The organism is Teichococcus wenyumeiae, assembly GCF_003696345.1.
Taxonomy (GTDB): domain Bacteria; phylum Pseudomonadota; class Alphaproteobacteria; order Acetobacterales; family Acetobacteraceae; genus Pseudoroseomonas; species Pseudoroseomonas wenyumeiae.
The window spans coordinates 1-55,192 of the sequence record NZ_RFLX01000003.1 but is presented as its reverse complement, the minus strand read 5'-3'; the positions used below and the strand labels follow the sequence as shown (position 1 = coordinate 55,192).

At 68.9% G+C, this 55,192-nt stretch carries 54 protein-coding genes and 1 pseudogene (1 of these 55 cut by a window edge); 27 read left to right on the top strand and 28 right to left on the bottom strand.

Annotated elements, in window-relative coordinates:
• Together EBE87_RS05695 and EBE87_RS05690 are read right to left on the bottom strand one after the other, a co-directional pair.
• On the bottom strand, positions 1-1,235 hold the 5' portion of the coding sequence (locus EBE87_RS05695; RefSeq protein ID WP_233553011.1) for an MFS transporter. The gene continues 151 nt to the left of window position 1, outside the view; 1,235 of the gene's 1,386 nt are visible here — the first part of the coding sequence; it begins with the start codon at positions 1,233-1,235; the stop codon falls past the left edge of the window.
• Between the two features lie 356 nt (positions 1,236-1,591).
• Positions 1,592-2,488 (bottom strand): LysR family transcriptional regulator, encoded by an 897-nt coding sequence (locus tag EBE87_RS05690; RefSeq protein ID WP_147425935.1) that lies wholly within the window; start codon positions 2,486-2,488, stop codon positions 1,592-1,594.
• A 114-nt stretch (positions 2,489-2,602) separates the two neighbouring features.
• Between EBE87_RS05690 and EBE87_RS05685 the strand changes: the two genes are divergently transcribed.
• The 3 genes from EBE87_RS05685 (at position 2,603) to EBE87_RS05675 (ending at position 7,422) form a co-directional block, all read left to right on the top strand.
• Entirely contained in the window at positions 2,603-3,925 is a 1,323-nt protein-coding gene (locus EBE87_RS05685) for an MFS transporter (RefSeq protein ID WP_233553018.1), read from the top strand.
• Positions 3,922-5,067, top strand: a complete 1,146-nt coding sequence (locus EBE87_RS05680; RefSeq protein ID WP_120636644.1) for a mandelate racemase/muconate lactonizing enzyme family protein — start codon at positions 3,922-3,924, stop codon at positions 5,065-5,067. Before EBE87_RS05685 ends, EBE87_RS05680 begins: the two co-directional genes overlap by 4 nt.
• Before the next feature lie 690 nt (positions 5,068-5,757).
• Complete coding sequence (locus tag EBE87_RS05675; protein WP_147425937.1) at positions 5,758-7,422, top strand: hypothetical protein; 1,665 nt, start codon at positions 5,758-5,760, stop codon at positions 7,420-7,422.
• A gap of 324 nt (positions 7,423-7,746) precedes the next feature.
• Here the strand turns inward: EBE87_RS05675 and EBE87_RS05670 are convergent.
• Positions 7,747-8,524, bottom strand: a pseudogene (locus EBE87_RS05670) (IS5 family transposase).
• A 90-nt stretch (positions 8,525-8,614) separates the two neighbouring features.
• Positions 8,615-9,214 carry a DUF4347 domain-containing protein gene (locus EBE87_RS05665; protein WP_120636646.1) on the bottom strand — a complete coding sequence of 200 codons (600 nt, stop codon included), beginning with the start codon at positions 9,212-9,214 and terminating at the stop codon, positions 8,615-8,617.
• A 98-nt stretch (positions 9,215-9,312) separates the two neighbouring features.
• Here EBE87_RS05665 and EBE87_RS05660 point away from each other — a divergent pair, with 98 nt between their 5' ends.
• From EBE87_RS05660 to EBE87_RS05610, 11 genes are all read left to right on the top strand, one after another.
• A complete protein-coding gene (locus EBE87_RS05660; RefSeq protein WP_120636647.1) occupies positions 9,313-10,002 on the top strand; it encodes an ABC transporter permease in 690 nt (229 codons plus the stop codon).
• 132 nt (positions 10,003-10,134) lie between these two features.
• A complete protein-coding gene (locus tag EBE87_RS05655; RefSeq protein ID WP_120636648.1) occupies positions 10,135-11,100 on the top strand; it encodes an ABC transporter substrate-binding protein in 966 nt (321 codons plus the stop codon).
• Positions 11,101-11,104: 4 nt separating this feature from the next.
• Positions 11,105-11,878, top strand: a complete 774-nt coding sequence (locus EBE87_RS05650; protein WP_120636649.1) for an ABC transporter permease — start codon at positions 11,105-11,107, stop codon at positions 11,876-11,878.
• Positions 11,878-12,669: an ABC transporter ATP-binding protein gene (locus EBE87_RS05645; RefSeq protein ID WP_120636650.1), complete on the top strand. Its 792-nt coding sequence runs from the start codon at positions 11,878-11,880 to the stop codon at positions 12,667-12,669. Before EBE87_RS05650 ends, EBE87_RS05645 begins: the two co-directional genes overlap by 1 nt.
• A gap of 52 nt (positions 12,670-12,721) precedes the next feature.
• Positions 12,722-13,495 (top strand): SDR family oxidoreductase, encoded by a 774-nt coding sequence (locus EBE87_RS05640; protein ID WP_120636651.1) that lies wholly within the window; start codon positions 12,722-12,724, stop codon positions 13,493-13,495.
• Positions 13,492-13,887 (top strand): dihydroneopterin aldolase, encoded by a 396-nt coding sequence (locus tag EBE87_RS05635; protein WP_120636681.1) that lies wholly within the window; start codon positions 13,492-13,494, stop codon positions 13,885-13,887. Before EBE87_RS05640 ends, EBE87_RS05635 begins: the two co-directional genes overlap by 4 nt.
• Before the next feature lie 862 nt (positions 13,888-14,749).
• A complete protein-coding gene (uvrC, locus tag EBE87_RS05630; protein WP_120636652.1) occupies positions 14,750-16,831 on the top strand; it encodes an excinuclease ABC subunit UvrC in 2,082 nt (693 codons plus the stop codon).
• A 24-nt stretch (positions 16,832-16,855) separates the two neighbouring features.
• Positions 16,856-17,464: a CDP-diacylglycerol--glycerol-3-phosphate 3-phosphatidyltransferase gene (pgsA, locus tag EBE87_RS05625; RefSeq protein ID WP_120636682.1), complete on the top strand. Its 609-nt coding sequence runs from the start codon at positions 16,856-16,858 to the stop codon at positions 17,462-17,464.
• Positions 17,465-17,527: 63 nt separating this feature from the next.
• Positions 17,528-18,112 carry a hypothetical protein gene (locus EBE87_RS05620; RefSeq protein WP_122139925.1) on the top strand — a complete coding sequence of 195 codons (585 nt, stop codon included), beginning with the start codon at positions 17,528-17,530 and terminating at the stop codon, positions 18,110-18,112.
• Positions 18,113-18,114: 2 nt separating this feature from the next.
• Entirely contained in the window at positions 18,115-18,366 is a 252-nt protein-coding gene (gene moaD, locus EBE87_RS05615) for a molybdopterin converting factor subunit 1 (protein ID WP_120636654.1), read from the top strand.
• Between the two features lie 6 nt (positions 18,367-18,372).
• The gene (locus EBE87_RS05610) at positions 18,373-18,819 is read left to right on the top strand and encodes a molybdenum cofactor biosynthesis protein MoaE (RefSeq protein WP_120636655.1); all 447 of its coding nucleotides are present in this window, start codon (positions 18,373-18,375) and stop codon (positions 18,817-18,819) included.
• 22 nt (positions 18,820-18,841) lie between these two features.
• Here EBE87_RS05610 and EBE87_RS05605 read toward each other — a convergent pair whose 3' ends face one another.
• Genes EBE87_RS05605 through EBE87_RS05580 form a run of 6 tightly spaced genes read right to left on the bottom strand, consistent with a single transcriptional unit; the run spans position 18,842 to position 25,055 of the window.
• The gene (locus EBE87_RS05605) at positions 18,842-19,783 is read right to left on the bottom strand and encodes a cation diffusion facilitator family transporter (RefSeq protein WP_120636656.1); all 942 of its coding nucleotides are present in this window, start codon (positions 19,781-19,783) and stop codon (positions 18,842-18,844) included.
• A 59-nt stretch (positions 19,784-19,842) separates the two neighbouring features.
• Positions 19,843-20,811, bottom strand: a complete 969-nt coding sequence (locus EBE87_RS05600; RefSeq protein WP_120636657.1) for a magnesium and cobalt transport protein CorA — start codon at positions 20,809-20,811, stop codon at positions 19,843-19,845.
• 28 nt (positions 20,812-20,839) lie between these two features.
• Complete coding sequence (gene gltX / locus EBE87_RS05595; protein WP_120636658.1) at positions 20,840-22,171, bottom strand: glutamate--tRNA ligase; 1,332 nt, start codon at positions 22,169-22,171, stop codon at positions 20,840-20,842.
• A complete protein-coding gene (locus EBE87_RS05590; protein ID WP_120636659.1) occupies positions 22,168-22,560 on the bottom strand; it encodes a hypothetical protein in 393 nt (130 codons plus the stop codon). Before EBE87_RS05590 ends, gltX begins: the two co-directional genes overlap by 4 nt.
• Positions 22,557-24,113 (bottom strand): nitrilase-related carbon-nitrogen hydrolase, encoded by a 1,557-nt coding sequence (locus tag EBE87_RS05585; RefSeq protein WP_120636660.1) that lies wholly within the window; start codon positions 24,111-24,113, stop codon positions 22,557-22,559. The genes EBE87_RS05590 and EBE87_RS05585 overlap by 4 nt, the downstream gene beginning before the upstream one ends.
• A gap of 48 nt (positions 24,114-24,161) precedes the next feature.
• Positions 24,162-25,055: a DMT family transporter gene (locus EBE87_RS05580; protein ID WP_120636661.1), complete on the bottom strand. Its 894-nt coding sequence runs from the start codon at positions 25,053-25,055 to the stop codon at positions 24,162-24,164.
• A 194-nt stretch (positions 25,056-25,249) separates the two neighbouring features.
• Between EBE87_RS05580 and EBE87_RS05575 the strand changes: the two genes are divergently transcribed.
• The 4 genes from EBE87_RS05575 to EBE87_RS05560 all read left to right on the top strand — a co-directional run bounded on the left by EBE87_RS05575 (position 25,250) and on the right by EBE87_RS05560 (position 27,731).
• Complete coding sequence (locus tag EBE87_RS05575) at positions 25,250-25,753, top strand: type III secretion system chaperone family protein (RefSeq protein ID WP_120636662.1); 504 nt, start codon at positions 25,250-25,252, stop codon at positions 25,751-25,753.
• Positions 25,750-26,565 (top strand): pyrroline-5-carboxylate reductase, encoded by an 816-nt coding sequence (proC, locus tag EBE87_RS05570; RefSeq protein ID WP_120636663.1) that lies wholly within the window; start codon positions 25,750-25,752, stop codon positions 26,563-26,565. Before EBE87_RS05575 ends, proC begins: the two co-directional genes overlap by 4 nt.
• A gap of 37 nt (positions 26,566-26,602) precedes the next feature.
• The gene (locus EBE87_RS05565; RefSeq protein WP_120636664.1) at positions 26,603-27,211 is read left to right on the top strand and encodes a TetR family transcriptional regulator; all 609 of its coding nucleotides are present in this window, start codon (positions 26,603-26,605) and stop codon (positions 27,209-27,211) included.
• A gap of 70 nt (positions 27,212-27,281) precedes the next feature.
• A complete protein-coding gene (locus tag EBE87_RS05560) occupies positions 27,282-27,731 on the top strand; it encodes a phasin family protein (RefSeq protein WP_233553022.1) in 450 nt (149 codons plus the stop codon).
• Positions 27,732-27,734: 3 nt separating this feature from the next.
• Here EBE87_RS05560 and EBE87_RS05555 read toward each other — a convergent pair whose 3' ends face one another.
• From EBE87_RS05555 to EBE87_RS05545, 3 genes are read right to left on the bottom strand one after another with little or no spacing between them, the layout of a single operon-like run.
• Entirely contained in the window at positions 27,735-29,084 is a 1,350-nt protein-coding gene (locus EBE87_RS05555) for an ATP-binding protein (RefSeq protein WP_120636665.1), read from the bottom strand.
• A 3-nt stretch (positions 29,085-29,087) separates the two neighbouring features.
• Positions 29,088-29,783 (bottom strand): response regulator, encoded by a 696-nt coding sequence (locus EBE87_RS05550; protein ID WP_120636666.1) that lies wholly within the window; start codon positions 29,781-29,783, stop codon positions 29,088-29,090.
• The gene (locus EBE87_RS05545) at positions 29,783-30,322 is read right to left on the bottom strand and encodes a MarR family winged helix-turn-helix transcriptional regulator (RefSeq protein WP_120636667.1); all 540 of its coding nucleotides are present in this window, start codon (positions 30,320-30,322) and stop codon (positions 29,783-29,785) included. The genes EBE87_RS05550 and EBE87_RS05545 overlap by 1 nt, the downstream gene beginning before the upstream one ends.
• A 115-nt stretch (positions 30,323-30,437) precedes the next feature.
• Here EBE87_RS05545 and EBE87_RS05540 point away from each other — a divergent pair, with 115 nt between their 5' ends.
• The 5 genes from EBE87_RS05540 to EBE87_RS05520 all read left to right on the top strand — a co-directional run bounded on the left by EBE87_RS05540 (position 30,438) and on the right by EBE87_RS05520 (position 36,082).
• The gene (locus EBE87_RS05540; RefSeq protein ID WP_120636668.1) at positions 30,438-31,337 is read left to right on the top strand and encodes a branched-chain amino acid aminotransferase; all 900 of its coding nucleotides are present in this window, start codon (positions 30,438-30,440) and stop codon (positions 31,335-31,337) included.
• A gap of 389 nt (positions 31,338-31,726) precedes the next feature.
• The gene (locus tag EBE87_RS05535) at positions 31,727-32,731 is read left to right on the top strand and encodes a GNAT family N-acetyltransferase (protein ID WP_158600800.1); all 1,005 of its coding nucleotides are present in this window, start codon (positions 31,727-31,729) and stop codon (positions 32,729-32,731) included.
• Positions 32,732-32,939: 208 nt separating this feature from the next.
• Positions 32,940-34,226 (top strand): glycerate kinase type-2 family protein, encoded by a 1,287-nt coding sequence (locus EBE87_RS05530; RefSeq protein WP_120636684.1) that lies wholly within the window; start codon positions 32,940-32,942, stop codon positions 34,224-34,226.
• A gap of 21 nt (positions 34,227-34,247) precedes the next feature.
• On the top strand, positions 34,248-35,681 hold the full coding sequence (pyk, locus tag EBE87_RS05525; RefSeq protein WP_120636670.1) for a pyruvate kinase: 1,434 nt from the start codon (positions 34,248-34,250) through the stop codon (positions 35,679-35,681).
• A 59-nt stretch (positions 35,682-35,740) separates the two neighbouring features.
• A complete protein-coding gene (locus tag EBE87_RS05520; protein WP_147425938.1) occupies positions 35,741-36,082 on the top strand; it encodes a hypothetical protein in 342 nt (113 codons plus the stop codon).
• A 1-nt stretch (position 36,083) separates the two neighbouring features.
• Here the strand turns inward: EBE87_RS05520 and EBE87_RS05515 are convergent, their stop codons facing one another.
• Genes EBE87_RS05515 through EBE87_RS05500 form a run of 4 tightly spaced genes read right to left on the bottom strand, consistent with a single transcriptional unit; the run spans position 36,084 to position 40,018 of the window.
• The gene (locus EBE87_RS05515) at positions 36,084-36,656 is read right to left on the bottom strand and encodes a tetratricopeptide repeat protein (RefSeq protein ID WP_120636672.1); all 573 of its coding nucleotides are present in this window, start codon (positions 36,654-36,656) and stop codon (positions 36,084-36,086) included.
• Between the two features lie 47 nt (positions 36,657-36,703).
• On the bottom strand, positions 36,704-37,564 hold the full coding sequence (locus tag EBE87_RS05510; RefSeq protein WP_233553023.1) for an ABC transporter permease: 861 nt from the start codon (positions 37,562-37,564) through the stop codon (positions 36,704-36,706).
• Positions 37,561-38,508: an ABC transporter permease gene (locus tag EBE87_RS05505; protein WP_120636673.1), complete on the bottom strand. Its 948-nt coding sequence runs from the start codon at positions 38,506-38,508 to the stop codon at positions 37,561-37,563. The genes EBE87_RS05510 and EBE87_RS05505 overlap by 4 nt, the downstream gene beginning before the upstream one ends.
• Positions 38,509-38,512: 4 nt before the next feature.
• Positions 38,513-40,018: an ABC transporter substrate-binding protein gene (locus EBE87_RS05500; protein WP_120636674.1), complete on the bottom strand. Its 1,506-nt coding sequence runs from the start codon at positions 40,016-40,018 to the stop codon at positions 38,513-38,515.
• 256 nt (positions 40,019-40,274) lie between these two features.
• Between EBE87_RS05500 and EBE87_RS05495 the strand changes: the two genes are divergently transcribed.
• Positions 40,275-41,447: a M20 family metallopeptidase gene (locus EBE87_RS05495; protein WP_120636675.1), complete on the top strand. Its 1,173-nt coding sequence runs from the start codon at positions 40,275-40,277 to the stop codon at positions 41,445-41,447.
• On the opposite strand, the gene EBE87_RS05490 is transcribed toward EBE87_RS05495, so the two are convergent.
• Both EBE87_RS05490 and EBE87_RS05485 read right to left on the bottom strand, forming a co-directional pair.
• A complete protein-coding gene (locus EBE87_RS05490; protein WP_120636676.1) occupies positions 41,448-43,046 on the bottom strand; it encodes a hypothetical protein in 1,599 nt (532 codons plus the stop codon).
• 120 nt (positions 43,047-43,166) lie between these two features.
• Entirely contained in the window at positions 43,167-44,819 is a 1,653-nt protein-coding gene (locus tag EBE87_RS05485) for an NAD(P)/FAD-dependent oxidoreductase (protein WP_120636677.1), read from the bottom strand.
• Positions 44,820-45,026: 207 nt separating this feature from the next.
• On the opposite strand from EBE87_RS05485, the gene EBE87_RS05480 reads away from it, so the two are divergent.
• Complete coding sequence (locus EBE87_RS05480) at positions 45,027-45,992, top strand: alpha/beta fold hydrolase (RefSeq protein ID WP_122139924.1); 966 nt, start codon at positions 45,027-45,029, stop codon at positions 45,990-45,992.
• 39 nt (positions 45,993-46,031) lie between these two features.
• A complete protein-coding gene (locus EBE87_RS05475; RefSeq protein ID WP_120640294.1) occupies positions 46,032-46,589 on the top strand; it encodes a nucleotidyltransferase family protein in 558 nt (185 codons plus the stop codon).
• Between the two features lies 1 nt (position 46,590).
• On the opposite strand, the gene EBE87_RS05470 is transcribed toward EBE87_RS05475, so the two are convergent.
• The 3 genes from EBE87_RS05470 to EBE87_RS05460 form a co-directional block, all read right to left on the bottom strand.
• A complete protein-coding gene (locus EBE87_RS05470; RefSeq protein WP_233553391.1) occupies positions 46,591-47,742 on the bottom strand; it encodes a DegT/DnrJ/EryC1/StrS family aminotransferase in 1,152 nt (383 codons plus the stop codon).
• Between the two features lie 32 nt (positions 47,743-47,774).
• Positions 47,775-48,755 carry an NAD-dependent epimerase/dehydratase family protein gene (locus tag EBE87_RS05465; protein WP_120640295.1) on the bottom strand — a complete coding sequence of 327 codons (981 nt, stop codon included), beginning with the start codon at positions 48,753-48,755 and terminating at the stop codon, positions 47,775-47,777.
• A gap of 246 nt (positions 48,756-49,001) precedes the next feature.
• Complete coding sequence (locus EBE87_RS05460) at positions 49,002-49,355, bottom strand: RidA family protein (protein WP_120640296.1); 354 nt, start codon at positions 49,353-49,355, stop codon at positions 49,002-49,004.
• Between the two features lie 114 nt (positions 49,356-49,469).
• Here EBE87_RS05460 and EBE87_RS05455 point away from each other — a divergent pair, with 114 nt between their 5' ends.
• A complete protein-coding gene (locus EBE87_RS05455; RefSeq protein WP_120640297.1) occupies positions 49,470-50,036 on the top strand; it encodes a YqhA family protein in 567 nt (188 codons plus the stop codon).
• Positions 50,037-50,058: 22 nt separating this feature from the next.
• On the opposite strand, the gene EBE87_RS05450 is transcribed toward EBE87_RS05455, so the two are convergent.
• The 6 genes from EBE87_RS05450 to EBE87_RS05425 all read right to left on the bottom strand — a co-directional run.
• Positions 50,059-51,057, bottom strand: coding sequence for a branched-chain amino acid ABC transporter permease (locus EBE87_RS05450; protein WP_120640298.1), 999 nt, complete (start codon positions 51,055-51,057; stop codon positions 50,059-50,061).
• 3 nt (positions 51,058-51,060) lie between these two features.
• Complete coding sequence (locus EBE87_RS05445; protein ID WP_120640299.1) at positions 51,061-51,954, bottom strand: branched-chain amino acid ABC transporter permease; 894 nt, start codon at positions 51,952-51,954, stop codon at positions 51,061-51,063.
• A gap of 54 nt (positions 51,955-52,008) precedes the next feature.
• A complete protein-coding gene (locus EBE87_RS05440; protein ID WP_120640300.1) occupies positions 52,009-53,250 on the bottom strand; it encodes an ABC transporter substrate-binding protein in 1,242 nt (413 codons plus the stop codon).
• A 28-nt stretch (positions 53,251-53,278) separates the two neighbouring features.
• Positions 53,279-53,983 (bottom strand): ABC transporter ATP-binding protein, encoded by a 705-nt coding sequence (locus EBE87_RS05435; protein ID WP_120640301.1) that lies wholly within the window; start codon positions 53,981-53,983, stop codon positions 53,279-53,281.
• Positions 53,976-54,773 carry an ABC transporter ATP-binding protein gene (locus tag EBE87_RS05430; RefSeq protein ID WP_120640302.1) on the bottom strand — a complete coding sequence of 266 codons (798 nt, stop codon included), beginning with the start codon at positions 54,771-54,773 and terminating at the stop codon, positions 53,976-53,978. Before EBE87_RS05430 ends, EBE87_RS05435 begins: the two co-directional genes overlap by 8 nt.
• Positions 54,774-54,889: 116 nt before the next feature.
• Positions 54,890-55,192: RrF2 family transcriptional regulator (locus tag EBE87_RS05425; RefSeq protein ID WP_199726491.1), on the bottom strand; the 303-nt coding region annotated here is incomplete at its 5' end.

The following is a 55,192-nucleotide window of genomic DNA, read 5'->3' as shown; positions in this document are numbered from 1 at the left end:
TGGCCCAGGAGGCGCGACGTCGCGACGATGCCGCTGGCGCCGCCGCTTCGCTCGCGTGGCGCACTGGCCATGATAGCCTTCATATTGGGTGCCTGGAAGAAGCCGAACCCCACCCCGCACAGCGACATCCGCCAAGCGATGTCGAGCGGCGTCGGATGGGACGGCAACAGGGCAAGGCTCGCCATGCCGCCACACAGGATCAGCAGTCCGCCGCCTCCAAGCAGGCCAGGGGAATGCCGGTCGGCCAGGGGCGCCGCGATGAGGGCCATCACCGCGAGGGTGGCAGGCCAGGGGGTGATGAGGAGTCCTGTTTCGGACTGGCTGAACCCCAGCCCGGTGTGCAGCCAGAAGGGCAGCACGACGAAGGCCAGCCCCTGGACGGCAAAGGCGCAGACGGAGGTCGCTGACGACAGGGAGAACAAGGGGCGTCGGAACAGATCCACCGCGAGGATCGGTGCGGGCCGGCCGGCCTCGCGTTGCAGCAAGGCATAGCCGCAGAAGGCGGCACCGATCCATGCGGCCAGAATCCAGATCCACGCCACTTGGTGCGCGAGGCCGGACAGACCCGTCAAAATCAAGGCGAAGAGCGCGGCACAAAGAGTTGCCGACAGGCCGTCGAACGGGCGCGCGTTCCTCTCCGTGGCGGGAAGGCTGCGCAGTGTGAGGCCTGTGGCAACGAGACCGACCGGGAGGTTCACGAGGTACAACCACGGCCAGTTGGCGACGGCTAGGACGGCGGCGGCGATGGTCGGACCAGCCGTGAAGGCCACCCCGACAACGAGCGCATAGACACCGAGGCCGCGGCCGAGGTGCTGTGGCGGGTAGATGAAGCGGATCAGAGCCGGGGTCACCGCCGAAATGGCGGCGGCGCCGAGGCCCAGCACGGCGCGGGCAGCCACGAGTGTGGGTAGCGACCAAGCCAGCCCGGAGGCGAGCGACCCGACCATGAAGACCAAGATCCCCGCGATGAAGACGCGCCGGTGCCCGAAGATCTCTCCCAGTGCCGCAAGCGGCAGCAGGGAGGCGACCACCACGAGATAGTACACGTTGACCACCCAGATCGAGGTGGCGCTGGCCGCCCCGATATCGCGGGCAATAGCTGGCAGGGCGGTGTTGGTCAGCGAGATGTCGAGCGTCGAGATCGACACTGACACGAGCACCGCCAGCAGGGCTGGAAGGCTTACCTGGTGGGGTGTGGCGCGGTCGGCTGCCAGGGTCTCTTCGAATACGGTCACGGTGATGTCCTGGCACTTAGCTTCCGCATGGAGGAACCACAGCCTAGCTTCTCGTAAGGCATCGCGGAAATGGATTGTCTCACCGGAGATGTTCCCTTTGCCGGGCGGCTGGCCGCGGACGGATGCCCGCAGGCCGCGCAAACAGAAACGCACCTCCCGGCAGTTCCACGCGAAGCTGGCCGTGCTGGGCTACGACGGGGCTCGTACCGGCGGTCTCCAATCCGGCCTCACCCGCGGGCATCTAGTGCCCTCGATACGAGTGAGGGCGGTGGACACAAGCTGGCGTAGCGGGGAACTCACCAATTTGAACCTTGGCAGCCGAGGGACGGCGCCGGTGGTGCCGAACATGCAGTTCTTTAGGATTCCACGTAGTCGATGGCCTGCATCACTCGTGCGATGGTGCGTGTCACCGCCAGGACCTTCGGATCGTCGACGCCAGTGCGGTAGGCCATGACGAGCAAGCCGTTTTCCACCCGTGGCTCGGCGGTCAGGACCTGCATGGTTCCTTCCGCCACGTAGCGCGCCGCCATTGGCATTGGCAGCAGTCCGGCGCCGATGCCGCCCGCGACCAGCTCCGCGATCACGGCAACGCTGGTGCATATGCTCAACCGCGTCGGCGTCAGCCCGCTCCCGCCGAACCAGCGCATGATCTGCCGGTGCATGGCGGAAGGCGGCGGATTGCTGATGACGGGCAAGGACCAAAGGTCGCGTGGGGAAACGGGCGTTGCCAGATCCCAGGCGGCGGGCGCCACCCAACTGGTGGGCTGCCCGCCGAGGGGCGTCAGGCGCAGCCGCTCGTCGCCGATGGGATTCAGCAGCACCGCCAGGTCGAGCGTGTCCCGCAGCAGCGCCTGCTCCAGGGTCGTGCTGGTGGACACCACCCATTCCGGCTGCAAGGCCGGGTGGTCCTCCAGCAGTCCGGCCAGCAGCGGCGGAAGGCAGGTCACGGCGAACCCTTCCGCCAGGCCGACGCGGACCGGACCGGCCACGTCGCGCGCCGGATCGGCGCCGCCGATGCCCCGCAGTTCCGCCATGATGGCCGTCACCCGCGGCAGCAGCGCCCTGCCTTCGGCGGTCAGGCGCGAGCCGCGTCCGGTACGCTCCAGCACATCATGGCCCAGCGCGCCACGCAGGTCCTTCAAGCGGAGAGACAGGGTCGGCTGCGCCAGGTTCAGGTGCTGCGCGGCGCGCTGCGCAGAGCCAAGCTGGGCAGTCCAGAAGAAGGCTTCGAGCTGCGCCAGCGTCACCCGCATCTTCAGGATTTCCAATGTTGTGAGTTTGAAACATCCGATTTGATTGGCGGAGTCAATGACTGAATAAATTAGCCAACGGAACGCGGTACAGCCCGCGACAGGGAGGGAAACCCGTTGGACAACAGACCGGACATCGTCTCCAAGGCGGCCTGGCGGATCTTGCCGATCCTGATGATCTGCTATTTCGCTGCCTTCCTGGACCGCGTGAACATCGGCTTCGCAGCGCTGACCATGAACCAGGACCTGGGCTTCTCCGCCTCGGTCTTCGGCTTCGGGGCGGGAATCTTCTTCCTGGGCTATATCCTGTGCGAGCTGCCCAGCAACCTGCTGCTGGTGCGCTTCGGCGCGCGGATCTGGATCGCCCGCATCCTCATCACCTGGGGCATCCTGTCGGCCGCCACGGCCTTCGTGTGGAACCCGGCCAGCTTCTACATCGTGCGCGTGCTGCTGGGCGCGGCGGAAGCCGGGTTCTTCCCCGGCATGATCTTCTACATGACGCTGTGGTTCCCGCGCGAATACCGCGCCCGCATGTTCGCCACCTTCAACATCGCCGTGCCGCTGTCTTCCATGATCGGCGCGCCGGTCTCCAGCCTCATCATCGAGTACATGAACGGCCTGCACGGCCTGGCCGGATGGCAGTGGATGTTCGTCATCGAGGCGGCGCCCGCGGTGATCATGGGCATCGTGGTGCTGCTGGCCCTGCCGGAGAGCCCGCGCACCGCCACCTTCCTGCGAGAAGATGAGCGGATCTGGCTGTCCGGTCGCCTGGAGGCCGAGCGCGCGAGGCAGGAAAGCAAAGAGCGCTTCACGATCGGCCGCGCCCTGACGGACCCTCGCGTGCTGCTGATGTGCCTGATCGCCGTGGGCCTCGTCATGGGCACGACGGGCATCGCGATCTGGATGCCGCAGTTCGTCAAGGCCTTCGGTCTCAGCAACCTGCAGACCGGCTTCGTGACCGCCATCCCCTCCGCCTTCATGGCGCTGGCCATGATCGTGGTGGGCCGCCACGCCGACAAGACGGGGGAGCGCGTCTGGCATGCCGCCGGTCCCTTCCTGGTCAGCGCCGCGGGCTTCGTCCTCGCGGCGCTCAGTACCAACCCGGTGGTGGGGCTGATCGGACTCACCATCGGCGCGGCCGGGATCGGCGGCGCATCGCCCAACATCTGGATCTTCCCCACCACCCTGCTGACAGGCGCGGCGGCGGCGGCGGGCATCGCGCTCATCAACTCGGTGGGCAGCACGGGCGGCTTCTTCGGCCCTACCATCATTGGCTGGGTGCGGGACGCCACGGGCGGCTTCAGCGGTGCGCAGCTGGTGCTGGCAGGCGTCATGGCGGTGACCGCCTGCGCCATCCTGGTCCTCGGCCGCTCGATGCGGGAGATGATGCAGCGCCCCGCCGCCCCCCTTTCCGCCACGCCTCGTGAGGTGCGTTCGTGACCATCGCCTCGATCCGGCTCTACCACCTGGTGGCGCCGCTGCCGGAGACCATCGGCAACGCCCTGATCTTCTTCGACCGGCGGGAGACCCTGTTGGTCGAGGTGGTGGACTCCTCCGGCCTGTCCGGCTGGGGGGAAACCTGGGCGGCTCCGGCGGCGGCGGGCGCCATCATCGAGGCGCAGTTGGCGCGCGGCGTGCTGCGCCAGGATCCGGCGCATCTCGGCCGCCTGTGGCACTGGATGTGCGACGCCGCGGGCTCGGACACCCAGGGCACCGCGATGACGGCGGTGGCCGCGCTGGACATGGCGCTGCATGACCTGGCGGCACGGCTGCGGGAGGTGCCGCTCTCCACCCTGCTCGGGGGCGCGGTACGGGACCGCGTGCCCGCCTACGCCAGCGGCCCCTTCTTCAAGCCAGGTGGCCACCCCTATCGCGAGTTCGAACGCGAGGCCGAGGGCTACCTGCGGGCCGGCTTCCGCGCCATCAAGCTCCGTAGCGGCTTCCGCCCGGCGGATGACGCGGCCACGGCCATCGCCGTGCGGCGCCTGATGGGGCGGGAGGGCACGCTGATGCTCGACTTCAACCAGTCCTACACCCCGCGCGCAGCCCTCGCCGCCGCCGAGGCCATGGGACCGGCTGACCTGCTCTGGATCGAGGAGCCAGCCTCGCCGCAGGACCTGGCGGGCTACCGGATGCTGGCGGGCCAACTCCGGCCAGCACTGGCGGGAGGCGAGACCTACGGCACCGCTGCCGAGTTCAAGCCCTTCCTGGATGCTGGCTGCATGGACGTGCTGCAGCCTGACATCGCAATCTGCGGCGGGCTGAGCGGCGTCGGCCGTGTCGCGAGCCTGGCGGAGCTGTACGACCGCCCCGTGGTGCCGCACGTGTGGGGTGGCACGGTGAACTTCCATGCGGCGCTGCACCTCGCCGCTACTCTGCCCACCCACCGTGCCGGTGGTGCCGCACCCTTTCCATATCTTGAGTTCGACGCTGGGCCCAACCCGCTCCTGGACCTGGCAGGCCGGCCGACGGTGAATGCCGACGGCACCGTGTCGGTGCCGTCCGGTCCTGGCCTTGGCATAGACATCAGAACGGAGGCGCTCATCCCCCACACCATATGGCATCGCAGCCTCGACTCCTGACGCTGCCCCAGCAAGGTCGGATCAAGCGGCCGCACAGGAGGGCCTGGCATTCAGCCCTCACCGTTCGCATCCGCTTCTGCCGCGCCCCCTCAGGCCGGCGCGTCGTATCGATCTGCCTCTATCCCTGCCAAAGCTGTCCCGGCGGCTCAACCCGTGCATCCGGCTCGCAGTGAATCAGGTCTCCCAGCAGCGGAGCCAGTTCGGCGAGCAGCTTGTTGACGGCTGCCGCAACCTGCGTCTGCGGCAGCGCCGGGCTGATCGCCTTCAGGTATCCACGCGCCTCCCCCTGACCTCGCGGGCCGTGCAGCCACCGCGGAGCGCCTGCGCCAACACCTGCTGGATGAGATGCGCTCTCACTGGATCCAGAAGCGGTGGTGGTTGGTCGATCATGGCCGCCACAAGCAGTTTGCCGGGAAGGTGGACGTCGAGTCCGAAGCCGGCCCAGTCCCTGGGGAGCCTAACCCCGCCAGCCAGGGAGACGGCCGCGCCGTGAGCCGCCGGGAAAGGTGCGGGCGAAGAAGCGGGCAGCGAACGCTCCTGGCCAGCAGGTGCGCGGATGCCATCGACGGGTGCAGCGGGGTGCATCCGCTACCCTGGCAACGAAGAACAGGTCACCTCCGCAAGCGTGATGCTGGACTCCTGGTTCCGCATCCCCCCATTCCACAGGCTCCGCTTAGTAGGAAGCGCGCCATGCCTCTGCTTGCTGCCGCGTCCCTCCCCGGTGCCTGGCGATTGGGATTCGCGCTGCTGTTGCTCCTGATGCCGGCCCAGGTGCGGGCGCAGCCGTTGCAGAACGCAAGGCCCGGGCCAGTGGAACTGCAGGCGGACCGTTGCAGTGAACCGTCAGGCGAAGCCGGCGGCCGCTTGGGCCAGCTGACACTCTCGCTGTCGGACCTCGCGCCTCTTGCGCAGGACATCCTGGCACATCACGGCATCCGCGCGACGTGGAGCGGCTCAGGGCGGCAGCTCCGGCTTGAGCTCCATCTGGATGGCATCCAGAACCTCAGGCTTCCGGAAGGCAGTGCGGCGACCCTCTACCTGCCCCGCGGCAGCACGCCCGACGTCATGAGAGACCGGAGGTCCCGCCTGCCGCAGCTCTGGCGCCTGGACGATGCCACCGTCGTGGCTGCGGATATGGCCTACGACATCCGCCTGCCAGAAACAGATGCGGCGGGCGCGCTGCCGGTGCTGCAGACCGATCTCGGCCAATTGCCCGGTTACCGTCCTGTGAAGCTCTATGGGGACATGTTCAGCGGCTTCGCGGCCGTGGCCCTGGAGCGTTTGCCGAGAGGCGGCAGTGCCCCGCACCGGATTTACGCCATAGCGGGCACGCATGTCTTCGAGCATCGCGACTTCCGCAGCTGGGCGTCCGGGCTGACCTTCGGGCGCGCGCAGTTCACCTCCACAGCGGCGCTGGAGATGATCCGCGATGCCGCCGCCTACGCACGCGACATGCGGGGCGGCGGCGAGGTCGTGCTGACCGGGCAGAGCCAGGGTGGCCTGGTGGCGCAGGGCGTCGGCTACATGCTCCAGGCATATCTGGATGCCTCGCCCGCCATGCACCACCTGGTCCAGGTCGTCTCCTGGGGCGGCACCGGGGCCCAGGAGGTGATCCAGCGCATGATCGCCGCGGCGCGGGAAACCGGCGGGCGGGGCATCTCGCCGGACCTGGAACGCCACTGGGCGGCATCGCAGGTCGGGTACGGCGAGGCCGCGGCGGTATGGTCCGTCCTGCTCCGGCAATGGCGCGGCATCCATCCCGGCAATGAGGCCGCCAGCATCCGGTCTACGGCGAGCCGGATGCGCGTGCTCGGGTACTTCTTCGAGATCGACCTCTTCGCGCGGGCCGGGACATTCCTGGGCACGGCCATGGCGTTCCCGACCGAGTTCATTCTGCCGGGTGGCTGCGACCTGACGGTGCTGGAGACGCTGATCGGCATGGATGGCGGCAGCTTCGGTGTCAGGCTGGAATCGCACTTCCTGAAGGGCTACCGCCGCGCTGTCTCGAGAGGCGCGACCGCCGTCGCACGTCCGGCCTTGCCTGCCAAATGGCCGTGGGTGACCGACCTTCTCCCCGCCACCGAGTTGGTCGGCATGGCATGGCTCAAGACCCTGTACCTGGATGGTCCGGCAGCGACGCCAGAGAACTGGCAACGCTGCCTGTCGGCCGAACGCTGGCTCACCCGTGACAACCGCTTCTGCAGCGAGTCCTTCTGGCCTGGCTGCATGCCCGATCCGGCTGAAGCCCGATGGTGCCTGATCCGGGACGCCACTGCCGCTCCGCGCTCGCAACAACTCGATGCCCCTTGGACAGCAGCAACCAAACCAAGGGGAAGAATTGATACGGTGCCCTGAAAAATTTCGGCACCGGGCCTCCTGTGCATTTCCACAATCCTGGGTCCACTTTCCGGGTGCTGCGGGTGCTGAGCGACTGACTGGCCGTTTTGAGCGCTGAGCGGAAGTTACAAAGCTGGCCGGAAGCGGTCAGTCCGCTCACGAGGCTCCGCACGGAGAAGCAGACATCCGGCGGCAGATCCCGCTCCGCCGCTGCCGGTCCAAGGCGATGTTCGAGTTCAACCGCCTTGGGCTCCCTCCAATGACATCAGACGCAGAATAAGCACGGGAGGAACCCTCTAAGCGGCGCCGCGGCAAAGGCTGGCGCTGGTGAATGCTCTAGACTCAGGCCTCATTGATCCGGAAGAGGGCGGTGACTGCGAGGCAGATGGCGGACATGAAGGTGTGGGCGCAGCGGCCATAGCGCATGGTGATGCGGCGGTCCGAGGCAGTGCCTCGAACCCTTGAGCCTGCCGAACATGTTCTCGATGCGGTGCCGCTGGCGGTAGAGCTTCCTGTTGTGCGGGATGCGCCGCTTGCGGCCACGGCGTGACGGCATGCAGGCTTCGATGCCGCGAGCGGTCAGGGCCTGACGGAAGCGGTCGCTGTTATGCCCTTTGTCGCCGATCAGGATGCGGGCGGACGCAGGGCGTCGCGCATCAGGGCTGCGCCCTTGTGGTCGCTCATCTGACCTTCGGAGAGTGGCATGACAAGGGGGACGACCCTGCCCGTCCGGGACTACGTGCGGCTTGGAGCTCAGGCCGCCCTCGGTGACCCCGCTACGGCGGGGAACAGCCCTTCTCGAGCAGGCTGGCCGCCGTGCGGTGGGCCTTGCGCTTCGTGGCGTCGATCATCAGCCGCTCCGGCTGCCCTTTGCGCCGGGCCAGCCCCGCGAAGATGCGGTTGAAGATGCCTATGCGGCTCCAGCGGATGAAGCGGTTGCAGAGGGTCTTGTGCGGCCCGCATCCGGCAGGCGCGTCGCGCCAGCGAAGGCCATATGGATAACATGGATGATGCCGCTGAAGACGCGTCGGTCGTCCACCCGCGGCGCGCCATGCGAGAGCGGGAAGGAGCGCGGGATCTGCTCGATCTGCGCCTTCGCCAGCCAGAACAGGTCGGCCATGGCAGCACCTCCGGCCACCATGGCATCACAGCAGGATCAAAGCGCAAGAGGCTCGTTAATAGATCCTGAGCCTAGGCTGGCTAATTCTCTCTATGAGCGCGCGGTTACACTGAAGGGCAGCACCCGGGCGGCTGGCGGCGTCAGCAGCACTGGGTGCGCTTCCAGTGCGATGGGGGCCACGGCCTGAGCCGGGCTGGCCTGCACCAGCCCGCTGACCACCTCCAGCTCCCAATCGCCGCCGAGACGGCGGGGGCCGGTGCGGTCGTCGGAGGCCGCCACATCGCGCCCCAGCGCGCGGGAGAGCCCCGCCACGAAGCGGGCACCCAGCGCGCCGGCGCCGATCTCGCAGCCCCAGAGCAGCAGGGCCCCACCGGGCGCCATGCCGCTGCGCAGCCGGGCGATATCGGCGGTGCGCTCCGCCAGCGCATCGGCTTCCAGCACCAGGCTGCCAAGGCGCAGCCGGCCGGGGGCGCCGTGGTCGGCGATATGGATGGCCTGCAGCGGCCCGAGTTCCTCGGCCACCTCGGCCAGTTGTGTCAGCCCGTCCCGCTTCGGGTCCAGCACCAGCACGGCCACACCGGGCTCGGCGGCGGCCAGCAGGTTCGCCCAGCCTTCAAGGCGGGGGTCAAGCACGAGAAGCTGCGTATTTTGCGACATGATGGGCATCCCATTCTGGGTCTTCGTCATCATGCGCTCGTCCTCCTTACCAAACCGTCAATCGTCACCTCTGCAATTCACGAGGAAAGCCAGGGTTGCGGTAACGGCGTGCAACGGGCATTCGGCGGCCCATGCATGACCTTCTTCAGGCCACCGGCCTTGCCATGGGTCTGATCCTCGGTGGGGATGCGGAATTGTGGCAGGTGATCCTGCTCTCCCTGCGCGTCTCCGGCACCGCGGCGGCGGTGGCCTTCGTTGTCGGGCTGCCGCTGGCCGCGCTGCTGGTCATGTCGAACTTCCGGGGGCGGGACCTGCTGCTGCTGCTGTCCAATGCCGCGCTGGGCCTGCCGCCGGTCGTGGTGGGGCTGGTCTGCTATTTGCTGCTGTCGCGCAGCGGGCTGCTGGGCGGCCTGGGGTGGCTTTTCCGGCCGGCCGGCATGGTGCTGGCGCAGACCCTGCTCGCCCTGCCCATCGTGGTTGCCCTGTCCAGCCGCGCCCTGGCCCCCTTCTGGGCCGAGTACCGCGACGTGCTGCTGATCGACGGCGCCGGCTTCCGGCAGTCCCTGCTGGAACTGGCCCGCATGGCGCGCCCGCCGCTGCTGACGGTGTTTCTCGCCGCCTTCGGCCGCGCCATCGCGGAGGTCGGTGCCATTCTGATCGTCGGCGGTAATATCCGGGGCGAGACGCGCACCATGACCACCGCCATCGCGCTGGAAACCCAGAAGGGCGACCTGCCGCTGGCCCTCGCGCTGGGGGGCCTGCTGCTGCTGATGTGCCTTGGTGTCAGCACCGTGACACTGTTGCTCGACCGGCGGGCATAGGCTGCCCAAGCAGCGGCCAAACTGCCTCCGCGTAGCGTGATTACGCTTGGCCGCTCCCCTCGCGGATCGTTGCGCGGCAAGCTAGGCTCCCGGCAGAAGCGGGCCGACTGGCCCCAAACGGAGCGTCACACCATGCTGAACCGCCGCTTGTTGCTGGCCGCCACCGCCGGCGCCGTAACCCTGCCCCTCGCCGCCCCGCATGTGGCGCAGGCGCAGGCGCTGCCCAAGATCACCATCGGCATGTCCGGCTGGACCGGCTTCGCGCCGCTGACGCTGGCCGAGCAGGCCGGGCTGTTCAAGGCCGCCGGCGTGGAGGTCGAGACCAAGTTCGTGCCGCAGCGGGAGCGCAACCTGGCGCTGGCCTCGGGCGCGCTGAACTGCGTCGTCACCACCGTGGACACCATGATCCTCTGGGGCAGCACCATGCCGCTGGTGCAGGTGCTGGTGCTGGACAAGTCCAAGGGCGGCGACGGCATCGCGGTGCGCCCCAATATCGGCGGCTGGTCGGACATGAAGGGCAAGACCTTCGCCGTCGATGGCGCCGGCACCACGCCCTACTTCGTGCTGGCCTATATGCTGCGCGAGAACGGCATCCATATCCGCGACGTGAAGACCGCCACCCTGGCGCCGCAGCCCGCCGCCCAGGCCTTCGTGGCCGGGCAGTTCGACGGCTGCTCGACCTACGAGCCCTACCTCTCCTCCATCCGCACGCTGCCGGCCGACAAGGGGCGCATCCTGGCCACCACCACCGACTACCCTTGCGTGGTGGATACCCTGGCCTTCACGCCGGATTTCGTGGCCAAGAACGAGGCTGCCGTGCGCGCCGTGGTGAAGGGCTGGAACGCCGCGCTGGAGATGATCAAGACCGATCCCGACAAGTCCTTCGAGATCATGGGCAAGCGCGTCAATCAGACCGGCGAGGCCTTCAAGGCCAGCGCCGAGTTCATCGACTGGCAGGACGCGGCCGAGAACAAGGCCTATGTCGCCGGTGGGTTGCAGGAATTCATGGGCAAGGCGCTGGACGTGCTGAAGGAGGCCGGCGTGGTGCGCAACGCGCCCGACCTCTCGAAGCTGCTGGACACGCGTTTCGTGGGCTGATCCCTTGGAACCTCTTAAGCCTGTTTCCGCCGGCGCCCGGGTCTCCCTGGGCATCGGCTTCTTCGCTGTGTTCATCGGCTTCTGGGGGCTGGTGACCTATAGCGGCCTGGTGCCGCCGCTCTTCCTCGCCTCCCCCGGGCAGGCGCTGGCCTCGGGCTGGGCGCTCTTCACCGAATACGGCTTTGTTCATGACATCGGCATGACGGTGTGGCGCGTGCTGGGCGGCTTCCTGCTGGCCGCCGTGGTCGCCGTGCCGCTGGGGCTGATGATGGGCTCCTACAAATCCGTGGAAGCCTTCTTCGAGCCCTTCATCTCCTTTGCCCGCTACCTGCCGGCCTCGGCCTTCATTCCGCTGCTGATCCTCTGGGCCGGCGTGGGGGAAGCGCAGAAGCTGTCCGTCATCTTCCTCGGCAGCGTCTTCCAGATCGTCATCATGGTCGCCGTCATCGCTGGCGCCACGCGCGTCGACCTGGTGGAAGCCGCCTATACGCTGGGCGCGCGCAGCAGCGGCATCCTGCGGCGCGTCATCATCCCCTCCGCCGCGCCGCAGGTGATGGAGGCGCTGCGCCTGGTGCTGGGCTGGGCCTGGACCTACGTGATCGTGGCGGAGCTGATCGGCGCCGAAAGCGGCATCGGCCACATGATCATGGACAGCCAGCGGCTGCTGGATACCGGGCAGATGATCTTCGGCATCGTCATCATCGGGTTGATCGGCCTCATCACCGACTTTCTCTTCAAGGCGCTGAACCGGCGCCTGTTCCGCTGGGCTTCCCTGTAATGGCGCTGACCATCCGCGGCGTGACCCGCACCTTCCCCGGCCAGGGGCGCGCAGTGCCCACCCTGGCCCTGCAACCCACGGACCTGGATGTCGCGCCAGGCGAATTCGTCTCGATCCTCGGCCCCTCCGGCTGCGGCAAGTCCACCCTGCTGCGCATCGTGGCGGGGCTGGACCGGCCCACGGGCGGCAGCGTCTCCCTCGACGGGCGCGTGGTGACCGGGCCGGGGCCGGAACGGGGCATGGTCTTCCAGTCCTACACCCTGTTCCCCTGGCTGACGGTGCGGCAGAACATCGAGTTCGGGCTGCGGGAGCGGAAGCTGCCGGAGGCCGAGATCCGCGAGATCTCGGAGAAGTTCATCGGCCGCACCGGGCTGCGCGGCTTCGAGAACCACTGGCCCCGGCAGCTTTCCGGCGGCATGCAGCAGCGCACCGCCCTGGCCCGCGCCCTGGCCAACGACCCCGCCGTGCTGCTGCTGGACGAGCCCTTCGGCGCGCTGGACCACCAGACGCGGGAGCTGATGCAGGAGCTGCTGCTGGAAGTCTGGGCCGCCGACAGCGAAAGCGCGCGCAAGACGGTGCTGTTTGTCACGCATGACATCGACGAGGCCATCTTCCTGGCCAACCGAGTGCTGGTGATGTCGGCCCGCCCCGGCCGCGTCAAGGCGGAGTTGCCGGTGCCCCTGCCCTACCCGCGCGACTGGACGGTGAAGACCACCCCGGTCTTCGCGGAACTGAAAGCCCGGCTGATGGCCGAGATTCGCGAGGAAGTGCGCAAGGCCGCGCTGGCCTGAGCGCCAAGGCCACTGGACGGCGGGCGGGGCGGCGATCACTGTCCGCCCCGTCATGCCCATTCCCGATACCATCCCCCGCGTCGCGCTGGTCACCGGCGCCGCCCGCCGCCTGGGCCGCGCCAGCGCCCTGGCCCTGGCCGGCGCCGGCTTCGACATCGCCATCCACTACAACGGCAGCGCCGAAGCCGCCGAGGCCACGGCCGATGAGGTGCGCGCCCTCGGCCGCCGCGCCGCCACCCTGCGCGCCGACCTGGCGCGGGAGGAGGAAACTGCCCGCCTGCTGCCGGAGGCCACGGCGGCGCTGGGGCCGGTGGGGGTGCTGGTCAACAATGCCTCCACCTTCGAGCGTGACGAATGGCACGATGCCACGCGCGAAAGCTGGGACCACCATATCGAGCCCAATCTGCGCGCCCCTTTCGTGCTGATGCAGGCCTTTGCCCGCGCCCTGCCGGCGGAGGCTCAGGGCGCGGTGATCAATATGCTGGACCAGCGGGTCTGGTCCCTCACCCCGCATTTCGTGTCCTACAGCGTCGCCAAGGCCGGGCTCTGGGCGCTGACGCAGAGCATGGCGCTGGCACTGGCGCCACGTATCCGGGTCAATGGCATCGGCCCCGGCCCGGCGATGCCCAGCCCGAACCAGAGCGCCGAGCATTTCGCCCGGCAGAATGCCAGCGTGCCGCTGGGCCATGGCACCAGCCCCGAGGAAGTGGCCACCGCCGTGCTGGCCATCCTGCGCCTGCCAGCCATGACGGGGCAGATGATCGCACTGGATGGCGGGCAGCACCTGCAATGGTCGCCCGCCGCCCCGAAGGGCGCGCAGGCATGAGCGGCTTCGCCCCCGATGCCGCCGCCGGACTGCGCCGCGTCTTCATCCGCCGGCTGGAGGTGCAGGCGCGGCTGGGCATCTATCCGCATGAGGCGGAACCGCAGCGCGTGCTGATCGATGTGGACCTCCTGGCGCGGGATGATGCGGCGCCGCATGGCGTTGGCGCCGACGACTTCGCCCGCGTCGTGGATTACGAGGCCGTGGTGCTCGCCGCCCGCGCCGCCGCCACGGAAGGGCATGTGCTGCTGGCCGAAACTCTGGCCGAGCGCATTGCCGTGGCGGTCCTGGCGGACAGCCGCGTGCAGGCGGCGCGCGTCACGGTAGAAAAGCCTGATATCTTTCCTGATGTCGCTGGTGTGGGGGTCACGGTCGAGCGTTTGCGGGCGCCATAATCCATCCACCGGTCGTTTCGCAGGCCGTCCGAGATAGAAGAAGCTGTTGCAACGGGTTCTCTCTTGACAGTGCTGAGCCTTTGATTTTGCAGGCTTCACTGAAAAAACAATGACTTAGGAAACCTGCTCAAAGCCTGGGCAGCAGCGCGGAAAGCCTTGAAGATCGCCGTTTTCCGGCCAGGATAGGGGGTATGTCCACATGGTTTTCCACAGCTTCGGTGGGAAACTTTGAGCTGAGCCTGGGCAGCTTTCAAAGGCTTGTGGGGTGGGCACCGCACAATGCGCCACTGCCCGGCTCCAGCCAGCCTTTGGCTGCTCAGAAGCTAGGCAATTCACCTCGTCCGGCCTTGTGCACGGCTTTGGCGGGATTGCCGGCGCCGTATCCACACAGCTGTCCACGAAAATGGTGGACAAATCCCACCCGTGCCGCCGCGTGGCTCCCCGTCTCATGAGCGTGCTTGAAATGGCCACGCTTGCCCCGGCATGGCCCACATTCTTATCCACGGGAATCGTGGATAACGATTACAGTGACCTCTGCGTTTCTCACGGGTCTGTGATGAGCAAAAGGCCCCTTCCCTGGAAATCATCCACCGGAAGTGGTGCCCGCTGAAAACTGCCCAGATGTCAATGCCGTTCATCATCTTGACATGTTTTAGCGGGAGAAATGCCTGCCAAGTGCTTGTTTTTCCATTGTGCAGCTTGAATGCCCAAATGACGGGCACCATCCTATGAACCGCAGATGACCGCCATTTTCGCACCATTCCCCCGAGTGTCTCCACAGACTTGTCCACATCTTCGGTGGAAAATCGCCATCTGTGCAGTGCCCCTTGAGCCCGCCCGGGCCTCATGATTGTTCCCGCCCATGTCGAGCTCTGACGCCCCCCAAGACGAGACCCTCGCCGAAGTCGCGCCGCTGCAAGGCGTGGCGGTGATCGAGGCCGCGCTGCTGCAGATGCCCACCGTGCCCGGCGTCTACCGGATGCTCGATGCCAAGGGGGATGCGCTCTACGTCGGCAAGGCGCGCAACCTGAAGAAGCGCGTCTATTCCTATACGCAGATCAACCGGTTGCCGGAGCGGCTGCGGCGCATGGTCGCCGGCACCCGGCGCATGGAGATCGTGACCACCGGCAGCGAGGCCGAAGCGCTTCTGCTGGAAGCCAACCTCATCAAGAAGCTGCGGCCGCGCTTCAACATCCTTCTGCGCGACGACAAGTCCTACCCCTGGCTGCTGCTGACCGAGGACCATGCCTACCCGATGATCGGCAAGCACCGGGGGGAGAAGCAGAAGGGCGCCAGCTATTTCGGCCCCTTCGCGAGTGTCTGGGCGGTGAACCAGACTATCACCGCGCTGCAGCGCGTCTTCCTGCTGCGCTCCTGCCGCGACACCGTCTTCACGTCCCGCGACCGGCCCTGCCTGCTCTACCAGATCAAGCGCTGCTCGGCGCCCTGTGTGGAGCGGATCAGCAAGGAGGATTATGCCGGGCTGGTGAAGCAGGCCAAGCAGTTCCTCTCGGGCGAGACGCCCACGATCCAGAAGAAGCTGGCGGCCGAGATGGAAGCGGCCGCCGAGGCGCTGGAATTTGAGCGCGCGGCCTCCATCCGCGACCGCATCCGTGGCCTGACGCATGTGCAGGGGCAGAACAGCATCAACCTGGAAGGCGTCGGCGATGCCGATGTGGTGGCGCTGCACCAAGCCGCCGGGCAGAGCTGCGTGCAGGTCTTCTTCTTCCGCGGCGGGCGCAACAACGGCAACCGCTCCTTCTTCCCCTCCCATGCCAAGGATGATGCCGGGCCGGAGGATGTGCTGACCGCCTTCCTTTCCCAGCTCTACGACGACCTGCCGCCGCCGCCGCTGGTGCTGCTCTCCCACAGCCTGCCCGAGGCCGGGCTGATCGCCGAGGCGCTGACGCTGAAGGCAGGCCGCAAGGTGGAGCTGCACCACCCGCAGCGTGGCGAGAAGCGCGTGGCCATCGAGCACGCCGCCACCAATGCGCGCGAGGCCCTGGAGCGCCACCTAGCCGAGAGCACGGCCCAGGCCGCGCTGCTGGACGGCGTGCAGAAGCTGTTCGACCTGCCCGAGGTGCCGAAGCGGATCGAGATCTACGACAACAGCCATATCCAGGGCAGTAATGCCTATGGCGTCATGGTGGTCGCGGGGTCCGAGGGCTTCATGAAGGGTGCCTATCGCAAATACGCCATCCGGGGCGAGACCGGGCTGGTGCGCAACGGCCGCCGCGCCGCGCCGGATGCCGGGGGCGAGATCGTCTCCGCCGATGATGGCGAGACGGTGGTGCTGCCGGGCATCGGCGAGGGCCGCTCCCCCATCCCTGGCGGACTTGGCCGGGCGCCGATGGGCGGCGGTTCCCGCGCCGCCAGCGGCGGTGGCGACGACTTCGCCATGATGCGCGAGGTCTTCGAGCGCCGCTTCGGCAAGGCGCTGAAGGAGGACCCGGAGCGGGCCGGCGAGGGCTGGCCCGACCTGGTGCTGATCGACGGCGGCGCCGGCCAGCTTTCCGCCGCCCGCGCCATCATGGCGGAGCTGGGACTGGAGGACCTGCCGATGGTCGCTGTCGCCAAGGGCCCCGACCGTGATGCCGGGCGCGAATGGTTCCACCGCGAAGGCCATGCGCCGATTCAACTGCCATCGCGCGACCCGGTGCTCTACTATCTGCAAAGGCTGCGGGACGAGGCGCACCGCTTCGCCATCACCACCCACCGTGCCGGCCGCTCCAAGAGTCTGACGCGCTCCGAGCTGGATGAGATCCCCGGAGTCGGCTCCGCCATCAAGCGGCGGCTGCTGAACCATTTCGGCTCCGCCCGGGGGGTGCGGCAGGCCGGATTGAACGACCTGAACAATTGCCCCGGCATCGGCCCGGCCATGGCGACGCGCATCCATGAGCATTTCCACCCTGGCGCGACCGCCCCGAATTCGGCAAAGGGCTGAAGCCAGACCATGAAGGTTACCGGCTTGCCGACCGATCTGCCCAACCTGCTGACACTGTCCCGCATCGCAGCCATCCCGCTGCTGGTGATCCTGGCTGCCCTGCGCACGCCCTGGGGGGACGTTGCGGCCTGCGTGGTCTTCTCGGCCGCCGCCATCACCGACTACTACGACGGCAAGATCGCGCGGGACCGCAAGCTGGTCTCCGCCTTCGGCCGCATGCTGGACCCCATCGCGGACAAGCTGCTGGTGGGCGCCGCCCTGATGCTGCTGGCGGGGCTGGAGCGGCTGTCCCCCTGGGGGCTCTTCCCCGCCATCGTGATCCTGCTGCGGGAGATCCTGGTCTCGGGCCTGCGGGAATACCTGGCGGCGCTTTCCATCAGCCTGCCGGTGACACGGCTGGCCAAGTGGAAGACCGGCTTCCAGATGGGCGCGCTGGGCACGCTGCTGGCCGGCGACACGGCGGCGCGGGTACTTGGCATCGGTTTCCTGCCCATCGGCATTATAGGGGAGACGATGCTGTGGATCGCCGCGGCGCTCACGCTGGTCACGGGCTGGGATTACCTCCGCGCCGGCCTGCGCCACGCCGAGGCCCAGGATACCGCCCGCGCCACGAAGCCGCCCGGGCACTCTTGAGGACTGAGGCGTCCATGGACATCTTCAGGGTCACTTGAGGCACGAGCAGAGCAGGAGCGTATGATGGGCGAGCCACGGATGGCGATGCGTATGGTGGCGGCGATTGGCGCGCTGGCCGCGCTGGCGGCCTGCTCGACCCAGGTGGAGGCGCCGGTGGACAGCCTCACTGTCGCCCGCGTCATGGGCCAGGATGTGGCGGTGCCACCGCTCTTGCCGATCGCCGGCAGCGTCTGGCCTGCGCAGGAACCGCCGCGCGGCACCATCGGCAATCCCAATGCCGGCCTGATGCCGTGGGATGAGACGGCCAGCCAGATACAGCAGTCCCAGCCCCTTGTGGCGCCGCCGGTGGTGCCGGGCCGCCGCGGCAGCAGCACGCCGCCGGACCTGCTGGCCCAGCCCGAGCCCACCCCGGCCCTGCGCCAGCCTGACATGCCCCCCTACCCCACTGAGCCCGCGCGGCCGCGCCGCCGCACCGATGGCCGCGTGATCCCGACGCCGCAGGGCCCGGCGGTCACCACCGGCGGCACCGGCAGCTACAGCACCTACACCAATCCCGGCGGTGGCAGCGGCATCGCCATTCCGCAGGGCGGCACCACCACGCTGTTGGATGCGGATGGCACCGTGCGGCAAGTGCCGACGCCGCGCTGACCATGCGCATCCTGTATTTCGCCTGGGTGCGCCAGAAGGTCGGCGCCGGGTCCGAGGACGTGTCGCCGCCGCCTGAGGTCGCCGATATCGGCAGCCTGATGGCCTGGCTGGCGTCCCGCAGCCCCGGCCATGCCAGCGCCTTCGCCGACCCGAAGCAGGTCCGCGCCGCCGTGAACCAGGAGTTCTGCGGGCCGGATGGTCGCGTCGGCCCGGGGGATGAGGTTGCCTTCTTCCCCCCAGTGACGGGCGGCTGAGCCGCCATGGCCACCATCCGTGTGCAGGAAGGCCCCTTTGACTTGGCGGCCGAGACGGCGGCCCTGGCTGAGGGCCGCGTGGATGTAGGTGGTATCGCCAGCTTCCAGGGCCTCTGCCGCGCCGATGGCGGGCTGACGGCCCTGGTGCTCGAACACTATCCCGGCATGACGGAAAAGGCCCTGGCGGGCATCGCGGCCGAGGCCGAGAGCCGCTGGCCGCTGACCGGCTGCACCGTCATCCACCGCGTCGGCCGCATCCTGCCCGGCGAGCCCATCGTGCTGGTGCTGACCGCCAGCCGCCACCGCACCGCCGCACTGGAAGCCTGCGCCTTCCTGATCGACTGGCTGAAGACCGGCGCGCCCTTCTGGAAGCGGGAGGAATTCCCGGATGGCCAGGAGCGCTGGGTGGAAGCCAGAAGCACGGACGACGCCGCGGCGGCGCGCTGGGGCTGATCGCCCCCGCGCGCTTCCCCCTTCACGCCACCAACGGCGCGGTGCCCAGCGGCGCTTTCGGCAGGCGGCGCGGCCGCATGAAGAGACGGGTGATCTCCGGATGCGCCTGCTCCACTGCCAGGGTCAGCTCGGCGGCGGCGCGTTCCACCTCCTCGCCCGAAAGGTCGTCGCGGAAGTCGATGGTCAAGGCCAGCAGCACCTCGCGCGGGCCAAGCTGCATGGACAGCATCTCATCCACCGCGGCGACGCGGCGGTCGGCTGCCAGCAGCGCCTTCACCTGCGACAGGGAGCGGCGGGAGGCGCTCTCGCCGGTCAGCAGGCTCAGCGTCTCCCGCGCCAGGAAGACGGCCGTGGCGACCAGCAGCAGCCCGATGACGATGGAGGCCGCGCCATCCAGCGCCGGCATATCCAGCAGCCGCGACAGGCCGACGCCCAGGATGGCCACCACCAGCCCGGCCAGCGCCGCCGAATCCTCCAGCAGCACGGCAAAGACGCTGGGGTCCTTGCTGGCGCGGATGGCCTGCCAGAAGGGCTCGCCGGCATGGGTGTCGCGGAACTCGTGCAGCGCGACGCTGAAGGAATAGCCTTCGAAGAGGATGGAGAGCCCGAGCACCACGTAGTTCACCCAGGCGTCCCTCACTGCCTCCGGGTGCAGCATCTTGTGGATGCCTTCGTAGATCGAGAAGGCGCCGCCCAGGGCGAAGATCAGCAGCGCCACCACGAAGGCCCAGAAATACAGTTCCATGCCATGGCCGAAGGGGTGGGAGGCATCGGGCGGGCGCGCAGCGCGCTTCAACCCCAGCAGCAGCAGCCCCTGGTTGCCGGTATCGACGCTGGAATGGATGGCCTCGCTGAGCATGGCCGAGGAGCCGGTATAGGCGGCGGCGGCGAATTTCGTGACGGCGATGGCCAGATTGCCCGCCAGGGCCGCGAAAATGACCTTGCGGGAACCACTGCTCGACATTCGCCCTCTCCTTTGCCCGGACCGGGGGCAGAACGGGGAGGACCGGCGGCGGTTGCCGCCTAGAGCCAGCCGACCTTGCGGAACCGCACGTAAAGCAGCCCGCAGAGCGCCGCGATCACCAGCAGCACGGTGGGGTAGCCAAAGGCCCATTTCAGCTCGGGCATGTGCTCGAAATTCATGCCGTAGAGGCCGGCAATGGCGGTGGGCACCGCCAGGATGGCCGCCCAGGCCGCCAGCTTGCGGGTGACGATGCTCTGTTGCTGCTGCTCGATCAGCATGCCGACATCGAAGACGGAGCGCAGCACTTCCCGCAGCCCGCCCACGCGCGCCTCCACGCGCCGCACATGGTCGTTCACGTCGCGGAAATAGGGCCGCATCTCCGGGTCCACGCAGGGCAGGTCCAGGTGCTCCAGCCTCGCGCTCATCTCCTGCATCGGGCCCAGCATGCGGCTGAAGCGCGTCAGGTGGCGGCGGAGGCGGAAGATGCGGTGGATCTCTTCCTTGTCCAGCGGGCAGTCGAGGGAGCGGCTTTCCAGCGCCAGCACCTCCTCCTCGATCGCGTCGATGATGGGAGCGTAGCCGTCGACAATGAAGTCCAGCACGCCGTGCAGCACGAAATCCACGCCGTGCTTCAGCCGGTCGGGTGCTGTTTCCAGATGCCTGCGCAGTTCCGTATGCGCGCGGGCGGAGCCATGGCGGACGGTGATGATGAAGTTATGGCCGACAAAGATGGCGGTCTCGCCGTAGCAGATCTCGTCATTCTCCAGCCGCGCGGTGCGCGCGACGACGAAGAGCTGATCGCCATAGATTTCCAGCTTCGGCATCTGGTGCGCCACGCGCGCATCCTCCACCGCCAGCGGGTGCAGGCCGAAGCGCTCGGCCAGGGTGAGGAGTTCCTCCTCCTCCGGCTCGAACAGCCCGATCCAGACGAATTCGCCTTTCTCCAGCCGCCAGGGGGCCTCGGGCGGGCGGGACGGGTCCGGCACGGCACGGCCGTTCCGGTAGATCGATGCCGCGACCACGCTCATCCGCCACGCTCCTCCGCTGGCGGCGGGTTCAGCCCGCCGCCATCCGCAACCGCTGCGCCGCCCGCTCGGGGCCGATCAGGGGCAGGAACAGCTTCAGCTCCGGCCCATGTTCCTCACCCGTGAGAGCAAGGCGCAGAGGCAGGAACAACGCCTTGCCCTTGCGCCCGGATGCAGCGCCCAGGGCACGGGTCCAGGTGCTCCAGGTGGTCTCGTCCCAGGGCGCGGGCGGCAGGGTGTCCAGGGCGGCGCGCAGGAACTCGGCCTGCTCCGGCTGCACCGGGATCTCCGGGTTGCCGGTGGCGGCCTCGAACCAGTCCCGTGCCTCGGAGATGAGGTCGAGGTTGCCGCGCACGGCCAGCCAGAAGGCCTCGTCCGCGCCTTCCGGCAGGCGGTCGCGCACCTGCTCGAAGGACAGGCCGTGCAGGTAGCGGCGGTTCAGCGCCAGCAGCTGCGTCGGGTCGAAGCGGGCGGAGGAGCGGGAGAGCTTCTCCAGCGAATAGCCGGCCATCAGTTCCGCCGGCGTGCCCGCCACCGGGTCGGCGGAGGAGCCCAGCGCCGCCAGGTAGCCCGCCAGCGCCGCCGGCTCGATCCCGTCGCGCCGCAACTGCCGCAGGCCCATGGAGCCGATGCGCTTGGAAAGCTGGCTGCCATCGGCATCCGTCAGCAACGGCAGATGGGCGAAGTCGATCCGCCCCGGGCGCATGCCGAGGGCTTCCATGATGTCGATCTGCACGCCGGTATTGGTGACGTGGTCCTCGCCCCGGATGATGCCGGTGACGCCGGTCTCCAGGTCATCCACCACCGAGGTGAAGGTGTAGAGGAAGGAACCATCGGCGCGGATCAGCACCGGGTCCGAGATCGGCGGCAGCTTCACCTGCCGCCGGCCCAGCACGCCGTCCTGCCATTCCACCGTGCGGGTGGAGAGCTTGAAGCGCCAATAGGGCTTCTTGCCATTGGCCAGGGCGCGCTCAAGCTGCTCCGGCGTCATCTTCAGGGCGGCGCGGTCATAAACCGGCGGGCGGCCCTGCTTCTGCCGCTGCTCGCGCTTGAAGCGGAGTTCCTCCTCGCTCTCCAGGCAGGGATAGAGGCGGCCGGCGGCCTTCAGCTTCTCGGCGGCGGCCTCGTAGGAAGCCAGCCGGTCCATCTGGCGGAAGCTCTCGTCCCAATCCAGGCCGAGCCAGCGGAGGTCTTCCTCGATCGCCGTCTCGTATTCCGGCTTGGAGCGCTCCACATCGGTATCGTCGAAGCGCAGCACAAAGGTGCCGCCAGCCTTGCGGGCCACCAGCCAATTGGCCAGGGCGACACGGGCATTGCCGACATGCAGGTAGCCCGTCGGGCTGGGGGCGAAGCGGAGCTTCATTCCTCGTCTCCTCCCTCGGCGTCGTCTTCGTGCTTGCGGGGGTCCAGCACGCGCCAGTTGCGTTCTTCCGCATCCGTCACGCGCTGGGCGGCGAAGTCGCGGATCTCGGTGCCGCTGTTCCAGGCGGCGCTGTCCTTGCCCACCACCTCGGCGTCCTCGCCGAAGGCGAACCAGGCGGCCAGCACTTCGTCGGCACTCATGCCGGGGGCGCGGCAGCGCTCGATGGAATCGCGCACATAGCGGCGGGCGAAGGCATTGGCCTGCACCAGGGTGGGGAAGCCGCGGATGGTCTCCACGGGCTCCGCGCCATTGCCGCCGGAGAGGTCACGGATGCGGACGGCGAAGCCGCCCTCGGGCGAGAACAGGGTGTCGTCGAAGGAACCGCTCATGGGACGAGGTCAGTGAATCCGTGGAAAAGGGGGTAACGGCGCTCTCGCCCGAAGGCATGGCGGCCGAGCGTCACGCCAGGGGGTGCTTGCCGGCGCTTGTATCCGGCCCGGTCCAGCAAGCGCCAGACCTGCTTGATGATGCCGGGCTCGATGCCGCGCGCCAGCAGCGGCGCGGGATCGGGCGCCGCCGCCGTCAGGGCCTGCAGGATGGGGTCGAGGTCCCGGTAGGGTGGCAGGCCCGGTGGCGCGGGGCATGGGCGCTCCAGCAGCCGCGCCGGCAGCACGGGCTTGCCCGTGTTGCGCCAGCGGGCAAGGTCCAGAACCTCGGTCTGCCACAGGTCGCGCAACGGGGCATAGCCGGTGGCGGCCTCGCCATGGCACAGGGTGAAGCCGCTGCGGTTGCCGCCGGCCAGCGGCAGGGCGCCGGAAGCCTCCGCCCGCGCCAGCAGCGCCGCCGCGCGGATATGGCCGCGCATCGCCTCCCCGGCCTCGCCCAACATGGCCTGGAAGCCAGCCAGGGCCGGGGCGATGGGCAGGGCTTCCGCCTCAATTCCCAGCAGCGCGGCGCAGGCGGCGGCATCCTCCAGCCGTTCAGGGCCGGTTTCGGGCGCTGGCAGCAGCAGTGCCCGCACCTGCGCCGCGCCCAGCGCATCCACGGCGCAGGCGGCCAGCAGCGCCGAATCCACGTCGCCGGAGAGTTCCAGCAGCACGCCGGAGAAGCCGCCCCGCCGCACATGGTCCGCCAGCGCCAGCACCAGGGCGCGCCAGAGCTGTTCCGGCGCGGGCAGGGCAAGTGGCAACGGCTGCGCGGCACAGGCCCAGCCATCCTCCCCACGCGTCCAGTCGGTGCGTGTGACGGCCTCGGAGAACATCGGCTGGCGCAGGGCGAGGCTGCGGTCGGCATTCAGCACGAAGCCGCCGCCGTCGAAGACCCATTCCCCCTGCCCGCCCACCTGGCTGGTGAAGGCGAAGGGCAGCCCGGTTTCCACCACCCGCGCCACCGCGAGGTCGATGCGCCGCTCCGGCTCGCCCTGGGTGAAAGGGTCGGCATCCACCGCCAGCAGGATCTCGGCGCCGGATTCAGCCAGGGTTTCCGGCACGGCGGGGTCGCGCCAGTCATTCCCGACCATCAGGCCGAGCCGCAACTCGCGGAACACCACCGGCCCTGGCGCCGGGCCGGGGTCGAAGACGCCATCGGGCGGCGGCAGGTGCCGGGCGCGGCGGGCCAGGATGCGGCCGCCGTCCAGCAGGAAGGCGGCGTCGAAGAGCCTGCCGCCCTCCGCCCAGGGGCCACCCAGGATCAGGCCGGGGCCACCATCCGCCGTCCCTGCCGCCAGGGCATCCAGGGCGGCCTCGCAGGCGGCGATGAAGGCGGGGACGCGGGCGAGGTCCTCGGGCGGCGCGCCGCCAAGGGAGAATTGCGGCGTCACCAGCACCTCCGCGCCCATCGCCGCCGCCTCGGCCCGGGCGGCGCGGATGCGGGCGGCATTGGCGGCGACGGCGCCGGGATGCGGATTGAGCTGGGCGAGCGCGATGCGCAGCCGGTCGGTCATGGCCGCGGACCCTAGACCGGATCGGCGGGCGCAGGAACCGGGGGCGCCTCAGCGCCGCGCCACCCCCAGCACCATTCCGGCCGAGACCAGCGCCACGCCGGCGAGGCCGGCCCAGCCCAGCGGCTCCCCCAGCAGCGGCCAGGCCAGCAGGGCGGCCAGCGCCGGGGTGATGGCCGTGACGGTGGTGGTGCGCGCCGGGCCGATGGCGATGACCGCGCGGGCGAACAGGAAGCCCGCCACCGCCACCGCGATGATGCCGTGGTAGAGCGCCTGGAAGGCGATGGCGCCCGCCGGGGCCTCCGCCATCTGGCTGGGCAGGAAGAGCCACCAGACCGGCAGGTAGAGAAAGGCCGGGTAGATGGCCAGGGCCGTGGTGGCCGTCATGGCCGGCACCCGCCAGAAGCGCAGCAGGATGGTGAAGCTGGCCCAGGAGAGGCAGCCCAGCACGAAGAGCAGGTCCCCCCGCCAGGCGCCGGGGTAGCCGCCGAAGGTATCCACCGCCAGCAGCCCCATGCCGCCGGCCACCACCGCCAGCGAAAGCAGCTTCTGCCGGTCCCACCGCTCCCCCAGGAAGAGGGTGGCGAGGGCGGTGGTCACGAAGGGCAGGCTACCGGTCATGATCACCACGCCATGCGAGGTGGGCGCGAAGCGGAAGCCCAGGTAGGAGGCCAGCGGGAAGCCGAAGGCCGCCCCCGCCATCAGCGCCAGCGCGCGGCGGAAGGACAGGCGCGGCCAGCCGAAGGCGGAAGCCAGCAGCAGCCCCACCACCAGCCCGCCGGAATAGCGCAGCGCCGCCACGTCCCAGGGCGTGAAGGGCTGCTTGGCCGACAGACGGGAGGCGAGCGAGAAGCCCGCCCAGCAGAGGGTGACACCCAGGGCGCAGAGCAGGCCCACGAGCCTTTCTCGCGGGTTGGGCAGGGACATGGCGGCGGCGTCGGGCATGCCGCAGCCTATCCGCGCCGCCCAGGCTTGCCCACAGCACAGCCGCGCGGATTTTCGGTGCCGGAAGCTGAGACTCGGGGCTTGCCCCTTGCGGTGCCATTTCGCGCCGCGATATCGATATCTTGGTGGTGGATCTCTCCGCTGGCCCTAGCTGAGGTATCCTGCACCGCTCCAACCAGGAAGGAGGTGCCACGATGTCCGGGCTGCACACCGTAGACCGAGACCGTTCCGCCAACCCGCTGGACGTCCTGGAACAGATCGTCACAGCCAATGAATGGCATTTCGACCGCCGCTCCGACGGAGAGATGGCGGCGGAAGCCCCGGGGAAATGGTGCAACTACGGCATGTTCTTCTGCTGGTCGCAGGATATCAGCGCCATGCACTTCACCTGCGCCTTCGACCTGAAGGTGCCGGCGGCACACCGGCAGAAGCTGTACGAGCTGCTGGCGCTGGCCAATGACAAGCTCTGGATCGGCCATTTCGGCATCGACCACGACGACGGCGGGCCGGTGTTCCGCCATGCCGTGCTGCTGCGCGGCGCCCGCGGCGCCAGCGCCGAGAGCCTTGAAGACATGATGGATATCGCCTTGACCGAGTGCGAGCGTTTCTACCCCGCCTTCCAGTTCGTGCTCTGGGGCGGCAAGTCGCCCGAGGAAGCCCTGCAGGCCGCCATGCTGGACTGCGTGGGCGAGGCATGAGCGAGAAGCTGATCCCGCCCCTGCTGCTGATCGGCTGCGGCAAGATGGGCGGCGCGATGCTGGAAGGCTGGCTGGAGCGCGGCGTGGAGCAGGTGGTGGTGGTGGAGCCCTATGCGCCCGCCACCGAGGCCTTCGCCGGGCGCGTGACGGTCTGCGACAGCATCGAGGCGGTGCCGGCGGGCTTCGCGCCCGCCGTCGTCATCCTGGCCACCAAGCCGCAGCAGGCGGAAGCCGCCCTGCCCGGCTGCAAGCGCTTTGCCACCGCCGGCGCCCTGATGGTCTCCATCATGGCGGGCAAGACGGTGGATGGCATCACGGCGGCGCTGGGCGGCGATGCCCGCGTGGTGCGCGCCATGCCCAATACCCCCGCCGCCGTGCGCCAGGGTTTTACCTGCTGCTTCGCCGGTCCCGGCGTTTCCGAGGCCGAGAAGGGCCTGGCGGATAGCCTGCTTTCCTCCGTGGGCGAGGTCGCCTGGGTGGAGGAGGAAGGGTTGATCGACGCCGTCACCGCCGTCTCCGGCGGCGGCCCGGCCTATGTCTTCCTGCTGGCCGAGGTGCTGGAACAGGCGGCGGTCAGCCAGGGCCTGCCGCCGGACCTCGCGCGGCGGATGGCGCGGCGCACCGTCTCCGGCTCCGGCGCCCTGCTGGCGGCCAGCGAGCTGGACGCGGCGCAGCTTCGCATCAATGTCACCAGCCCCAAGGGCACCACCGAGCGCGCGCTGAACGTGCTGATGGCGCCTGATGCCTGGCCGAAGCTGATGCAGGAAGCCATCGCCGCCGCCACCGCCCGTTCACGCGAATTGGCGGGCTGATGTTGCCAAACCGCGCCACCGCCCCAAACTGCGCCCCATGAGCGACAGCACCGACGCCCCCGAATCCCCCCTGTTCGACGCCTTCTGGAAGCTGGTGGCCCAGGAGGGCTGGCACCGCCTGACCCTTTCGGCCCTGGCCGCCGAGGCCGGCATGACCCTGGCCGAGTTGCGGGAGCATGTGCCCCACAAGGGCGCCCTGCCGCTCCGCTTCATGAAGGCGGTGGATGCGGCGGTGCTGCGGAACGTGCCCTCCACCCCCATGGGCTCGGCACGGGACCGGCTCTTCGACGTGCTGATGAGCCGCATCGACGCCCTGCAGCCGCACCGCGCCGGCGTCATCCGCATGGGCAAGGAGATGCGGACCGACCCGGCCCTGGCGCTGATGCTGGCGCCGCAGCTCGCGGCCTCGATGTCCTGGATGCTGGAAGCGGCGGGGATCGATGCCGGCGGCATCAGGGGCATGCTGCGGGTGCAGGGGCTTTGCGGCGTCTGGATCGCGACGCTGCGGGCCTGGGAGCAGGACGAGGGCGCCGATCTCGGCTCCACCATGGCGGGGCTGGACCGGGCGCTGGACCGGGCCGAGCGCGTGGCCCACACCTTGCGGCTGGACAGCAAGGAAGCGGAGCCGGCGCACGGCGCCGGCTGATCACGCCTTTGTCTATCTTCGCCGGCCGCGGTGGCGTTAAGCTGGCGGGAAGCAAGACGAGGAAATAGCCATGTCGGACAACCCGAAATCCGCCCCCGTGACGGACCTGATGCGCATGCTGTCCGACTTCCGGCTGCCTGCGGTGCCGGATGTGGAAAGCCTGGCCGCCGCCCAGCGGCGCAATTTCGAGGCTCTCTCGGCCGCCAACCGCATCGCGCTGGAAGGTGCGCAGGCGGTGGCGCGGCGGCACATGGAGATCCTGCAGCAGTCCATGGCGGAGCTGACCGACGCGGTCCGCGCCGCCTCCGCCACCGGCAGCCCGCAGGAAAAGGCGAACAACCAGGCGGAGCTGGTGAAGGCCACCTATGGCCGCGCCGTGGCCAATATGCAGGAAATCGCCGACCTCATCCAGAAGTCCAATGGCGAGGCGCTGGCCCTGCTGAACAAGCGCTTCGCCGAAGCGATGGACGAGGTGAAAGGCCTGATCGCCAAGAACGGCGGCAACGTGCCGCCGACCTGAGCCTCAGGCCGGCAGCTTCACCCGCGCGCGCAGCCCGCCCAGCGGGCTGCCTTCCAGCACCACGTCGCCGCCATGCGCCCGCGCGATGTCGCGGGCGATGGCCAGCCCCAGCCCCGTGCCGCCGGCCGAGAAGCTGGCGAAGGGCCTGAAGGCTTCCTCCCGCGCCGCTTCCGGAATGCCGGGGCCATCGTCATCCACCGTGATCTCCACCCAGCGGGTGGGCGCGCGCCCGGCCTCCATCACCGGCTTCTCCCGCAGCGCCACGACGATCTTCGCGGCATGGCGGCAGGCATTGTCCAGCAGGTTGCCCAGGCAGCGGCGCAGCGCATCCACCCGCAGCGGCAGCACCAGCGATTCCGGCGCCTGCACGGAAAGCGCCGCGCCGCCCCTCACCGCCTTGGCGGCCACGTCGCGCACCAGTTGCGCCAGATCGGCGGGCTGGGACTGCTCGGTGCCCTCCCCCCGCGCGAAGGCGAGATAGGTGGCGATCAGCCGCTCCATCTCCGCCACATCCTCGCTCATGGCCGTGGCATCTTCCTCGGCGCCGGGCGGCAGCATGGCGAGGCCAAGGCGCAGGCGCGTGAGCGGCGTGCGCAGGTCGTGGCTGATGCCGGCCAGCATCTCGGTGCGTTGGTTGATGAAGCGGCGGATGCGGCCCTGCATCTGATTGAAGGCTGCCGCCGCCTGCCGCACCTCGGCCGCGCCTTCCGGCTTGATGGGGCCGTGCTGGCGGCCGACGCCGAAGGCCTCCGCCGCGCTGGCCAGCCGCCGGATCGCCCGCACCTGGTTCTTCATGAACAGCGCCGCCACCAGGAAGAGCAGCAGCGAGGTGCCGACCATCCAGATGACGAAGAGATAGAGGGTTCCGAAGAACAGCCGCTTCCTCGGCGCTTCCACATGCAGGACGCCATCCGGCAGTTGCACGCGGATGATGACGCTGCGCGGATCGCTCTGCCAATCGGTGTCGAAGGGCAGGCGCACGCGCTCGCCCATAGCCTGCACCAAGTCGTCCTCCAGCGGCAGGATGGGCAGCCAGCTCGGGCGGTTGGCGCCACCGGCGATGCTGGCCCCCGGCTCGAAGGCCAGCGAGAGGTCGAAGCGCCAAGCGGCCTCATGGAAGATCCAGGAGCGGTCGCTCTCGCCCGGAAAGCGGGACAGCAGTTCCGCCACCATGCCGACATCGCCCGCCACGCCGCCGGCCAGCCGGCGGGAGATGACATCGAGATGCCCGCCGTAGAAGAGCTGCAGCGCCACGCCCTGCAGGATCAGCAGCGGCAGCAGGATGATGAGCAGCGCCCGGCCCAGCAGGCCACGGGGCAGGATGCCGCGGAGCAGGCGGGCGATCCTCTTCACGGCCTAGGCGCCCGGCCGCAGCACGTAGCCGCGATGCCGGATGGTTTGCAGGAAGCGCGGCTCGCGCGGGTCCGGCTCGATCTTGCGGCGCAGGCGGGTGACCTGCACATCCACCGCGCGCTCCCCGGCCTCCGGCGTGCCGAGGGCGGCAGCGATTTCCTCCCGCGTCAGCACCTCGCCGGCCCGGCGGGCCAGGGCGGTCAGCAGCGCGGCCTCGCCACCCGTCAGGCGCTGGGTGCCATCCTGGCCGCGCAGCTCCCCGCGCTCCGGGTCGAACCAGCGGGGGCCGAGCTGCACCGGGGCCATCGGCAAGGAGGCCGGCAGGGCGGGCGAGGCACGCTTCAGGATGGTGCGGATGCGCAGCGCCAGCTCGCGCGGGTCGAAGGGCTTGGCGAGGTAATCGTCGGCACCGCGCTCAAAGCCGGCGATACGGTCATCCGGCGCCCCGGCGGCGGTCAGCATCAGGATCGGCACCTCATGGCCTTCCCGCCGCAGGCTCTCGGTCAGGTCCAGCCCGTTCTCCCCCGGCATCATCACGTCCAGCACCAGCAGGTCGAAGGCCATGTTGGCCAGGGCCTGCCGGGCGGCGGCGGCATCGGCGGCGGCGCTGACGCGGAAGCCCTGCTCCGAGAGGAAGCGTTGCAGCAGGTTGCGCAGCCGGGCGTCGTCATCGACCACCAGCAGATGGGCGTTGTCCATCAGGCGGCGCTCTTCGGGCTGGCGGGGGCGGCGCGGTCGAGCTGCGCCCGCGCTTCCGGCCCCATCAGCCCGCGCATGACACGGCGGAAGCCTTCCACCGCCACCGGCCCGGCCTCCCGATAGGCGCGCATGACCCATTCCCGCTGCCGTTCAAACAGGCGGCGCTCCAGGGCCTCCCCCTTCTCGGTCAGGGACAGCAGGCGCTGGCGGCGGTCGCTGCGGCCGGGCACCTGGGTGACGTAGCCTTCCTCCACCAGCGGCGTCAGCACGCGGCCGAGCGATTGCTTGGTGATGCCCAGGATCGACAGCAGCTCCCCCACCGTGATGCCGGGGCGGCGGCCGACGAAATGCAGCACCCGGTGATGCGCCCGGCCCATGCCCATGTCGCCCAGAATGGCATCCGGCCCGGCCGTGAAGTCGCGATAGCCGAAGAACAGCAGGTCCTGCGCCAGTCTCAGTTCTTCTTCCCGCAGGAAGAGCAGCTGACGGCCGGCCCCCATGGGCTTGTTGCCGGGGACATTCTCTGGCGCTTCGGGCATGACTGGCCTGCTCGTGTTTTGTGTCAGGGTTATTGACATATAAGAAAGGAGAGTTCTACCGTCACGCCATCATACGCAATGATATTGCGCGAACAAGCAGGTGAGGATAACGGGCATGGCTCTTGTTCCTTTCGACGACCGCGACGGCTGGATCTGGCTCGACGGCACCATGGTGCCCTGGCGCGATGCCAAGCTGCACGTCCTGACGCATGGGCTGCATTATGCCAGCGGCGTCTTCGAAGGCGAACGGGCCTATTCCGGCCATGTCTTCAAACTGCGGGAGCATTCGGAGCGGCTGATCAACTCCGGCCGCATCCTGGGCTTCGAGATCCCCTATTCGGCCGAGGAGATTGATGCCGCCTGCAACGAAGTGCTGGCGCGCAACGGGCTGACCGACGCCTATCTGCGCCCGGTGGCCTGGCGGGGGTCGGAGATGCTGGCCGTCTCGGCGCAGCAGACCAGGATTCACCTCGCCATCGCCGCCTGGGCCTGGCCCAACCTGTTTGGCGAGAACCGCATGAAGGGCGTGCGCCTCGGCATGGCGCAGTGGCGCCGCCCGGCGCCGGATACCGCGCCCACCGCCAGCAAGGCTTCCGGCCTCTACATGATCGGCACCATGTCCAAGCACGCCGCCGAGGCCGAGGGCTTCGACGACGCCATGATGCTGGACTTCAAGGGCGACGTGGCGGAGGCCACCGGCGCCAATGCCTTCTTTGTCTTCGACGGGGAGGTGCATACGCCCACGCCCGTCTGCTTCCTCGACGGCATCACCCGCCGCACCGTCATGTCCCTGGCGCGCCGCCGCCAGATGAAGGTGGTGGAGCGCACCATCCGCGCCGAGGAACTGGGCCGCGCCACCGAGGTCTTCCTGGCTGGCACCGCCGCCGAGGTGACACCGGTGCGCGCCATCGGCGGGCACAGCTACACGCCGGGTGCGATCACCGAGACGCTGCTGAAGGATTACGAGGCGCTGGTCCGGATGAGCCCGGACGAGGTCGCCCGCCTCGTCGCCTAACATGGGGCGATCCGCTCGCCGGCGGATCGCCAGGGCCTGGCGCCTTGGGCCAGGCTCCTTGCATCGGAAACGGAAGACAGCGGTGATGCCAGGCACGGTCCTGCCGCGCCGCCCGTACCTATGCTCATGAATGGACTATTCGTAACGAGAACGTTATAAGGAAGTGACGCGGCGGCCGATGTAATGCAAAGCCATTGAAGAAGAAAAAGAGCGTATCGCGGAGCGGAACACGCCAGCCAATCTACCTGTGAATTTGCATTTCTTTAGAAAAATGGAGTTCTGGCCAAAGAGGGTCGTGAATACCATGGGGAGGTATTATGGCGCTCCGGGCGGCAACCATCGGCGAGGATGATGTCCTCAGGCACGTGCTGCCGAGTGCAGCCGGCAGCATGACACTTTTCCACGAAGACTGGTGGCTCCAGGCAGCCTCGGATGGCGCGGTGGAAACCATCACCGTCAACTGGGGCGGGGCCGATGTGGCCTCCCTGAGCTTCACGCGGAAGGAGCGCCCTTTCGGCATCCGCTCCCTGGTCATGCCGCCCTATACCCGCACCCTGGGGCCCGTGCTCAACCTGCCGCCTTCCATGCCCGCCCCGCGCTGCGCCAATCTCAGGCGTGCCGTCAGGGAGATCATGCTCGCCCTGCCCCGGCACGACCATTTCACCATGCGGCTGGACTGCGAGGATGATGCCGCCTTCGCCTTCTCCCTCGCAGGCTGCTCCATTGGCCAGCAGTTCACCTTCCGCGTGGCGGCGGATGCTGATCCCGCCCGCCTCATGCAGCAGGTGGACCGCTCCACCGCCCGACTGATCCGCGCCGCCCGCCGGCGGCTGGCATTGCATGAGCATACGGATTTCGACCGCTTCGTCGATGTCGCCTACCGCCACTACCCGGCCGAGCGGAACAGCCACGACTTCCAGGCCCTGCGGCGGTTATTCGCCGCCTGCAGCCAGCGCCGCCAGGCCACCATCCTCTGCCTGAGCGATGCCCAGGGCCATGATGTCGCCAGCGTCCTGCTGGTCTGGGGCCATGGCGTTCTCTATTATCTGGTGCCGCACCGGGACCGCGAGCGCTCCGGCGGCGATGCCAATGCGCTGCTGCTCTGGAGCGCCATGGAATTCGCGCTCAGCCGCGGCCTCGCCTTCGACGTGGACGGCTACCATTCGGTGGGCACCGCCAGCTTCCTGAGCAGCTTCGGCTTTCCGCGCCGTATCCGGCATGTGGTCACCCATTGCAGCCTGCGTGGCCTGATCCTCAAGGCGCTGCACGGCTGGTGGGAGAACCGCAGGACGCGGGACCTGCGGCCGGACCCGCTCTGCGGCATCCAGATGGGCAATGCACGCCTGCCGCAGCGCATTGCCCAGGAGAAGCGGCCGGAGCCGCGCGAGAGATAGAGCAGGCTTCCGCGGTGTAGCCGCGGGAAGGCAGCCAAGGCGGCGTAGACCCGGCCTGATCTCTGGCGGCGTACCGCCCCGCGCCGTTGCTGCGGCGGGAGAAGAACCGCTTTGCGGCCAAACATTGGGCGCCCCCCGCCTTTCGCCCCCTTCCCGCCCGGTTCAGAATGCCGCCGTTAAGGCAGGACGCGGGAGGATGACGGCCGACATGACCTGGGACGACACGAGCGCGCGGGCCGCCTTGCGCCACCTCTTCGACACCGCCATCCGCGCCGCCGATCCCCGGGCCATCCTGGCGGCCCATCTGCCGCAACGCCCGCGCGGGCGCGTGGTGGTGGTGGGCGCCGGCAAGTCGGCCTCAGTGATGGCGGCGGCGGTGGAAGCGGCCTGGCCGGATGGCGATCTCTCCGGCCTCGTCATCACCCGCTACGGCCATGCCGTGCCCACCACGCGCATCGAGACGGTGGAAGCCAGCCATCCGGTGCCCGATGCCGCCGGGGAAGCGACGGCGCGGCGCATCCTGGGGCTGATGCAGGGGCTATCCGCCGATGACCTAGTGCTGGCGCTGATCTCCGGCGGCGGCTCGGCCCTGATGGCACTGCCGGATGGCGGGCTGACGCTGGCGGACAAGCAGGCGGTCAACCGCGCCCTGCTGGACTCGGGCGCCACCATCGGCGAGATGAACTGCGTGCGCCGGCACCTCTCGGCCATCAAGGGCGGGCGGCTGGCCGCGGCGGCGCATCCGGCGCGGGTGGTGACGCTGGCCATTTCCGACGTGCCGGGGGACGACCCGACCGTCATCGCCTCCGGCCCCACGGTGCCGGACCCCAGCAGCTTCGCCGAAGCCCAGGCCATCGTCGCCCGCTACGGCGTGGAGGTGCCGGCCGCCGTGGCCGCCCACCTCGCCGCCGCCGCCGACGAAACGCCCAAGCCCGGCGACCCGCGCCTGGCGCGCGCCGAGTTCCACCTGATCGCCACCCCCCAGATGGCGCTGGAGGCCGTGGCCGCCGAGGCCCGCGCCATGGGCCTGCCGCCGCTGCTGCTGGGCGATTCGCTGGAAGGCGAGGCTGGCGTGGTCGGCACGGTGCTGGCCGGCATCGCCGGCAGCGTGCGGCGGCACGGGCACCCGCTGCCGGCGCCCTGCCTGCTGCTCTCGGGCGGGGAGACCACGGTGACCATCCGCCCCGGCACGCCCAAGGGCGGGCGCGGCGGGCGCAATACCGAATGCCTGCTGGGCCTGGCCCTTGCACTGGGCGGCGCCGAGCGCATCTGGGCCTTGATGGCGGATACCGACGGCATCGACGGATCGGAGGAGAATGCCGGCGCCATCGCCACGCCCGATACCCTGGCCCGCGCCAGGGGCATGGGCCTCGACGCGCGGGACGCCTTGTCTTCACACGACAGTTATGGGTTCTTCGCTAGCCTGGGCGACACGATCGTAACCGGGCCGACTTTGACCAATGTGAACGACCTGCGCCTCGTCCTGATCGCCTGACTCGCCGAAAGGATATCTGCATTGCCGCCCCGTATTCCGCTTCGCCGCCGCCGCCGCACCAAGATCGTCGCCACGCTGGGCCCGGCCAGCTCCACGCCGGAGGTGATCGAGCGGCTGTACCGCACGGGCGCGGATGTTTTCCGGCTGAACTTCAGCCACGGCAGCCACGAGGACCATGCAAGCCGCATCGGCATCATCCGCGCGCTGGAGAAGAAGGTGGGGCGCCCCATCGGCATCCTGGCCGATGTGCAGGGGCCGAAGCTGCGGGTCGGCCGCTTCCAGGCCGGGCGGGTGCAGTTGCAGGCCGGGCAGAGCTTCCGCCTGGACATGAGCGCGACACCCGGCGACGTGCGCCGCGTGCAGCTTCCGCATCCCGAGATCATCGAGGCCGCGCGCATCGGCACCACCCTGCTGCTGGACGACGGCAAGCTGCGCCTGCGCGTGGTGCACAAGCGTGACGACCACCTGGAGACCGAGATCCTGGTTGGCGGCGCGCTGTCGGACCGCAAGGGCGTCAACGTGCCGGACGTGGCGCTGAACATCCCCGCGCTGACGGAAAAGGACCGCGCCGACCTCGACTTCGTGCTGCCGCTGGGCATCGAATACATCGGCCTCTCCTTTGTGCAGCGGCCGGAGGACGTGGCGGAGGCCCAGGCCATCGCCGATGGCCGCGCCTGGGTGATGGTGAAGATGGAGAAGCCCCAGGCCGTCGAGAATCTCGACGGCATCATGGCGCTGACCGATTGCGTCATGGTGGCGCGCGGCGACCTGGGCGTGGAAATGCCGCCGGAGGAAGTGCCGCTGATCCAGAAGCGCATCGTCCGCGCGGCGCGGGAACTGGGCAAGCCAGTGGTGGTGGCGACGCAGATGCTGGAGAGCATGATCTCCACGCCCTCCCCCACCCGCGCCGAGGCCTCGGACGTCGCCACGGCGGTCTTCGACGGGGCCGATGCGGTGATGCTCTCGGCCGAAAGCGCGGCAGGCCAATACCCGTTCGAGGCGGTCAACATGATGGACCGCATCCTGTCCCGCGTGGAGCAGGACAGCGGCTGGCGGCAGTTGACCGACGCGGCGCGGCCGGCGCCGCAGAAGACCTCGGCCGGCGCCATCTCGGCCGCCGCGCGGCAGGTGGCGGAGACGATCGACGCCAAGGTCATCGCCACCTTCACCGCCACCGGCTCCACCACCCTCCGCGTGGCGCGGGAGCGGCCGGCCAGCCCCATTCTGGGCCTGACCAGCAGCGAATCCACGGCGCGGCGCATGGCGGTGGTCTGGGGCGTGCACCCGATGCTGTCGCATGAGCCGAACAGCATGACGGACATGGTGAACAAGGCGGTGCGCGCCGCCGGGTCGGAAGGCTTCGCGGAAGCGGGGGATGAGATCGTCGTCACCGCCGGTGTGCCCTTCGGCACGCCGGGCACCACCAATGCGCTGCGCGTGGCGGCGGTGAAGTAGGGCGGAAGCACTTTCTTAAGCCTGGGATGCGATCTTCCGCGCGCCGAATGGAGATGGCGATGCGGAAGAGCGTCCTGACAGCCCTGCCGGTACTGGCCGCCGGCCTTGCCGGCGCCTGTGCCCCCCAGCCCTATCCGGGCGATGCGGCGACGCAGATGGCGCGCCGCTGCGCCACCGCCGTCCATGAGCAGGGCCTGCGCCATGGCGGCATCAACCGCTTTTCCAGCCGCGAGGTGATGGAAGGCGAGATCGCGGCCTGGGGAGGCTTTTCCTCTGGCATTGTGCCGGTGCTCAGCACAAGGACGCTGCCGGTGGCCGAGGCCTCGGCGCTGGATGGGCCGGTCATCGGCTCCGCCTGGCAAGGCTGCATGCGGCAGGGGCTCAGCGCCCTGCCCCGCTAGATCAGGTCGGCTGGCCCTCGACCTTGCCGCGCAGGCTGCGCAGCCGCGCCTCGCCATCCGCGATCTTGGGGTGGATCTTCAGCACCGCTTCCCAGGCACGCAGCGCGCCGTGCAGGTCGCCCGCCTGTTCCTGTAGGCGGGAGAGCAGCGCCAGGGCATCGAACTGTCGCGGCTCCAGCACCAGCACCTGCCGCACATCTTGCGCCGCGCCGCGCATGTCGCCCATGGCGGAGAGCGCGGCGGCGCGCATCAGCCAAGCATCGGGGAAATCCGGCTGCAGGGTCAGGGCGGCGTCGAAATCCTCCACCGCATCGGCGGCGGCCTCGACCTCCAGGTTGCGCTGGCCACGGCGGAGCAGCAGCGTCACGGCGGGCGAGGCCTGTTGCAGCCAGACCTGGCGGATGCGCATGGCCACGGCGGCGCCGGCGGTCTCGTCCGGGGCCACGGCCAGGGCGGCGAAAAGCCGGTCCAGCTCCGCCTTGCGGGCGGCGGGGGTCTGGAGGGCAGGCTGCGCCGCCGCCGGCAAGGGCGAGGCACAGGCCAGGGCAGCCAGGAGGCAGATTGCGGCGCGCATCCCTGGAAGTTTGGGGGGCGGCGCGCCGCGCGCAAGGGACATTGCCGTCAGCGGGCCTCGCTGCGAGGGTCCAGGGCATCGCGCAGCCCGTCGCCCACCAGGTTGAAGGCCAGCACCACCAGGAAGATGGCAAGGCCGGGATAGATCGACATCCAGGGCGCCTGGGTCAGGAAGCGTTGCGCCCCGTTGAGCATGGAACCCCAGGAGGGGTTCGGCGGCTGCTGCCCCAGGCCCAGGAAGGAGAGCGAGGCCTCGGCGATGATGGCCTCCGCAATGGCGAGCGTCGCCTGCACCAGCAGCGGCGGCAGGATGTTCGGCAGCACGTGCCGGGTGGCCGTGACGAACATCGGGTTGCCGATGGCGCGGGAGGCATCGACCCATTCCGCACCCTTGGCATCCAGCGCCATGCCACGCGCCAGCCGCACGAAGATCGGCGTGGCGGAGATGGCGATGGCCAGCATCGCATTCTCCAGCGCCGGGCCCAGGAAGGCGGCGAGCGCGATGGCCAGGATCAGGAAGGGCACGGAGAGCATGGCATCCGCGACGCGGGAAACGAGGCCATCCACCCAGCCTCCCGCCATGCCCGCCAGCAGTCCCAGCGGCACGCCGAAGCAGCCGGCGGCGAAGACCGAGATGACGCCCGCCATCAGCGAGGCCCGCGCGCCCCAGAGTACGCGGGAGAAGACATCGCGCCCATTCTCATCCGTGCCGAACCAGTAGAGTTCGGAAGGCGGCTTGCGGATGCGGGACCAGGAGGTGGCGATGGGGTCGTAGGGCGCGATCCAGGGCGCCAGCAGCGCGGCGATGACGAAGATGGCGATGACCACCAAGCCGGCCATGGCCAGGCGGTGGCGGGTGAAGCGGCGGGCGGCGCGCCAGCCGGGGGATTGGAAGCGGCCCTCGGTCACGATGCGCGCAGCCGCGGGTTGATGGCCATGTAGAGCAGGTCCGCCAGCAGGGAGAGCAGCACGAAGATCAGCGCCGTCGCCAGCACCACCCCCTGCACCACCGGATAATCGCGGTTGAAGACGGCATCGACGATCAGCTTGCCGAAGCCGGGGATGGTGAAGATCTGCTCGGTCAGCACCGCGCCGGCCAGCAGCCGGCCGAGTTCGATGGTGCCGAGCGTCACCACCGGGATCAGCGCGTTGCGCAGCGCGTGGCGCAGGATGACCCAGACCGGCGCCACGCCCTTGGCGCGGGCGGTGCGGACATAGTCCTGAGACAGCGTGGAGAGCATGGCGGCGCGGGTATGGCGCATCAGCACGCCCGCCACGCCCGTGCCCAGCACGATGGCCGGCATGATGGTGGTGGCCAGCGACTGCCGCCAGTCCTCGCTCAGCGGCACATAGCCGGAAGGCGGCAGCCAGCCGAGATTCACGCTGAACAGCAGGATCATCATGATCCCCAGCCAGAAATTCGGCGTGGAGATACCGGCGAGTGCGATGCCATTGGCAGCCCAGTCCGCCGGCCTGTCCCGCCACACGGCAGAGATCACGCCCATCGGCACGCCGATGACCACGGCGACGATGAAGGCCATGACGCCGAGTTGCAGCGTCACCGGCAGCTTATCGAGGATCAGCTGCGCCACCGGCAGGCGGATGCGCCAGGAGAAGCCGAAATCCCCCACCAGCACCCGGCCCAGCCAGGCGAGGTATTGTTCCCAGAGCGGCCGGTCGAGCATCAGCTCGGCCCGGATCTCGGCCAGGACCTGCGGGTCACCACGCTCCTCACCGGCCATGATCACGGCAGGGTCGCCCGGCATGAGTTGTTGCAGGGCGAAGATCAGCACGGAAAGGATCAGCAGGGTGGGGATGATCTGCCCCACCCGCCTCAGAAGCCAACGGAGCATGGCGTCAGTTCAGCTTCATGTCCTGCACGCGGATGATGCCGTCCGGCATCAGCGTGAAGCCCTGGATCTTGGCGTTGTAGGCCTGGATGATCTTGCGGTGCCACAGGTAGGCGCGCACGTGGTCCTGCTTCAGCGCCACCTGATAAATCCTGGCATAGATCGCGCGGCGCTTTTCCTCGTCATTCTCGGCGCGGGCGTCGTCCAGCAGCTTGTCCACCTCGGGGTTGCTGTAGCGGCCGTCGTTGTTGCCGCCCTTGGTGTGAATAAAAGTCCAGATATTGCCGTCTGGGTCGGGGCGGCCGGACCAGGCGGAGAGATAGGTCTCGAAATCGCCCCGCTGCGCCGCTTGCAGGGAGGAGGCGAACTCCTGGCTGGCGATCTTCAGCTCGATCCCGGCCTCCTTGACCATGGCCTGGATCACCTCGGCCGCCTGCCGCAGCTCGGGGTTGGTCGGCACGGTCATCTCCACCTGCAGGGGCAGCGTGACACCGGCTTCCTTCAGCAGCGCCTGGGCGCGGGCGACATTGCGCGGTTCCGGCTTGAACTCGGCATCGTGGAAGGGGCTGGCGGGGGGCACGGGCTGGGCCGTCGGCGTCATCAGCCCCTCGAAGACCACCTGGTTCAGCGCCTCGCGGTCGATGGCCAGTTCGAAGGCGGCGCGGATGCGCGGGTCGCTGCCGATGGGCGTCTTGGCGCGGGCGCCGTTGCCGATGTTGTAGACGATGCTCTGGTAGCCCAGGTCGTCACGCAGGATGGTCTTGATGTTGCGGTTGTTCTTGACGCTGTTGAGGTCGCTCGGCGCGATCTCCACCAAGTCGAGGGAGCCGGATTGCAGATTGGCCAGCCGCACCGAACTGTCCGGAATGGGCAGATAGGTGATGCGGTTGATGTGGATGCGCGCCGCGTCCCAGTATTGCGGGAACTTCTCCACCACGATGCGGTCCTGCGCCACGCGCTCCGCCAGCCGGAAGGGTCCGGCGCAGACGGGCTTCAGGCCGAAATCCTTGCCCGCCGCCTCCGCCGCCTTGGGGCTGACAACCATGCCGGCACGGTCGGTGAGCTGGGACAGGAAGGGCGCGGAAGGCGCCGAGAGATGCAGCCGCAGCGTCAGCGGGTCCACCACCTCCATGCGCTCCAGCGTGCTGATCTCGCCGCGGCGGAAGGAGCCGGACATGGTGAGGTGGCGGTTCAGCGAGTACTTCACCGCCTCCGCGTCCATCTTCTCCCCGTCATGGAAGAGCACGCCGTCACGCAGCGTGATGCGCAGCGTCTTCGGGTCCTCCCAGCTGTAGCCGGAGGCAAGCTGGGGCACGATGCGCAGCTTGTCGTCGATGTCGAAGAGCTTGTCGCAAAGGCTGGCGAAGACGATGCGGCCGACAAAGGTGCGCGCCAGCGTCGGGTCCAGGATATCCGGGTCCTCCCGCAGGCCAATGCGCAGGTTCTGGGCCTGGGCCGTCGCGGAGAGCAGTCCGGCACCAAAGGCGAGCGCCACAAGGGTCGTCTTCTTCATATGCAGCTTCCCGGTACTGAAGGAGGCAGAGTTCGCAGCCGCGCGGCCGTCGCCACGCGGATGGGCAGGCTGCCCGCGCCGATGCGTCCGGGCGATGCAATTCCGAGCATGGAACGTACGGTCTTGGCAACATGAGGCCGGCGGCAGGCAGGGCATGGCGTGTTGGAAGCAGGAACCGGGCCAGGAGCGCCCCCCCCTTCCCGCCACCGCCGCTTTCCGCCACCTTGCCTGCCCTATCGCGCAGGAGAGCCGCAGCATGAGCACCCCCGACAACCGCATCACCGAATGGCTGGCCGGCCAGCAGGACGCCATGCTGGCGGAGCTGGAGGCAATGGTGAACATCGACGGCTGCAGCTACGACAAGGCCGGCGTCGATGCGGTGGGCGAGCAGGTGTGCGCCTTCCTGACCCGTCACGGCGTGCCGGTGGACGTGCTGCCGCAGCAGAAGCACGGCGACTGCCTGCGCGCCACGGTGGAGAGCAGCGAGGGCGCCGGCACCGGCAATGCCCGCCGCAACATCGTGCTGATGGGCCACCGCGACACCGTCTTCCCCAAGGGCGAGCCGCAGCGCCGCCCCTTCCGGGTCGAGAACGGCATCGCCTATGGCCCGGGTGTCGCCGACATGAAGGCGGGCATCGTGATGAACATGTTCGTCCTGGCCGCTTTCCAGAAGTTCGGTGGCGCACCGGGGCCGGTGGTCGGGCTGTTCACGGGCGACGAGGAAATCGGCTCCCCTGAAGGCCGCCCGGTGATCGAGACCGAGGCCCGCGCCGCCCGCGTGGTCTTCAATTCCGAGCCCGGCCGGCCCACCGGCAATGTGGTGACGGGCCGCAAGGGCGGCGTCTTCTCCGTCCTCGACATCACCGGCAAGGCGGCGCATTCCGGCGCCAATTTCGAGGCCGGCATCAGCGCCATCGAGGAACTGGCGCGCAAGGTGCAGGCGCTGCATGCGCTGACGGACCTGAAGCGCGGCATCACGCTGAATGTCGGCCTCGTCTCCGGCGGGCAGAGCGTGAACACCGTGGCGCCTTCCGCCCAGGCGCAGATCGACCTGCGCTACGTGGACCCGGCGGACCGTGACGAACTGATGGCCGCCATCCACGACATCACCGCCCGCAGCTACGTCCCCGGCACCAGCGCCACCCTGACCATCCGGGGCGAATTCGTGCCGCTGAAGCAGAACCCGGGCACCGACGCGGTCTTCAAGCTCTACCAGCAGGTGGCGGGCTTCAAGACCGATGGTGAATTCGCCGGCGGCTGCGCCGATAGCGGCTTCACGGCGCTGATGGGCGCGCCAACGCTTTGCGCCGTGGGCCCGGTGGGCGGCAAGGCGCATAGCCCGGAGGAATACCTGGAAGTCTCCAGCCTCGTGCCGCGCGCCCAGGCCGTCGCCCGCGCCATCCTGAAGCTGGATGAAGCGGGCGTCTGATCACTCGTTGTTCTCGACGGGCGGCGAGGTCGCACAGCCCTCGCCGTCCCGCTTGAAGACCTGCAGCCCGTCCAGCGTCGCGATCTGCTGGTAGCGGGCCCAGACCTCGGCGAAGCCGGCATCGGCCTGGGCCAATACGCTGGGGTAGTTGATGTCCTCGGCACCCCGGCGGCGGTCCACCACCACGAGGTCCGGGCAGCCCCGGATGAAGTCCTGCGCCACCCAGAGGCGCATCGGCCATTCCGCCGGCGGCTTGCCGTCCATGCGGGCGCGCCACAGCTCGCCCCGCAGCGCCCACATGGAATCGAAGCGGCTGGCCCAGGTGACGCCGGTATCGTCCACCACCGGGAAGCCCAACCCGATCCATTCGGAGAAGGCGACATAGGTCCGCACCTTCTCCCGCTTGATCAGCCGCTCCAGCTTCACCTCGGTCGACTGCTCAGGCTCCACCGCCAGCACGAGGCGGTCGTGCAGCCGCGCGCCCAGCTTGTCCGCCTGCATGGCCAGGGGCACCAGGGCGGCCAGCATCAGCACCGCGCCACGGCGGCCGCTGAAGCCGCTGCGCCGCCAGGTCAGCGCGGCCTCGGCGCACCACAGCAGCAGGCCCAGCACCACGGCCGTGCTGGCCGGGATGCGGTGGTAGAACCAGTTCTTGCCGTCCAGGAACATGGCGATGGTGGCGGCGGCGGCGAAGCCGGCGAGAACCGCCAGCACGGTGCGGGCGGCGGATTCGCGCGGCAGGGTGAAGCAGAGCGCCGCCAGCACGCCGACGCCCAGAATCAGCCGCCAGGATTCCAGCATCAGTTCCGGCAGGCTGGTATCGGTGCCGCCATAGAGCGTGACCGCCAGCGGCACCGCGCGGTCGATGAAGCTGGGGTAGAAGACCAGGATGGCCAGGGCATAGAGCCCGGCCACCCCGAAGGCGATGACCGGCGAAAGGCGGATGCGGAAGCCGCGCCGCACCCAGCCCACCAGTTCCACGGTGGCGAGGCAGAGCAGGTAGCGCGGCTTCAGCGCCACCCCCAGCCCGGCCCCCACCGCCGCGCCACCGGCGAGGCGCAGGCTGGTGCGCTGCCCTTCCAGCCCACGGGCCAGGATGGCCAGATGCGGCAGCACCGCCACGGTCAGCAGGTGCTCCCGCTGGCCGAATTCGACACCGGGCATCAGCAGCAGCACGCAGGCAATGACGGCGAAGGTGACGGGCAGCCGCGCGAAGGCCGGCGCCAGCCCGTGCAGCAGTTTGGCCGAAAGCCAGGAGGACCAGAGCGTGCAGGCCGCGAAGAGCAGCACCGCCACCGTCTTGGCCGAAACGCCGATGGCATCGCCGATCAGCACCGGAATGGCGCTGATCCAGATGATCAGGGGTGGGTTGACCTCGACCACGTCGATGTAGAGGCGCTGGCCCTTCAGCCATTGCCGGGCCACCCAGAGCAGCCAGGCGATGTCGTCCTTCATCGGCGCGCGCAGCAGCACGAAGAGCACCAGGGCCAGCGCGGCCAGGACAATGCCGCCGCATATCAGGCTGGTGCGGGTGCCCGTCCGCAATGCGGCCGGGCGTGGGGCCATGCCATCAGGCAGGCCAGGAAGGCTATAGCTCAAGCCGCTCGATCCCCCCACGGGCCTTCCCGTTCAGAGGAAGGCTTCCGGCTGCTCCAGTGTAAGGAACAGTATCCTCTCATTTTGGTTAGATTAGGGCGGAAATTGCAACAAGGCTGAGGGTTACGCCGCGCGCTCCATTTCCGTCGGCAGGCCGAGCAGGCTGCGCGCCACCGCCTCGGCCGTCTTGATGCCGTCCACGCCGGCCGAGAGGATGCCGCCGGCATAGCCCGCGCCCTCGCCGGCCGGGAAGAGGCCCAGGGTGTTCAGGCTGTGCCCGGCCGCCCCGCGGCGCACCCGCACCGGGGAGGAGGTGCGCGTTTCCACCCCCGTCATCACCGCATCCGGCCGCGCATAGCCGCGGATCTGGCGGTCGAAGGCCGGCAGGGCTTCCCGGATCGCGGCGGCGGCGAAGTCGGGGATGCAGGGCGCGAGATCGGTGGGCGTGACGCCGGGCTTGTAGGAGGGAATCACCTCGCCCAACGTGGTGGAGGGCCGGCCGGCCAGGAAGTCGCCCACGGTCTGGGCGGGGGCGCGGTAATCGCCGCCGCCGGCGCGGAAAGCGCGCTCCTCCAGTTCCCGCTGGAAGTCGATGCCGGCCAGCACGCCGCCGGGATAGTCCTCCGGCGTCACGCTGACGACGATGGCGGCATTGGCGTTGCGCTCGGCGCGGGAATACTGGCTCATGCCGTTTGTCACCACGCGGCCGGGCTCGCTGGTCGCGGCCACCACGGTGCCACCGGGGCACATGCAGAAGCTGTAGACGGTGCGGCCTTCCAGCCCCTTGCCCTTGCAATGGTGCGCCAGCTTGTAGTCGGCGGCGCCCAGGGTCTTGTTGCCAGCGAAATCGCCGAAGCGGCAGGTGTCGATCATCCCCTGCGGATGCTCGATGCGGAAGCCGACGGAGAAGGGCTTGGCCTCCATATAGACGCCGCGTTCCAGCAGCATCTGGAAGGTGTCGCGCGCGCTGTGGCCCACCGCCAGCACCACATGGCTGGCTTCCAGGTAGCCGCCGCCTTCCAGGTGCAGGCCGCGCATGCGGCGGGTGCCGTCCGAAGCCACGTCGACATCAAGGTCCACCACCTTGGTGCTGAAGCGGTATTCGCCGCCCAGTTCCTCGATGGTGCGGCGCATGCTCTCCACCATCGTCACCAACCGGAAGGTGCCGATATGCGGCTTGGAGACGTAGAGGATTTCCTCCGGCGCGCCCGCCTTCACGAACTCTTCCAGCAGCTTGCGGGAATGGTGCTGCGGGTCCTTGATCTGGCTGTAGAGCTTGCCGTCCGAGAAGGTGCCGGCGCCCCCTTCCCCGAACTGCACGTTCGATTCCGGGTTCAGCTCGGACCGGCGCCAGAGGCCCCAGGTGTCCTTGGTGCGTTCCCGCACCACCTTGCCGCGCTCCAGGATGATGGGGCGAAAGCCCATCTGCGCCAGGATCAGCGCCGCCATCAGGCCGCAGGGGCCGGCGCCGATCACCACCGGACGGTCGTTGAAGCCTTCCGGCGCGCGGCCGACAAAGCGATAGGCCATGTCGGGCGAAGGGTTCACATGCGGGTCCTGCGCGAAGCGGCGCAGCACGGCGGCCTCGTTCCGCAGCGTCAGGTCCAGCGTATAGATCAGGTGGATGGCGGTGCGCTTCCGCGCGTCATAGCCGCGGCGGAAGACATGCAGGTCCAGCAGGTCTGGCTCCTGCAGGCCCAGGCGGGCCAGCGCGGCGGCGCGCAGAGCCTCCGGCGTGTGGTCGAGCGGCAGCTTCAGTTCGGTCAGGCGCAGCATGGCAAGGGCTTCCGGATGGGCGGTGGTGATCCGCCGGGGCGGGCACGCAGGGCGTGCTCGGGAATGGGCGCGATATAGCGACTGCTTTCCCGTTTCGCCAGAAATCCAGGCGGGCGGGAAAGCGCCTTCTATCATCCGATGGAATGACCTATTGGTTCTTCAGAACCGCCGGCACGTGAGACCGGCGGAGCCGGAGGAACAACGACCATGACGCATCCGCATGCCACCGGGCGCCGCACGGTGATGGGCAGCGCCCTGGCGGGGCTCGGCCTCGCCGCCACCAGCGCCGGCGCCGTGGCGCAGGTCGCCGCGCCGCCCATGCCGGCCCAGCCGGTGGCCGACCCCACCCGCGCCATGCTGCAGCCGCTGCCGCAACAGCGCCCGGCCACCAAGGGCAGCATCGACCTCGGCGGCGGGGCGAAGCTGGGCTACTGGGATACCGGCGCGCCGACGCCGGATGCGCAGACCATCATCCTGCTGCACCCGGGCACCGGCAGCCATGCCATCTGGGGCTACCAGCAGCCGGTGCTGGCGCAGGCGGGCTATCGCGTCATCGGCTATTCCCGGCGCGGCTACCTGGATTCCCCGGCGGGCGAAGGCCCCACCGGCACCGCCGCGGGAGACCTGCTGACGCTGGTGGACCAGTTGAAGATCGACCGCTTCCACATGGTCGGCTCGGCCGCCGGCGCCATTGTCGGCGTGGATTTCGCCCTGTCCCATCCGGGGCGGCTGCGCAGCGCGGTCTTCGCCTGTACCCACATGGGCATCACGGACCCTGAATACCTGGCCATGAGCAATGGGCTGCGCCCCAAGGGCTTTGCCGAGATGCCGGCGGAATTCCGCGAGGTCGGCCCATCCTACCGCGCCGTGAACCCGGAAGGCGTGAAGCAGTGGGTGGAGCTGGAGCACAAGGCGCTGGAGGGCGGCAAGCGGGTGTTCCAGGGCACGCTGAACACCATCACCTGGGCTGCACTGCGGCAGATGAAGGTGCCTTCCCTGCTGATCGGCGGCGATGCCGACCTCTGGGCGCCGCCATCCGTCTTCCGCCAGTTCGCCGCCGCCATTCCGGACAGCGCGCTGCTGATCCTGCCCGAGACCGGCCATTCCGGCTACTGGGAGCAGCCCAAGGCCTTCAACCAGGCAGTGCTAGGCTTCATCGGCCAGCACCGGTAGCGGTTGCCGGCGCGGGGTGGCGGCGGCAGTCTCGCCGCCATGCGCCTCACCGCCGCCACGCTTGCCGATCTTGCCCTCGCCAATCCGGTCAATGCCGAGATCCTGCAGCGGCTGCCGGCACTGGGCGCGCCGCAGGCGCATCTGGTGGCCGGCTGCCTCTTCCAGGCTGTCTGGAACCACCGCAGCGGCCATGAGCCCGGCTGGGGCGTGAAGGACTACGACGTCTTCTATTTCGACGGTGCCGATCTTTCCTGGGAGGCCGAGGACCGGGTGATCCGCCGCGCGGAAGCCCTCTTCGCCGATCTCGGCGTCACGGTGGAGGTGCGCAACCAGGCCCGCGTCCATCTCTGGTACCCGGAACACTTCGGCGAGCCCTATCCGCGCCTCACCTCGGCGCGGGATGGCATCGACCGCTACCTGATCGCCTGCACCTGCCTGGGCATCACGCCGGATGGCGAGGTCTATGCGCCGGACAGCCTGGAAGACCTGTGGGAAGGGCGGCTGCGGATGAACCCGCGCCACCCGCAACCCCGCCTCTTCCCCGCCAAGGCCGAGAGCTACCGCGCCCGCTGGCCCTGGCTGAGCATCCTCGGCTGAGCTAGCCCGCCACCTGCCGCAAAGCGGTGCAGACGCGCGCCACCTGCTCATCCGTCAGTTCCGGGAACATCGGCAGGCTCAGCACCTCGCGCGAAGCCACCTCGGTCTCGCTGCAACCAGCAGGGCCGAGGGCGACGCGGTTCAGATAGGCGGGCTGCAGATGCACCGGCACCGGGTAATGGATGCCGGTGCCGACGCCGAGTTCCTTCAGCATTGAGGCCATGGCATCGCGCTCGGCGCTGCGGACCACATACTGGTGGAAGACATGCGTAGTACCCGCCCGCCGCGCCGGCGGCGCCAGCGAAGTGCCGGCCAGCGCGGCGTCATAGGCCTCGGCGATGGCGTTGCGGCGGGCATTCATGCCCTCCAGCAGCGGCAGGCGCACGCGCAGCACGGCGGCCTGCAATTCATCCAGCCGGCTGTTCACGCCGACCATGTCGGAGATGTAGCGCGACTTCCAGCCATACTGCCGGATGGCGGCGATCCGCTCCGCCAGTGCCTCATCGGCCGTGGCCAGGATGCCGGCATCGCCCAGGGCGCCCAGGTTCTTGGTGGGGTAAAGGCTGAAGGCCGCCGCAGCGCCCAGCGTGCCCAGCTTGCGGCCATCCAGCGTGGCGCCATGCGCCTGGGCGCAATCCTCGATCAACGGGATGCCGGCGGCCTCGCAGGCGGCCAGCATGGGCCGGAGGTCGCAGGCCTGGCCATAGAGATGCACGGCGATAACGGCCCGCACAGGCGGCAGGCCCGGCGGCGGGTCCTCCAGCACGGCGGCCAGCTCATCGGCATCCATGGTGTAGGTATCGGGGTCGATGTCGAGCAGCAGCGGCGTCGCGCCCACCATCTCGATGGCGGCGACGGTGGCGACGGCGGTGTGGGAGACGGTGCAGACCGTCATGCCCGGCCCGATGCCCATGCCGCGCAGGATCAGCACCAGCGCATCCGTGCCATTGGCGCAGCCGACGGCGCGCGGCAGGCCGAGCCAGGCGGCGAATTCCCGCTCAAAGGCCGCCCCTTCCCCGCCCAGGATGTACCAGCCGGAATCCAGGGCGCGGCCCAGCGCGTCGTCCAGCGCATCGCGCTGCGCGCGATAGGCGGCGCCGGGATCGGCCAGCGGGATCATCGGCAGCTTCGTGGCAGTCTCGGGCAGGGTCATCTTGCCCTTCTCCTCAGGGTACGCGGCGCGCGTCAGAGATAGGTGGAAAGCCGTGGGCGGAACCAGTCGAGGCTGCGGCGCAGCCCTTCCGGCAGGGAAACCTTGGGCTCCCAGCCGGTGGTGGCGCGGAAGGCACCGTCATCGGCGTAATAGCTGCCGATATCGATGGCCACGCGGTCGGCGGGGAATTCCTTGGCGATCAGGCGGCCGCCGCCATGGGCGGCAATGGCGGCCTCGGCCAGCTTGAAGAGCGAGACCGGCGGGGCGCCGCCGAGGTTATAGGCGAAGCCGGCGCAGCGGGGCGTTTCGGCCGCCAGCAGGAAGGCATCCACCACGTCGTCGAGATAAGCGAGGTCGCGCAGCTGCGCGCCGCCCCAGACCTCGATCGGCTCGCCTTCCAGCAGCCGGCGGAACCAGATGCCCAGGAAGGTCTGGCGCGCATCCTTCACCCGCAGCCGGGGGCCGTAGCAATTGGTCAGGCGCAGCGAGACCACCCGGCGGCCGCGTACCTTGTGCTCCAGCAGCCAGTATTGCTCCCCGGCCAGCTTCGAAACGCCATTGGCATCGGGCGGCGAGAGCGGATGCGCCTCATCCACCGGCAGGTAGCGGGGCGTGCCGTAGAACTGCCGGGTGGAGGCATGCACCACCACCGCATCCGGCGAGCTTTCCCGCAGCGCCGTGATCAGCCGCAACTGCGCCGTGGCATTGATGGCGAGGTCGGAGAATGGGTCGGCCATGCTGCCGGCATGGCTGGTATAGGCTGCCATGTTGAAGACGGCATCGAGGTTCTGGACATGCGGCGCCAGCTCGGCATCCCGCAGGTCGGCGGTGACGAGCGTGGCGCCGGAGCCTTCCAGATTGGCCTCATGCGCGCCGGAGCCATCGAGCATGGCATCCAGCGCCGTCACTTCCGCCCCCAGGGCGCCCAGCGCGTGACACAGCCCGCTGCCGAGGAAGCCGGCGCCGCCGGTGACCAGCACGCGCTTTCCGCGCCAGAATTCCGCCCTGCTCATGCCACGGGCAGCCGGCCGCGGCGAGTGCCAGGCACCCGAAAACGGCGCCCTGTGGCGCCTGAGCCCTCGCTGACGAGGTCATGCATGATGGCGGAACCATTCCCGACGGCAGAAGGCACTTCTGTGCCCCGTGATTGCGGCGGAACGGCGACGGTTCCGGGGCAGGCGCGGGGCGGCAGAGCCTTCAGCATGCCGTGCGGCGCGGCCCCGGTGAAGGGGCAGCGTGGCGATTATCTCAGTGTTTTTCTACTTCGGCGCCAGGGCGATGCCGATGATCTCGACCTTGTACTGCGGCCCGACCAGCTTGCCCTCACTGGTCATGCGCGCGGGCTTGGCGGAGGGGTCCAGCCAGCGGTCCCAGGCGCGGTTCATGGCGGGGGCATCGGCGATATCGGCCAGGGTGATCTGCACCTGCAGCAGCGAGCGCTTGTCGGTGCCGGCCATGGCCAGCAGCGCGTCGATCTGCGCCAGGATATCGGCGGTCTGCCCCTCGGCATCCAGGCTCGGGTCGTCGGCGATCTGGCCGGCCAGAAAGATGAAGCCGTTGGCTACGGTGGCGCCCGAGAGGCGCTCCTCTTCCAGCAGTCGGGTGATGGTCATGGTGCTTCCAAGTCCTTGTGGCGAAGGCCAACCTTGTCGGATGCCCGGGCCGCCAAGGCAACGCCGCGCAAGGCCGCGCATTAGCTTCCGGCAACTTTTTTCCGCGAGAGCCAGATGACCGCCCTGATCGACAAGGCCATGCTGGCCAGCCGCTACATCCTGGCCGTCTTTTTCCTGGGGCTGATGCTGGGGCTGCTGCTCTACGCCATCCGTTTCCTGACCAAGCTCTGGGAATACGCCACGCAGCTCTTCATCCTGCCGGAGAACGAGGACCTGCTGGGGCTGCTCTATCTGACGGATTCCGCCCTGGTGGCCTCGATGGTGGTGATGGTCGCCATCTCCTCCTACGACAGCCTGGTCTCCCGGCTGCAGGATGAGGCGGCGACGAAGCGGATGCACTGGGTGGGCGGGCTGGATACCGGCGACCTGAAGCTGAAGCTGGCCACCAGCATCGTGGCCATCTCCTCCATCCACCTGCTGCAGATCTTCCTGAAGCCCGGCAGCTACGATGCGGGCGAGACGATGTGGGCGCTGATCATCCACGGCACCTTCGTGCTCGGCGCCCTGGCGCTGGGGCTGCTGGAATGGATGAGCCACAAGGGAGAGCCAAGCGAGGTCTCGCCGGACGTGAAGGAGGTGCATGACACCACCCCCAAGGAACAGCGGCAGGAGAAGGAGTGAGCCCCCCTCTCCCGCCGCCCCGTCAGAGCCGCACCTTCAGCCAGCGGGCGATCTCGCCCACGATGCCGGCACGGAAGGCGATGACGCAGATCACGAAGATGGCGCCCTGGATGATGGTGACCCAGGCGCCGAACTCGGCCAGGTAGTTCTGCATGGTGACGATGACGGCAGCCCCCACGGCCGGGCCGAAGACGGTGCCGAGGCCGCCCAGCAGCGTCATCAGCACCACCTCACCCGACATGGCCCAATAGACATCCGTCAGGGTGGCGATGCCGAAGACCAGCGCCTTGGTGCCGCCCGCGACGCCCGCCAGGGTGGCGGAGAGCACGAAGGCCAGCAGCTTGTAGTTCTCGGCCTTGTAACCGAGCGAGACGGCGCGCGGCTCATTCTCACGGATCGCGGTCAGCACCTGGCCGAAGGGGGAATGGATGACGCGGTTGATCAGCAGGAAGCCGATCAGGAAGATCGCCGCCACCAGCCAGTACATCGACATATCGGGGGACATGTCGAAGAGGCCAAAGAGCCGCCCACGCGGTACGGACTGGATGCCGTCCTCGCCCCCCGTGAAGCGCATCTGCAGGCAGAGGAAATAGATCATCTGCGCCAGCGCCAGGGTGATCATGGCGAAGTAGATGCCCTGCCGCCGGATGGCCAGCCAGCCGGACAGCAACCCCAGCACCGCACCCATGGCACCGCCGGTCAGGATCGCCAGTTCCGGCGAGAAGCCCCAGACCTTGGCGGCATGGGCGGCGAGGTAGCCCCCCATGCCGAAGAACATGGCATGGCCGAAGGAGAGCAGCCCGACATAGCCGATCAGCAGGTTGAAGGCGCAGGCGAAGAGCGCGAAGCACAGCAGCTTCATCAGGAAGACGGGGTAGAGGAAGAAGGGCCCCACCACCAGGAAAGCCAGCAGCAGCAGGAAGGCGATGGACTGCGCCCGGTTGAAGCCCAGCATCTCCAGCCCCGGCAGGCCCCGCGCGCGGGAGGTCTCGGGTGGTGCGGTCAGGGTATCGGCGGCCATGGCTCACGCCCTCCCGAAAAGGCCGGCGGGGCGCGCCAGCAGCACGATGGCCATGATGACGAAAATCACGGTGGAGGATGCCTCGGGGTAGAAGACCTTCGTCAGCCCCTCGACCAGCCCGAGGCCGAAGCCGGTGAGGACGGAGCCCAGGATGGAGCCCATGCCGCCGATCACCACCACCGCGAAGACGGTGATGATCAGGCTCGACCCCATCTGCGGGTTCACGGAATAGATCGGTGCCGCCAGCACGCCCGCGAAGGCGGCCAGCGCGACACCCGCCGCATAGGTCAGCGTCACCATGCGCGGCACGTTGACGCCGAAGGCCTGCACCAGCGCCGCATTTTCCGTCGCCGCGCGCAGATAGGCGCCGAGGCGTGTCTTCTCGATCACCAGCCAGGTCGCGAGGCTCATCACCACTGCGGCCGCGACCACCCAGAGCCGGTACTTCGGCAGGAACATGAAGCCAAGGTCGACCGGGGCGCCGGCCAGCGCCTCCGGCGGCGCGTAAGGCAGGCCGGAGGAGCCGAACTGATTGCGGAAGAGCCCCTCGATGATCAGCGCCAGCCCGAAGGTCAGCAGCAGGCCGTAGAGATGGTCCAGCTTGTAGAGGCGGCTGATCAGCGTTTTTTCCAGCACCACGCCGAAGGCACCCACGATCAGTGGCGAGAGCACCAGCGCCGGCCAGTAGCCGATGCCGCCCCAGGCCATCAGCATCCAGGCCACGAAGGCGCCCATCATGAACTGGGCACCATGGGCGAAGTTGATGACGTTCAGCATGCCGAAGATGACGGCCAGGCCCAGCGACAGCAGCGCGTAGAAGGCGCCATTGACCAGCCCCAGCACCACCTGCGGCAGGCCCAGCTCCAATTGGAAAAGCAGATCCTCAAGCACCGGCATGCGGCCCCTTGCAAGGAAACTCAGGTGGCGGGGCCGTGCGGCCCCGCCATTGGGTCAGGTGCGCACCAGGCTGCAGCCGCCTTCGGAGGTCGGGCGCCAGGCATTGTCGACCGAGGTGGTCTGCAGCAGCTTGTAGTAATCCCAGGCGCCCTTGGACTCGCCGGGCGCCTTGACCTCGAACAGATAGGCCGGGTGCAGCTTGCGGCCATCGGCGCGGATGGTGCCCTGGCCGAAGCAGTCGTCATCCGTCGGCATCGCCTTCATGCGGTTGACGGCCTCGACACCGCTGGCCTTGGCGGCAGCGGCGCCCATGTCGCCCACCGCCTTCAGGTAATGCAGCACGGAGGCGTAGCAGCCAGCGTGACCCATGCCGGGGCGGGCGCCGTTCAGCGCACCCTTCACCCGCTCCGCAAAGGCGCGGGTGCGGTCGTTCAGGTCCCAGTAGTAGCTTTCGGTGCAGACCAGGCCCTGGGCGGTGTTCAGCCCCAGCGCATGCACGTCGCTGATGAACATCAGCAGCACCGCGATCTTGGTGCCACGGCGCGTGATGCCGAACTCGGCCGCCTGCTTCACGCTGTTGATGGTATCCGTGCCGGCATTGGCGAGGCCGATGACCTTGGCGCGGCTCTGCTGCGCCTGCAGCAGGTAGGAGGAGAAGTCGGTGGACTGCAGCGGGTGGCGCACATTGCCCAGCACCTTGCCGCCGGCTTCCTGCACGAACTTGGTCGTGTTGCGCTCCAGGTCATGGCCGAAGGCATAGTCGGCCGTGATAAAGAACCAGGAATCGCCGCCCGTCTTCACCATGGCGCCGCCGGTGGACTTGGCGAGCATATAGGTGTCGTAGGTCCAGTGGACGGTATTGGGGCTGCACTGGCCGCCCGTCAGCTCCGCGGTGCCGCCGCCGGAATTGAAATAGGCCTTGTTCTTTTCCTTGACGATGGAGCTCACCGCCAGGGCCACGGCAGAATTCGGCACGTCCACGATGACATCCACGCCATCACGGTCGATCCACTGCCGCGCGATGGTGGCGCCGACATCGGGCTTGTTCTGGTGGTCGGCGGCCAGCACCTCGACCGTCACGCCCTTGGCGGCGATGCCGGAATCCTGCACCGCCTGCCGCACGCAGGCGACGGAATTTGGACCGGAGATCTCACGGTACACGCCGGACTGGTCGTTCAGCACGCCGATCTTGATGGTGTTGGACTGCGCGCGGGCACGGGCGGGCACCAGGCCGACCGCCGGCACCAGCGAGGCCGCGGCGGCAGTCTTGAGGACGGTACGACGATCCTGAATCATTCCTGCTTTCCCTGGTTCTTCTTGAAGTTCAGACGCCGAGATACTGGTGCAGCCGCTCGGCCGAGCCAGCCATTTCGTCATTGCGCAGGTGGTCCACCACCTGGCCGTGGTCGACCACGTAGTGGCGGTCCGCCACGGTCTGCGCGAAGCGGAAGTTCTGCTCCACCAGCAGCACCGTGAAGCCGCGCTGCTTGATCTCGCGGATGGTATGCCCGATCTGCTGCACGATCACCGGCGCCAGCCCTTCCGTGGGCTCGTCCAGCATCAACAGCTTGGCGCCGGTGCGCAGGATGCGCGCGATGGCCAGCATCTGCTGCTCGCCGCCCGAAAGCTTGGTGCCGGGGCTGCGCGCGCGCTCCTTCAGGTTGGGAAAGAGCGTGTAGATCTCTGGCACCGTCATGCCGCCCGGGCGCACCACCGGCGGCAGCATCAGGTTCTCGGTCACGTCAAGGCTGGCGAAGATGCCCCGCTCCTCCGGGCATAGTGCGATGCCGGAGCGGGCGATGGTGTCGCTGCGGGCAGAGATCAGTTCCTGGCCCTCGAAGCGGATGCTGCCCTGGCGGCGGCCGATCAGCCCCATGATGGCGCGCAGCGTGCTGGTCTTGCCGGCGCCGTTGCGGCCCAGCAGCGTCACCACCTCGCCTTCCCGCACTTCCAGATCGACGCCGTGCAGCACATGGCTTTCGCCATACCACGCCTGGAGCCCAGCAACTTTCAGAAGTGGCTCAGCCATGCGTCGTGGCTCCGGCGATGGAAGGATCGGTACCCAGGTAAGCCGCCACCACCTCAGGGTTGCGGGATACGGCGGCGTAGTCGCCTTCCGCGAGCACGCGGCCACGCGTCAGCACGGTGATGATGTCGCAGAGGCCTTCCACCACCTTCAGGTTGTGCTCCACCATCAGCACCGTGCGGCCGGCGGCAACGCGGCGGATCAGCTTGACGACACGGTCCACGTCCTCGGCGGTCATGCCGGCGGTCGGCTCGTCCAGCAGCATCATCACCGGGTCCAGCGCCAGGGTGGTGGCGATCTCCAGCGCGCGCTTGCGGCCATAGGGCAATTCGCCGGCCGGGCGATGCGTGAAGCCGATCAGCCCCACATCTTCCAGCAGTTCCATGGCACGTTCGTCAAAGCCTCGCAGCACGCGGTCGGAGCGCCAGAAGTCAAAGGAGCCGCCGCGCGTGCGTTGCAGGGCCACGCGCACATTCTCCAGCACCGTCAGGTGCGGGAAAACGGCCGAGATCTGGAAGGAACGCACCAGGCCCAGCCGCGCGACCTCGGCCGGCTGCATGCGGGTGATGTCGCGGCCGTCGAAATGGATGCTGCCGCGCGTCGGTTGCAGGAATTTCGTCAGAAGATTGAAACAGGTGGTCTTGCCGGCACCATTGGGCCCGATGAGCCCATGGATGCTGCCGCGCCGCACCCGAAGCGATACGTCGCCCACGGCCACAAAGCCGAGGAATTCCTTGCTCAGGCCATCCGTCTGCAGGATGCAACCCGAGTCGAGGCTGGTGTCGCCCACCATTGGCACCCCGCTGTCTTGAACGTTCCGGTCAGGCCTTGTCGTGGCCTATTGCTGCGGAGCATGACGGGGCGTTGTCGCCGATGCAAGGATGCTTTGCGGGTGACGCGCAGGCCGGTTCAGATCGCGAAGTTGAGGGCTTCTGGGGTGGGGCGTTGCAGGCCGCGGGCGGCGGCGCGGCGCAGCAGGTCGGCGACCGTGAGCTGTTCCAGCGCCGCCAGCAGCTGCGCCTCCAGCTCCTCCCACAGCGGCTGCACCACCGCCTCGCCCAGCGCCGAGGCCGCCGGCGGGTCGGCGGCCTCCTCGCCGCCTTCCGGCCCGCGCACCGCCGCCACCACCTCCGCCAGCCGCATGTCGCGCGCCGCCCGCCCCAGCCGGTAGCCGCCCTTCGGCCCCCGCGTGCTGCCCAAGAGCCCGGCGCG

Excerpts from the sequence above, each read along its gene's own strand:
- EBE87_RS05690 (WP_147425935.1), bottom strand. The coding sequence starts at position 2,488 with ATGCGGGTGACGCTGGCGCAGCTCGAAGCCTTCTTCTGGACTGCCCAG.
- EBE87_RS05675 (WP_147425937.1), top strand. The coding sequence starts at position 5,758 with ATGCCTCTGCTTGCTGCCGCGTCCCTCCCCGGTGCCTGGCGATTGGGA.
- EBE87_RS05665 (WP_120636646.1), bottom strand. The coding sequence starts at position 9,214 with ATGATGACGAAGACCCAGAATGGGATGCCCATCATGTCGCAAAATACG.
- EBE87_RS05660 (WP_120636647.1), top strand. The coding sequence starts at position 9,313 with ATGCATGACCTTCTTCAGGCCACCGGCCTTGCCATGGGTCTGATCCTC.
- EBE87_RS05655 (WP_120636648.1), top strand. The coding sequence starts at position 10,135 with ATGCTGAACCGCCGCTTGTTGCTGGCCGCCACCGCCGGCGCCGTAACC.
- EBE87_RS05645 (WP_120636650.1), top strand. The coding sequence starts at position 11,878 with ATGGCGCTGACCATCCGCGGCGTGACCCGCACCTTCCCCGGCCAGGGG.
- EBE87_RS05640 (WP_120636651.1), top strand. The coding sequence starts at position 12,722 with ATGCCCATTCCCGATACCATCCCCCGCGTCGCGCTGGTCACCGGCGCC.
- EBE87_RS05635 (WP_120636681.1), top strand. The coding sequence starts at position 13,492 with ATGAGCGGCTTCGCCCCCGATGCCGCCGCCGGACTGCGCCGCGTCTTC.
- uvrC (WP_120636652.1), top strand. The coding sequence starts at position 14,750 with ATGTCGAGCTCTGACGCCCCCCAAGACGAGACCCTCGCCGAAGTCGCG.
- EBE87_RS05620 (WP_122139925.1), top strand. The coding sequence starts at position 17,528 with ATGGGCGAGCCACGGATGGCGATGCGTATGGTGGCGGCGATTGGCGCG.
- moaD (WP_120636654.1), top strand. The coding sequence starts at position 18,115 with ATGCGCATCCTGTATTTCGCCTGGGTGCGCCAGAAGGTCGGCGCCGGG.
- EBE87_RS05610 (WP_120636655.1), top strand. The coding sequence starts at position 18,373 with ATGGCCACCATCCGTGTGCAGGAAGGCCCCTTTGACTTGGCGGCCGAG.
- EBE87_RS05605 (WP_120636656.1), bottom strand. The coding sequence starts at position 19,783 with ATGTCGAGCAGTGGTTCCCGCAAGGTCATTTTCGCGGCCCTGGCGGGC.
- EBE87_RS05600 (WP_120636657.1), bottom strand. The coding sequence starts at position 20,811 with ATGAGCGTGGTCGCGGCATCGATCTACCGGAACGGCCGTGCCGTGCCG.
- gltX (WP_120636658.1), bottom strand. The coding sequence starts at position 22,171 with ATGAAGCTCCGCTTCGCCCCCAGCCCGACGGGCTACCTGCATGTCGGC.
- EBE87_RS05590 (WP_120636659.1), bottom strand. The coding sequence starts at position 22,560 with ATGAGCGGTTCCTTCGACGACACCCTGTTCTCGCCCGAGGGCGGCTTC.
- EBE87_RS05585 (WP_120636660.1), bottom strand. The coding sequence starts at position 24,113 with ATGACCGACCGGCTGCGCATCGCGCTCGCCCAGCTCAATCCGCATCCC.
- EBE87_RS05580 (WP_120636661.1), bottom strand. The coding sequence starts at position 25,055 with ATGCCCGACGCCGCCGCCATGTCCCTGCCCAACCCGCGAGAAAGGCTC.
- EBE87_RS05575 (WP_120636662.1), top strand. The coding sequence starts at position 25,250 with ATGTCCGGGCTGCACACCGTAGACCGAGACCGTTCCGCCAACCCGCTG.
- proC (WP_120636663.1), top strand. The coding sequence starts at position 25,750 with ATGAGCGAGAAGCTGATCCCGCCCCTGCTGCTGATCGGCTGCGGCAAG.
- EBE87_RS05565 (WP_120636664.1), top strand. The coding sequence starts at position 26,603 with ATGAGCGACAGCACCGACGCCCCCGAATCCCCCCTGTTCGACGCCTTC.
- EBE87_RS05560 (WP_233553022.1), top strand. The coding sequence starts at position 27,282 with ATGTCGGACAACCCGAAATCCGCCCCCGTGACGGACCTGATGCGCATG.
- EBE87_RS05550 (WP_120636666.1), bottom strand. The coding sequence starts at position 29,783 with ATGGACAACGCCCATCTGCTGGTGGTCGATGACGACGCCCGGCTGCGC.
- EBE87_RS05545 (WP_120636667.1), bottom strand. The coding sequence starts at position 30,322 with ATGCCCGAAGCGCCAGAGAATGTCCCCGGCAACAAGCCCATGGGGGCC.
- EBE87_RS05540 (WP_120636668.1), top strand. The coding sequence starts at position 30,438 with ATGGCTCTTGTTCCTTTCGACGACCGCGACGGCTGGATCTGGCTCGAC.
- EBE87_RS05535 (WP_158600800.1), top strand. The coding sequence starts at position 31,727 with ATGACACTTTTCCACGAAGACTGGTGGCTCCAGGCAGCCTCGGATGGC.
- EBE87_RS05530 (WP_120636684.1), top strand. The coding sequence starts at position 32,940 with ATGACCTGGGACGACACGAGCGCGCGGGCCGCCTTGCGCCACCTCTTC.
- EBE87_RS05520 (WP_147425938.1), top strand. The coding sequence starts at position 35,741 with ATGCGGAAGAGCGTCCTGACAGCCCTGCCGGTACTGGCCGCCGGCCTT.
- EBE87_RS05515 (WP_120636672.1), bottom strand. The coding sequence starts at position 36,656 with ATGCGCGCCGCAATCTGCCTCCTGGCTGCCCTGGCCTGTGCCTCGCCC.
- EBE87_RS05505 (WP_120636673.1), bottom strand. The coding sequence starts at position 38,508 with ATGCTCCGTTGGCTTCTGAGGCGGGTGGGGCAGATCATCCCCACCCTG.
- EBE87_RS05500 (WP_120636674.1), bottom strand. The coding sequence starts at position 40,018 with ATGAAGAAGACGACCCTTGTGGCGCTCGCCTTTGGTGCCGGACTGCTC.
- EBE87_RS05495 (WP_120636675.1), top strand. The coding sequence starts at position 40,275 with ATGAGCACCCCCGACAACCGCATCACCGAATGGCTGGCCGGCCAGCAG.
- EBE87_RS05485 (WP_120636677.1), bottom strand. The coding sequence starts at position 44,819 with ATGCTGCGCCTGACCGAACTGAAGCTGCCGCTCGACCACACGCCGGAG.
- EBE87_RS05480 (WP_122139924.1), top strand. The coding sequence starts at position 45,027 with ATGACGCATCCGCATGCCACCGGGCGCCGCACGGTGATGGGCAGCGCC.
- EBE87_RS05475 (WP_120640294.1), top strand. The coding sequence starts at position 46,032 with ATGCGCCTCACCGCCGCCACGCTTGCCGATCTTGCCCTCGCCAATCCG.
- EBE87_RS05470 (WP_233553391.1), bottom strand. The coding sequence starts at position 47,742 with ATGACCCTGCCCGAGACTGCCACGAAGCTGCCGATGATCCCGCTGGCC.
- EBE87_RS05465 (WP_120640295.1), bottom strand. The coding sequence starts at position 48,755 with ATGAGCAGGGCGGAATTCTGGCGCGGAAAGCGCGTGCTGGTCACCGGC.
- EBE87_RS05460 (WP_120640296.1), bottom strand. The coding sequence starts at position 49,355 with ATGACCATCACCCGACTGCTGGAAGAGGAGCGCCTCTCGGGCGCCACC.
- EBE87_RS05455 (WP_120640297.1), top strand. The coding sequence starts at position 49,470 with ATGACCGCCCTGATCGACAAGGCCATGCTGGCCAGCCGCTACATCCTG.
- EBE87_RS05450 (WP_120640298.1), bottom strand. The coding sequence starts at position 51,057 with ATGGCCGCCGATACCCTGACCGCACCACCCGAGACCTCCCGCGCGCGG.
- EBE87_RS05445 (WP_120640299.1), bottom strand. The coding sequence starts at position 51,954 with ATGCCGGTGCTTGAGGATCTGCTTTTCCAATTGGAGCTGGGCCTGCCG.
- EBE87_RS05440 (WP_120640300.1), bottom strand. The coding sequence starts at position 53,250 with ATGATTCAGGATCGTCGTACCGTCCTCAAGACTGCCGCCGCGGCCTCG.
- EBE87_RS05435 (WP_120640301.1), bottom strand. The coding sequence starts at position 53,983 with ATGGCTGAGCCACTTCTGAAAGTTGCTGGGCTCCAGGCGTGGTATGGC.
- EBE87_RS05430 (WP_120640302.1), bottom strand. The coding sequence starts at position 54,773 with ATGGTGGGCGACACCAGCCTCGACTCGGGTTGCATCCTGCAGACGGAT.